We start from the raw sequence: 42,556 nt of genomic DNA on the forward strand, positions 1-42,556 counted from the left end.
ATGATGAATACCTCCTTTTTATTTTCATATTTTTATCCTGTTGCAACCTGACGAATCTAGTATAGCCTATAACATATTTTATAAATCTGCAAATCCTGAATGGTACTTCTGACGTCCTGAATAGTGATTGTTCTAAATTAATCTGCTAAAAATCAAAGACTCTAAGTGAATTATAACCTAGAGCCTTTTTAGAAATGCGATAAAAGTGGTCAGAAAAATCAATTTATTTATCTACAAATTCTCTTGAATACGGTATTCTTTTTCAAATGTTTTTTGAGAAACTACCCGATGATTGGTAACATCCAAATAATCACCAATATAGCCCAACACATACATACCATAACCTGCAAATCCACCACCTATTGTTCCAACTGTACCAATTTTTAAATTCTCCACAGTAGAAGGATTTAACCCTGCCATTAAAATCCGAAGATGATCGTCCAACCAATACAAGTAATTTTTAGCAAACGCTTCTTTCACCCAATCGGGTTGTTCAGCTTCTCTGCTAATTTTCCAAACATCAGCTATTTGATTTTTATAAATTGCTTTCATTTACACTCCTTCACATTTATTATTTATTTTAAAATTTAACAGAAATTGCAAGAATTCGGTGTTCCACCCGTACCAGATGGAGAACAAGAACATGCTCTAAAGTTTCTGGTTGCTCCCCCATTTAGTTGATCTAGAGTTGGTCCACCACCATCTAAAGCTCCCAAAACAGAACCAAAGAAATTGCCCCATCCAAAGCCCCCTTCAACACTTGCTAGCATTTCAGAGTTCAGTACTTCAAATTTTTCGAGTGAGTTTGTATTCATGATGAATACCTCCTTTTTATTTTCATATTTTTGTCCTGTTGCAACCTGACAAATTTAGTATAGCATATAATATATTTTATAAATTTATAAATCCTGAATGGTACTTCTGACATCCTGAATCGTATTTTTAACCATTTAGGACACCAAAGCTATCATTTGGGATTTCAATGAAATCTTTTATAAAAATTTTGTAGAATAAGAATATAAGGTTACCTCAAAATAGGAGATACGATGAAGAAATTAGCATTTTCACTCATTTTTATAATACTTTTTACTATTTTACTGGCAGGTCTTCCAGAAACTTTAGCCCTTCATATTGCTATTTTGTTTCAGTGGAATTTGGCAGCAGTTGGTGTTATGGTGTTGATTCAAGAGATATTAATGCTGTTCTTCATTCTTTATCTCTTGAAACGAGCAAATTTACACTCTATTTTTAAAAGGAAGAAAATCCATAAACGCGACATCATAGCTTTTCTTGCTTTACTGTTCATCTTTTTCTTATTGGCAGACATAAGGAAAGACTTGGTGCAATATATGGCGCGAACGACTATGAATGCCAAACTTTACAGTAAGGTTGGTATCTGGAGTGGAGGAAAAATCTTTGATATTTGTAGTATTCTCATAACGATATTGATTGCTCCGATTGTAGAAGAACTTTTTTATCGAGGGTATATCATGTCTCGGTTCTTTACCAACTCAAAATATTATTTAGACGTCTTGCTTTCTGCTAGTCTATTTACATTAGGCCACATGGTCTTGCTTCAGAGAGACTGGGTCAATCTCAGTTTTTACTTTTTAAGTGGATTGGCACTATCTCTATTTTACCGTTATAGTCAAAACATCCGACTTCAGATTCTCTTTCATGTATCATGGAATTTATATACTTTCATAGCCTCTATCTGGTATATCCTTTATAATTGGATTTATTTTCATTTCTTTTTTTAGTAAGCAAAAACAAACTGATAGCTATAAAGTGTTATCAGTTTGTTTATTTTTTGAATCTATCGAATATTTTTATATTTTGTTCTTGTTAACTTCCAATCCTTTTTATATAATAAATACTAGAATTACACATAATTCTTACATATTTTATCAATCAGGAACATTATGAAAATGAATATTTTTATTTTAGAAGATGATCTTACTCAACAATATTATATGGAGACTATTGTTGAAGAAATTATCGAAAAACATCATCTTCAATATCATCATTTTGAAGTTGTTGGAAAACCTAAACAATTACTAGAAGCCATATCTGAGAAAGGAAGCCATCAGATTTTCTTTTTAGACATTGAAATCAAAACCGAGGAAGAAAAGGGCTTAGACGTTGCTAAAAAGATACGCGAGATAGATCCTTATGCCATCATTGTCTTTGTAACCAGTCATTCTGAATTGATGCCTACAGCGTTTAAGCTGCAAGTGGGTGCCCTTGATTATCTTGACAAATCGTTATCAAAAGAAATCTTTAAAAAACGGATCGAAACTGCACTGCTACATACTGAAAGCCTAACAGGTAAAGGGCTGGCAGACGATGCTCTTCTCTTTGAAACACCTCATACACAAATACAAGTGCCATTTAAAGATATTCTTTATATTGAAACTTCCTCTCGTCCTCACCGCTTAGTTCTTTACACACATAGAGGACGTACGGAATTTACTGCTAATCTTTTAGATATTTTAAAAAAAGAAAAACGGTTCTACCAATGTCATCGCTCCTTTGTTGTTAATCCAGCTAATGTCCATCAAGTGGATAAAGTAAATCATATCCTTCACTTCCAGAATGGTGCTACTTGTCTTATTTCCAGAGCAAAAATAAAAGGGTTAACAGAAGCCATTGCAGCCCTGCACCGGAGGGAATGATATGATGGTGCAATTATCATTGATTATCATAGACATGTTTTTATTGTTGTTTCTGTTTTCCTACATTAGTGGACAAAAATTAACAACTAGAACATATCTGATAGCAATTCTAACCAATTTACTTTATAGTATAATTTTTTCTTTTATTCCAAATAGTCTATTTTCTTATCTGATAGGTCCAACTTATTTTTTAATTTTTTCTTGGATTGTTGGAAAATCTTACAACAAAACATTAAAAATTTTTTACGGACTTTTTCCAATCACACTATGGAATTTAATTCAACGCTTGATTATTTTTTTCATATCTCCTTTATTTAGTTTTAGTGTAGAAAGCCTCAATAAAAGTTTTTTTGGTCCGATTGTCACATCAATTATGGCAACGCTGATAGTATTACTTTTTTTGCGTTTAATTCAATATAATTTTAAGACATTAAAATCTCAAAAAATTAATCACAACGATAAGAAAATTATCATCTTTGTAAATATCAGCATGATTGTTTATCATCTTATTGTTCAAGTTCTATCTTATTTAGAAAACGAGAGTAACATACAGACACTAAATTTTAGAGAAAGTTTAGTAGTTCTTTATCTTATCCTTTTTGTGAGTGTTGCCAATTATTTAGACCGTCATTTACGAGAGAGAATCCAAAATGATTTAATGCTTCAAAAAGATTTACAGTTAAAAAATATGGAAAACTACAGTCATCACATTGAAGAACTGTACACAGAAGTTCGGAATTTTCGGCATGATTACGAAAATATTTTAATGACCTTAAAATTAGGAATTGAACAAAATAATCTAAGTATTGTAAAGAATGTATATCATTCTGTTTTGAAAGATTCCAATAAGCGCTTTCGCAATCCCAAGTATGATATCGGACGGTTAGTCCATATCAAAAATGAAGCTTTAAAGAGCCTGCTAGCTGCTAAATTTGCACAAGCTCAAGAGCATAATGTAGCCGTTTCATTGGAGGTTCCAGAAGATATTTACCCGCAAGGAATGGAATTAGTTGACTTTATCACCATTGTCTCCATTTTGTGTGATAATGCTATTGAAGCTGCTGCTCCAACTATGACGATTGCTTATGTTTTGTCAGAAAACAAGCAGGTATTCTCCATTGAAAATACTATAAAAGAGGAACATATAGACATGTCCCGTATTTTTGATGCAGGAGTTAGTTCTAAAGGAGCTGGGCGAGGAATTGGATTATCAAATGTCTTAGCAATTCTGGATAGGTACCCAAATGTTTCTCTTACTAGCGCTAGTCAAAATTATCGTTTCCAGCATGTCCTTGAGATTCATCTGAATTAAAGAAAACCATTGCTGTAATATCAAGTACAGTAATGGTTTTTATGTTATCCTAAATCAGGTTGTCCAAGTTTGCCTAATTTATACTTTTTTAAATAAGGACTAAATAAGTCTTCCAACCAGCCACCACCGACGACTTGTTCGAGTTCTTGACTTGTAAGTGTATGAAAATGATCCAATGTTTGTTTTTTGTCCATAATAGGAACCTCCTTTTTGATATATTTATTATAATCCAACTGTTGAATAATGAATCGTTAAATCTTAAACGGTAGTGATTTCGTCCTAAACGGTCATTCGACATTGTTTAACAGTTTGTCTTTGTAGTAATCAAAGAATGATTTTTTCGCAATGACAATAGTTACTCTTCCTTGTAGACCATACTTGATAACTTGTCCATTGGACTTAGAAATTTTAGCTTTGGCAGTTACTTTAAAAAGGTTTCCTTGTTTTGTTTCAGTAGCGGAAGTATCAATTTTATTGATATTTCCGATAATGGTGATGGACTGCTTTCCAATTTTTTCTAAAGTTAAACGAGTGGTTTGTCCTTTTTTTAAATTTGTCATATAGGCTGAAGGTACATAATAAGTGATAAGGACTTCGTTTGTTTTGGTGATATCTGGATAGATTTGGGCAATTTCAGTTCCTTTAGGTAATAAGTTGTTCCCTTTTAACTTTTCACTAATATGCAGAACACCTGTTTCGGGAGCGACTAATCTATTGTTTTGAAGCTGTACATTTGCTTGATTCAATTGATTCTGTAAATCAGTGATTTGCGTTATAAGGGTTGCTAACTGTTGGTCAGCCGTTTGGATAAATTGTGTGCGGAGTACTTCGATTTTCGTAGAAAGACTATTGTCATAAGTCGCCGCAGTTCCAGTACCAGCTTTTTGAATCTTTAGATTCGCAATGGAAGAGTTTAAATTGGATATATTGGTATCAATTTGAGACAAATACTGATTTGTGAGGGAAGTATCTGGATTAGCTTGATACTGTTTCTTATACATGTTGAATGTTGTTTGATGTGGATTACTCTTGGGTAAATGTGAAGCATTCTCTGAGATGACCTGATGCAGTTCACGATAATCATTTATCTGTTTTGTTAAATCATTGATTTGCTGATCAATCGCAGCAATTGTGTTATGAGCCAAAGAAGCTTGTTTACTGACTTCGATATTGCTTTTTGAAATTCCTAATGATAGATCCTGTGATTGTTTGATAAAATTGTTAAAAGTATTAGCATAGCCAAATTCATCTTCACCCGAAAAAAGATTTATCCCTTGATGCAAACTCGATTTGAGTGTTTCTAAGCCAACTTTTTGTCGTTGATAAGTCGCAAGTTGAGTTTTAATAGCTGTTTGTTGAGAGACTTCCATATTTTTTACATATTGAATCAACAACTCTCCTTTTACGACTGCCTTATTTTCAGCTAAATGGTTAATCAAAATCGTATTATTGCTGCTTGATTGGATTATAGCAATGACTTTCGTTGGCGTAATTTCACCGATAGATTTGACAGTCACTTCCTTTTGACCAATAATGGAAAAAAGAACCAGAAATAGAACGAACAATACCAAAGGAAGAATAAGAACGGTCGCAAAGTTATGGTATCTTCGATGATAAAATTCTACACTTTTAAACAAATTGGGATTCATAATTCACTCCTTATTTATTAAATAAATGATGATAAAAGCCTTGTCTTTCCATCAATTCAGCGTGGGATCCAGTTTCAATAATCTGCCCTTTATCAAGAACAATCACTTGATTTGTCCGCTTTGAAATGCTGAGACGATGAGCAACAAAAATAATCGTTTTGTCTTTTAAGCCCATCAGATTGTCAATGACCTTTTTCTCAGTTAGAACATCCAATCCGCTCGTTGCCTCATCAAGAATAAGAATTGGTGACTTTGTTAAGAGGGCGCGTGCTAGAGCAATTCTTTGCTTTTGTCCACCTGATAGACCAGCTCCATCGGACAATTCTGTTTGATATCCCATAGGCATTTGTTCAATATCCGAACGAATTTCTGCAATTTCACAAGCGCGAATAATCTCTTCTTGAGAAAATATTTGATTCGTCCCTAATGTAAGGTTTTCTAAGATAGAACCACTAAAAATATAGGCTTGTTGTGGTAAATAATTGATATATTGACGAAGCGTCTTCTTATCAATCATTTTAAGATCATTTCCATTGAGACGGATTTGCCCTTTATAAGGCTCATAAAAATGAACCATCATTTTGGCAAGCGTTGTCTTTCCCGAACCACTGATACCGACTAAGCTCACCTTATCTCCTATTTTTATTGTTAAGTTAATATCCGATAACGTATCTCGTCCGAAGCCGTATTTATAGGAGACATTATGGAACGTAATATCACCAGTCAAGAAACCTTTCTCTATAAGTGTTTGCTTAGTTTTAAATTCAGACTCTACTAAATAAACTTCATTCAACCGCTTGTTGGCAACCTTAGCCGATTGCAGCTTAGTTTGCAGATTAATAATACTTTCAAGAGAATTTGTAAAATAAGAAAGTAGAGCCGTAAATGTGATGAGCTGCCCAATTGAGATTTTCTCAGATATAACTAAATGCGCACCGAGCCATAAAATAAGCACATTTAAAATTAATTGAAAGCCTTGTTTAAGAGTTGTTTGAAAAATAGAATATTTACTAAGCGTAAAAGATTTATCTAAATAATTTACAAATTCGCTGTCTATCTTTTGGTAACGACTTTCTTCGCTGGTTAAAGATTTTATCGTTTCAATGCCATTAATATCTTCGATAATAGCAGAATTTACCATGGAATTACTTTGCATGACGTCATGATTCATTTTTTCAAAAGGCTTTATAAAAGCAAAAATAATCACTGTATAGATAGGAATAGCAAGCAGAGTGAGGAAGAAAAGGTTGGTATTCTGTAATAATAGTACCCCTCCTACCATTATCAAAATAAAAAGGTCAAGAAAGAGTGAAAGTATTGTAGAAGCGAGAGCATCAATAATGGAATTAGCATCTGTAAAACGAGAAATAATCTCTCCAGTGCGTCTCGTAGCAAAAAAAGACATCGGTAATTCAAAAATGTGTCGAATATATGATAAAATTACATCGATGGTTAGTCGCTGACTAAGTATAATCAATAAGTAATCTCTGGAAAAACTCATCATTTGCTGCAAGATGTAAGTAATGATAAGCCCAATTGAAACGATTCCAAGAGTTGATTTCATCTGATTTGGAATGTATTCATCCAAAATCCCTTGCAGATAATATGAACTAACAATGTTGATGAGGGTCACAAGCAAACTAGCTAAGACAATATAAAAAATCAAAGAACGCTGTTTAAAGATGAGTGGTAAAAAGCTAGTAAGCCCATTTTTCTTATCCTTATGTGGTTTATAGCTAGGTTCTGGTGCTAAAAAAATAGCAACACCAGTCCATTCTGTTGCAAATGTTTCTTTTGAGATCTTGGTTATTTTTACACTTGGGTCAGGATCTCCAACTAGCAGACCTTTTTTCGTATTTTTATAGATAACATAATAATGTGGGAGTTTACCTTTTTTCTGAACATGAACGATAAAAGGATAGGGAATAGCTTCCATATCAAACAAGGACATATCCCCTTGAATCGGTCGTGTCTCAAAGCCTATTTCTTGTGCTGCTTGAATAATTCCAAGAGCCGTTGTCCCTTCTTTACTTGTCTTAGCAAGTTCTCTCAGATGTGCAAGAGAGTAGTCTGAACCATAGTATTTTGCAATGGAAGCAAGCGCAGCGACACCGCAATCTCTTGCATCTATTTGAGGAACAAATGTTTTCTTAACATTCACAACAATGATTTCCTTTCTAAAATAAACTCGGATTATTTTTTACGTAGCTAATAGTAGACACGTAATTTGAGATAAGCGTCTATTAAAACATAACTTATCATCATACTAAAAGCAGAGCCGGTTAGTAGTATACTTAATATGGGAATAGAATGGATAAATAGCTGAGTGACAAAAAAAAAAAGAATAAACAGTGCTGTGGCATTGCTATTTCCCCAATTTTGAAATTTTTCTAGTCGTAATAATGCAGTATTTGAAATATAAAATATTTTTTCTAAAATGAACATGTACACAGAAGAATTCCTTTCCTTTTTATACTCTGATTATCTCAAAATATTTCTGAAAAGCATTGTAAAAATCCCAAATGGTAGCTATAAGGTCCTGAATGGTTCAAAAAATACCGTTCAGGACCTATAATAGACCGTTCAGGATTTGCTCAGTTATCTTTCATTTGATATGGTAGGATATAAGTCAGGAGGAAACATAATGATTCAAATTCAACCTTTTTCGTTTATTAGCTCTATGTCGCTATATTTTATCGCTCTCTATCTTCGCACGATCCATCAATTATTTAAAATAAAGCTGCAATTGACGCATTCTGCACAAAGAACTTTTCGTCCAACTACTTATTTTGTGGTACAATCCAAATTTTTCTCATTTAAAGATGCCACCAAAAGAATTGAAACAATCCGAAAATACGATAAAAGAGGGAAAATTGTCCTTATTGGAGAACATATTGATTATGAACTGCTGTTTAGAAATCACTATCTTGTTTTCGGTGTCATTGATCGAACCAATGATCATTCTCTAAAATTTCTCAAGGAACAAATCTGGTTTTATTTGGCTGGAATTTATAAGTAATTCTTATGATATATGACAACAGAAAAAGACGAACCCTTTTCAGATTCGTCTTTTTCTATTTCGCTGCTTTGTACAATTCATCGACCTTATTCCAGTTGATAACTGAAAAGAAAGCTTTAATGTAGTCTGGGCGAACATTGCGATATTTCACATAGTAAGCATGCTCCCAAACATCAATTCCCAAAATAGGTGTTTTTCCTTCAGAGATTGGCGTATCTTGGTTAGCAGTTGACATCACTTCTAGCTTACCTTCTTTGTTTACCACTAGCCAAGCCCAGCCTGAACCAAAGCGAGTCGTTGCAGCTGTCGTAAAGGCTGTTTTGAAATCGTCAAATGAGCCAAAAGTTGCTTCAAGATCTGCTGCTAATTCTGCTGATGGTGCTGTTTCTTCTGATGTCATCAATTCCCAGAAAAGAGCATGGTTGAGATGACCACCACCATTATTGATTACTGCTTGACGGATATCGGTTGGAATAGTCTCAACATCAGCTAAAAGTCGCTCTAAATCCTCACCGATTTCAGGATGTTTTGCTAGCGCCGCATTTACATTATTTACATAAGTATTGTGGTGTTTGTCATGATGCAAGTGCATGGTTTCTTCATCAATATACGGTTCCAAAGCATCGTAAGCATAAGGTAGATCAGGTAAAATAATTGCCATTGGTTTTTCCCCTTTATCATTTTATATGAAAATGATAACGTAGACCCACAAAATTTTCAACTTATTTGCTTATAAGTTGTGGGTTACAATCTTTAATAAAGCTAAGTCAAATAAGTAATCTTTTTCGTAAACCCCTGATTTAATCTGATAATCTGTTTCAATCAAGCAGTAGAGAGACTTTTGTAAAATTTCCAAGGATAATGAGCGGACATCGCGCAAGGCATATTTAATTTGATAAGGATTCACCTTTCGTCCTAAATAACCAGACAAATCTGCTACAATCTGACTTTCATTACGTCCATTTTCAAAGAGGATTTTCACTTGTGCAAATATACGAAACTGGCCCAACATAATCGCAATCAGCTTGATTTCATCTTCACCTTGCAAGGTCAAATCTCGTACCAAACTTCTCGCTGCGTCCACCTTTTGATGCAAAATCATCTGGGTAAGATCAAAAATATTATCTTGTAAAGTTTTTGGAATTGCTTCAGCAATGTCCTCGCTTGTAATGATGCCATCTTTTTTATAATCCTTTAAAAAAGCTAAGTTTTTACTAATTTCACTAAAATCGAAACCAGATTTAATAAGCAATTCTTCTAAAACTTGCGAACGAAGTTCTAACCCCTGTTCTTGAACTTGCTTACTAAAATAGGTGCGTAAGTCTTGTTCTTTGGGCTCACTTGCTTCAAAAATTTTACCATCTCGCTTGAGCAATTTTACAATTCGCCGTTTACTGTCTAACTTTCCTTCTGCAAAAATGACTAATTTTGTCGTATCTGCAGGATTTTCTAAATATTGCTCAAAAGATTTTAATTCATCATCTGTCAAATAGCGCTTTTTAGCCGTTGTTATATCTAAAAAATGATCTAAAATAACGATTTTCTCTTCGGAAAAGAAGGGCAAACTCACTAAATCGATCTCCACATCTGGATAAGCAGCTTCTTTCATATCGAAATAAGCTACATTTAAATCTGCAACATCATATTGAATTTGATGCAAAAATTGTGATTTCATCCATTCAAATTGTCCTGTATCATCACCAGTCAAAATCGTCAAACTAGGTAGATTTGTCAGATTTACAGCTTTGCACTCTTCAATCGCTAACACCATGATCTCCTTTTATAAATTTACGTTTCTCTCTTCACGTGTTGTTTATTCTATTAAATTAAATACCTTTATAAATCTCAACTAAGTGCTGAACTTTAACAAGAATTTGCTGTTTTTTCAACTCTCGAGCTCCCTTACGACGAGAGGTTGGTGGAATGATTTCATCCAAATCTGTTCCACTATTTTCCGCATATCCACGTTGAATCGCTCGATCAATGAATAATTGATAGCCATCTACTAGCTTTTCAGACTCAGCCAACTCATGGATAGCTCTTGCCTTACACTCCTTACCATAAGCATAAAAAGCATTGATAATCCCATCATGGTCTTTCAATTTTTGTAGATCAGCATTATTGATAAAGCCCATAACCAAATCTTCCTTAGCACGAATATCAATACTGGAGCGAATCACACGGCTAACTTCAGCCTTCAAATCTTCTTTAGACTCAGAATTCTTCGATTTCTCAACAATCAATGCAAGGATATAATCCAGATTAATCTCATCTGTTTTTAAGAGTTCCATTTCAAATTCAACATCTGAAAGGTCAACCTCTAAATCTTTGCTCTTTTCATAGTTTTTAAGGTTTAAGAATTCATCTCGAATTTCCACATAGGCGCTCTTCAAATCTTGAAGATAACCTTCAGAGATAGGCTTGTCTATCTCTTGGAATTCATCATAATTTCTGAGAACATTATCAAGCTTCAGCAATTCACCAAATAGCTTAACAAACTCTTTTTTATCATGCTCTTTTTCAATTTCTTGTGGATTCGGGAATTTCTCAAGAATTTCCTGACAGACTGCTGTATATCCTTTGACCTCGATACCAGTTACCTGATCCACAAAACCATCCATGTATTCACTAAAGCTTTTTTCTAAGATGATGTCAAGCTTATTAGTATCACCAAATGTTTTTATGGCTTCTTGCGTAGCCTTTTCTAAATCACGGAAACAAACAATATTCCCAAAAGGTTTAACCTTGTTAAAAATCCGATTGGTTCTAGAAAAAGCCTGAATCAAGCCATGATAACGTAGGTTTTTATCGACAAAGAGAGTATTCATAGTCGGAGCATCAAATCCTGTCAAAAACATTCCTACTACAATCAGTAGATCCACTTCCTTGGACTTAACTCGTTTAGAAAGGTCACGATAGTAATTTTGAAACTCTTTCCCATCGGTTGAGAAGTTGGTCTTGAACATTTGATTATAGTCGTCAATTGCTCTAGAAAGGAACTCTTTAGAAGATAGAGGCATAGCTGTATCTTGAGGTTCTAGATCTTCCTCTTGAATTTCACCATAAGCTGACTGTTCTTCGTTTGGCGCAAAGCTAAAGATGGTTGCGATTTTCAATCGTTTAGCTTCTGGTAATACCGCCTGTTGCCGTTGGAGTTCTTCATAGTATAGTTTTGCTGCTTCAATACTTTGTACAGCCAACATAGCGTTAAATCCTGCTAGTTGTTTTTGTTTATGGGTATAGTATTGATTTCGGTGTGTTTTTGTATTATACACTCGAAGCAAGTATTCTGTGATGGTTGCTATCCGCTCTGGGTGTAGGAGAAGTTTTTTCTCCATCTTTTTGAGTTTCTTCTCATCAATCTCTCGGCCAACTGCTTCCTCCGCTTCTCTGTACTTATTGATTTCAGGCTTGATGTAGTTGTAATCGACCTTAAACTTCAATACTTTTTTATCTCGAATAGCATCCGTGATAACGTAATTATGAAGTTGTTCTCCAAAAACTTCTTGTGTCGTTTCACCCGTCAAGCTATTTTCTGAGAAGATTGGTGTCCCTGTAAATCCAAATAAGGCATACTGTTTAAAAGCTTTTTTGATGCGCTTCTGTGCTTTACCAAACTGAGAACGGTGGCATTCGTCAAAGATCAAAATACATTTCTTATCATAGATTTCATGATTTGGATTTGCAATGATAAACTTATTTAATTTTTGAATGGTCGTCACAACAATTCGATCATCATTTTCTTCGATACTACGTTGGAGTTCTTTTGTATTATTGCTACCATTGACTGAATTTGGTTGGAATTTTTGATATTCCTTCATGGTTTGATAGTCTAAGTCTTTTCTATCTACGACGAATATCACTTTGTCAATATAGTCCAACTCTGTCGCCAAACGAGCAGTCTTAAAGCTGGTCAAGGTTTTCCCTGAACCCGTCGTATGCCAGATATAGCCACAGGCATTTATAGTGCCAAAGTTCTTCATTTCATTAGATGAATGAATCTTGCGCAAAATACTCTCAGTAGCTGCTATCTGATAAGGGCGCATGATAAGCAAGGTATTGTCAGCATCAAAAACACAATACTTGGTCAAGACTTCCAAGAGGACTCGCTTGCTCAAGAAAGTGACCGTAAAGTCTTCTAGATCGTGAATTGTTTTATTCTTGCGGTCTGCCCATTCACAAGTAAATTCATAGTGATTTTTATTTTGAGCCGTCGTATTGGCGAAGTAACGTGTATAAGTTCCATTGGAAATAACAAAGATCTGAATGTATTTGTATAAAGAATTCTCGCTATTGAAGCTTTCCTTGCTATAACGGTGAACCTGATTAAAGGCTTCTTGCAGACTAACTCCACGCTTCTTCAATTCAATCTGAACTAGAGGAAGCCCGTTTACTAGGATGGTCACATCATAACGGTTGATATGGCTACCCACTTGGGTTACTTGGTTAATGACCTGCATGCTGTTATTGTGGATATTTTTCTTATCAAGGATGAAAATATTTTTAATCCGTCCATCATCAAAGACAAAGTCGTAAATATGATTTTCTTGGATTTTTCGAGTTTTTTCAACTAGCCCTTCATTAGGACAATCCAGATATTCCACCACAAAGCGATTCCAATCAGCATCCGAAAAAGTCACCTTATTGAGCTTTTCAATCTGAACCTTAGCATTTGCTAAGAGTTCGGTAGGTGTGTGAATATCTAAACGTTCGTAGTTAAGATGATGTACCAAATCAGAAATCAACTGATTTTCCAAATCAGCCTCAGACTGAAATTCTCTATCTGTATGATACTCTGGTTGATACTCAGCCAAGAGAATCCCTTCATTTGTTTGCGCAATTACTTCATGTACTTTTGAATAATCAACCATAGTATGCTTCCTTTTATTGTATTAATTGAGATTCTTTCTCAAGATGATTGAAGATATTTATCTAGTAAAGTTTAATAATTGTTCTCTCCAGTATTCATACTGCTTCTGTCTCTGTTCTATTTCTTTAGGAAGACCCTCAGAAAGAGAGTGAGTTAAGATGTTGAATTTATCAAGTATAGAGACGATTCTTTCTTGTTCCCCGAAGGATGGTAAATAGAATGTTACTTTATCAATTGCGTCCTTAGATAATCTTGGAATGCTTGCCTTTCGAACTTGTGATTTGAGTTTATCTTGCTTACTTAACAAGACATAATACATAAATTTATCAGAAATATCTTCTGATGTCTCTAATGTATAAACATCATCTGCCGCCCAAAAGTCTGTATCACTATATCCAATTTCACCGGCTGCTCCTGCACAAATCACAAAGCTGGTTTCTTTTACCCTGTTTGATTGTTCAAAGTATCCTAAGGGTGTCAAGCTGTTTTGATAAACTGGGAAACTTCCTGCAGCAGTTAATTGTTTTTTAACAAGGCGTTTCCCACGTTGTAAATTGACAACTTGTCCCAACTCCACTCGAATTGGACCAAATACCCAGTTCAATAGCTTAATTAGGTCAGATTGTGCCCATGCCACTGTCCACTGTCCACTGTCAGGATACACGCCTTCGGCGGTGAATGTCAAGAGTTTTTCTCTAAAAAATTCGTACTGTTTTTGACGCAGTTCAATCTCCTTGGGCAGTCCAATATTTAAGTCGTTACAAACCGTATCAAAGTTGTCTAAAACTTGAACAATGCGGGACTGGATTTCGAGAGAGGGAACTGGGATTCTTGTTTTTTCTATATTTCCATTATAAAGCCTACTGATTGTCCCACCATCTGAAACTTTCCAAGGATTCATCTGATAAAAATAATATAGGTAGCGATTTAGAACTTGGCTCTCATCATGATCAAGCCAAACAATGTTAGAATCTTGAAAATAAGAATCCTCACCATTAAATACAACCGTTCGACCAATAGTGCCAGACGCCGAAATTAAAACATCTCCCAATTTAGGATAAGAAAACCTTAATTTATAGTCCTCAAATAATTCTCTAGAAATATAAGAAGTTGCAACTCTACCAAATGTCCCAATTTTATAAAAAGGAACCTCACCATCATCCGAAGTTTGATTTTTTAAGATTCTCCTACACATCGAAACTTTACCAATATCTCCCAGCGTCTTCCACTCAACCTGATAAACCTCATCTTCAAACGATAAAAGCTTATCTCGATAAAAAGAATATTGCTTCTTACGTGAGGTCAATTCTGAGGTCAATTCTGTAACATACTCAGTCATTTTGTCAAGTATTTGCACAATTTTTTCTTGAATTTCTAGTGGTGGGATAGGAATAGGAAATGATTTTAAAGTTGAAATAACAATGTAAGACATAGCCGCCTTATTTGTATTATTCTCTAAATAATATTTGAGTCCCTGTTTGATAATGTGTAGCAAAAATCTAGCTTTCACATTATGTGAGAAATTTGTCAAAACATATGTTCTTTGATATGCTTCAAATTTCCCTGAATAATACTTAACATCTCCAACATTTGCATTTCCAGCAATCAATAATGCCTCTGTATTCCACCGAAAAGAATTTATTCGACTTATTTCTTTTGCTGTTGTAAAAAAAAGATACTTCCCATCTTCAACAGACTCATTGGCATTCAATTTGCCTGTTTCTATTTCACACACTTCCCCCAACTCTTTCCACTCAACGGGACAGTTTTGGATTTCTTCTAGGATGTTCATCACTTACCTCCTTCCTTGGCTAGATTTTCAATGCTTTTGATTTCCTTGAGGTAATCTTTTTCAACTTGACTAAGGGTCTTGGCTTGGCAGCTCTTATATTCCTTATCTACCTTCTGCTTCATTTGTTCACGAGAGATAGAACCACTGTTATCCAGCAAGTCTTCTCCAGTAGCTAGAAGGATACGATCCACATGCGTCACCCAATCAGCCATGGTCATGACTTCTTCTCGCTCAGCCTGCCTTTCAGCAAAGTCTAGGTATCCTGATACAAGCTGATTAAGCCCACGTAGTTCCTTTTCTGTCAGATAGTTCTTGGCAACTTTTGCTTCGGATAAAGTAGGAAGGTCTCCCTTAAAAGTGGTCAAGCCCATAAACTCCTTTTCGCTATCGATACGGTTATAGATGAGTTCACTCGCAGTATTGTGGTGAATGGCATAATGCATCTTGTTTTGAACCGTCGCAAAGAATTTCTTTGCCTCTGGTGCATTTGCATTATAATCGCTTGATGTCGCGAAAAGATCCAAAACCTGACGGTAAAAGACTTTTTCACTCGAGCGAATGTCTCGGATTCTTTCCAGGAGTTCTTTAAAGTAAGAGCCCCCACCCAAGTTTTTCAAACGCTCATCATCCATAGCAAAGCCCTTGATCAGATACTCTTTCAAGACTGTCGAAGCATAGTGTCTGAACTGGATTCCACGAGGGGAGCGCACACGATAGCCAATTGCCAAAATCATATCGAGATTATAGTAGGCAACATTTCGCTGAACACTTCTATTACCTTCATTTTGAACTGTCAACTTATAGTTGACAGTTGCCTCTTCCGCTAATTCACCATCATCAAAAATAGCCTTGATATGTTTACTAATGTTTTGCTTGGAAGTTTGAAAGAGCTCAGCTAGTTCTTGTTGGGTCAGCCAGACCGTTCCATTATCCAAGTGAAGCTCAATAGCGGACTCACCGTCATCAGTTCTATAGAGAATCACATCATTTGTCATGGCTAAGTTCCTCTACAATCTTATCTATCTCTGCACGCAAGTGGTCAATCTTAGCAACAGTCTCAGCGATTTCTTTATTGAGCACATCAATATCAATCTTCTCACGAGTATCTTCTTGTTCGACATAGGTTGAGACGGAAAGATTGTAATCCTGCTCTGATCCAATCACCTCATTATCAACAAGAGCTGCTTTATAGTCCACACTTTGATAATTAGAGAATAATTCGACAATATGTTCGATATTGCTATCGGTCAAGACATTGTTATTGGTCTCTTTTTTAAATTCTTTACTAGCATCGATAAAAAGCGTCTTGTTTTCCAGTTTATTTTTCGCCAGAACCAAGATTGTCGTTGCGATAGAGGTTCCAAAGAATAGATTATCTGGAAGGGCAATAACCGCTTCAACAAAGTTGTTATCTACTAGATACTGACGAATGGTCTTTTCAGCACCTCCACGATAGAAAATGCCTGGGAAACAAACAATAGCTGCTCGACCTTTATTAGACAAGTGGTTGAGACTATGCATGATAAAGGCAAAGTCGGCTTTTGATTTGGGAGCCAGCTTACCTGCTGGAGCGAAACGGTCATCGTTTATCAGAGTTGGGTCTCCATCTCCCACCCATTTGACAGAGTATGGAGGGTTAGAAACGATAGCATCAAAAGACTTTTCTTCTAAATGTTGAGGATTTAAAAGGGTATCTCCTCGCTTAATATCAAAGTTATTGTAGTTAATATTGTGCAGGAACATATTCATCCGAGCCAAGTTATAGTTGGTCATATTGATTTCTTGACCAAAGAAACCATCCTCTAAGATATGTTCTTCGTATTGTTTTTTCATCTGAAGGAGGAGCGATCCTGAACCACATGTTGGGTCATAGACCTTGTTAATCTTGTCCTTACCAACCATGACTAGCTGTGCCAGTAATTTAGAAACTGTCTGAGGTGTGAAAAATTCACCACCACTTTTACCAGCATTACTAGCATAGTTGGAAATCAAGAACTCATAGGCATCTCCAAAGGCATCAATGTCATTTTCCTCAAAGTTGCCAAAATTAATGCTATTGATACCATTTAGAATGTCAGAGAGGCGCTTATTTTTTTCTGGTACAGTCCCACCAAGGATATTGCTTCGTGTATCCAAATTATCAAACAAGCCTTTGATATCGTCCTCTGATTTAAAACCAATCGCTGACTTCTCAATAGATTGGAAAATATTGGCCAATTCTTCGTTTAAATTTTCATTTTGTGAAGCATTCTTGACCACATTTTCAAATAGTTGACTAGGAAGGATAAAGAATCCCTTATCCTCAACTGTTCCAGGTCGGAAATCCTCTTCTGCTTCTTCATTTGCTAAGTCAGCATAGCGAAAGTCCAAATCACCTGCTTCATGTTCAGCATGGTCAAAGTAGTTTGCCATGTGTTCTGAAATAAAACGGTAGAAAAGGATTCCCAGTATATACTGTTTGAAATCCCATCCATCCACAGCTCCACGTACATCGTCAGCAATCGCCCAGATTTTACGGTGTAATTCTGCTCTCTGACTAGCTTCTGTATTATGTATTGACATATTCATTCCTTCATTTTCTTACTACTCTCTATTGTACAAAAAACAAATGCTTGTTTCAATTGACAACAAGCATTTTCTTTTTAAATCAACTCTGTCCCTGTCCCATTCTGCTTGATTTTGCCAGCTTTCATCAGACCGCCTAAAGCTTTTTTAAACTGTCCTTTGGAAATGCCAAAGGTAGTCTTTATATCCTCTGGGGACGACTTATCATTCAAAGTCATAAAGCCTCCTTGACTTTCTAGATATGTCAGAATCATTTGAGCATCATTTTCCAGCATCTCAAAAGAGCGAGGTTTGAGTGAAAGATTGAGGGTACGATCAACTTCCCGAAAGCCAATCACCCGCACATCTAGCACTTGACCGAGACGTGGCTCGGTATAACGTTCGCTGGGGTGGATAAAGCCCAGCATATTATTCTCCGGCAGATAAACAAAGGTGCCAGAGAGTTTGAGTCGATAAACAATGGCTGGCCAATTTTGATTTTGCATATTATTGTATGCAGGACGCGCTAAGCGCTGAAAATCCTCCTGATAGGCCAAAAGTCCCCAGATTCGGTCTTTTTTATCGACATCTAGGCGAATATAAAGCTGATCCCCTTTTTTTGGCCAGAGTTCTTTTATCTCCGGCAAGATGTCCAGCGACACTACGATTTGCTTATCCGGAAGTCCTGTGTCGACAAAGACCCCCAGATCTTTGCGAACTTCTGTTACCATCCCCCAACCAAAAGTCGTCTGAGTTGCTGTGACTTCGAGAGTCGTCAGGCGAAGTCTCTGTTTCATATCACTATAGACAAAACCTTTGACCGTTTCTCCTAGCTGATACTCACCTTCTTCTTTAGCTAAAGCATAAGTCTGACCATCCTTTTGAACAAAGTAAAAGCGATCGTTTTCATCGGTTACTAGACCTGTTATAAATGTTGCAAGATTTGTATTCATTTTTCTCTTTCTACCATTTAAAGGAGCATTGCTTCAGCTCCCTTTCAAAAGAAACTCAGCTAGCCAAACTAACTGAGTTTTAGTTTTTCATTTTCAATCATGGAAAGAAACATCACACTTCAAGCAATTCTTTTTCCTTAGTAGAAGTCATTTCATCGATGTGTTTAACAGCGTCATCTGTCACTTTTTGAATGTCTTTTTCAAGACCTTTCAGTTCATCTTCAGTAATTTCCTTTGCTTTTTCTTGCTTTTTCGCTTCATCCATAGCATCACGGCGGATATTCCGGATAGCAATCTTAGCATTCTCTCCAACTTTTTTTACTTCTTTAGCCAAATCACGACGAGTCTCTTCCGTCAAAGCAGGAATGACGAGGCGGATAACAGAACCATCACTAGCAGGTGTAATACCCAGATCAGAAGCATTCAAAGCACGTTCAATATCTTTGATAGATGATTTATCAAAAGGTGTTACCAATAACACACGCGCTTCTGGAATTGTGATAGAAGCAATTTGATTGAGCGGAGTTTCCACTCCATAGTATTCTACTGTAATGCGATCTAAAAGACTAGCATTCGCACGCCCAGCACGAATACTACCAAATTCACGCGCTAAACTTTGATGTGATTGGGTCATTCTTTCTTTCGCTTTTTCTACAATTGCATTTGCCATAACTTAATCCTCTTCTTTTTCTACATTATTTGAAACAGTTGTTCCGATTTGTTCTCCGAAAACAACCCGTTTAATATTACCAGATTCGTTCATATTGAACACAACAAGATCAATATCATTGTCCATTGAAAGGGTAGAAGCTGTTGAATCCATAATCCGCAATCCTTTGTTAATCACATCACGGTGAGTCAATTCATCAAACTTCACAGCTGTCTTATCTTTCTTTGGATCTGCATTATAGACCCCATCAACACCGTTTTTCGCCATAAGAATCGCATCAGCTTCAATCTCGGCCGCACGAAGGGCAGCTGTTGTATCCGTTGAGAAATAAGGTGAGCCAACACCGGCACCAAAAATGACGATACGACCTTTTTCCAGATGGCGAAGTGCTCGTCCACGAATGTAAGGTTCTGCCACTTGCTGCATTGCAATCGCAGTTTGGACACGAGTATCCACACCTACTTGTTGCAATGAATCAGCCATCACCAAAGCATTCATAACGGTCCCAAGCATTCCAGTATAGTCAGCCTGCACACGATCCATTCCTGCTTCTGCCGCAGGCTCTCCACGCCAGAGATTCCCACCACCGATAACAAGGGCGATTTCAATACCCAAATCATGCACTTCCTTGATTTCCTCTGCCATTTTTTGAACGGTTGAAATGTTAATTCCTATCCCTTTCTCACCAGCAAGAGCTTCACCTGATAACTTGATTAAAATACGTTTATATTTCGGGACTACCATTTTTACTCTCCTTATTTTATCTGTACTATTTTACCATAATTTCTAATTTTTATATAGTCCTATTTTTTAAAATATCAAAATTAACAAAAGAAATTTAGTTTTTTGACTGACTCCTACTTCAATAATGTATGTAGCATATCCTTTTTTCTCTTAATAGATTAATTGATTTATTCCAAAAATGTTGTTGCTTTTATCTGCTATTTTTATCAGTCTGATAAACTCCATTTAAATATGAGTTATTCATAAAAAACCCTATCCATCGATAGAGTTTTTATTCTTAAATTAAAGCGAGTTGACATCAACCTTAATACCTACACCTTGAGTAGTAGTGATAGTAAGATTTGTCATGTATGTTCCTTTTACAGTAGCTGGTTTTGCTTTGGCAATCACATCGTGGAATGCTTTAAAGTTTTCAACCAACTTGTCAGCTTCAAATGAAACTTTACCAATAATAGCTTGTACGTTACCTGCACGGTCTGCGCGGTAAGTAATCTTACCCCCCTTAGACTCTTCAACTGCTTTTGCAACGTCCATTGTTACAGTACCAGTTTTAGGGTTTGGCATCAGGTTACGAGGACCAAGGACACGTCCAAGGCGACCTACAAGTGCCATCATGTCAGGTGTAGCGATTACTACGTCAAAGTCCAACCAGCCGTCATTGATTTTTGCAACAAGATCATCTTCACCAACAAAGTCTGCACCAGCAGCTTTTGCTTCTTCTGCTTTTGCACCGCGTGCGAACACAAGCACACGCTGAGTTTTACCAGTTCCGTTTGGAAGAACCATTGCACCACGGATTTGTTGATCCGCTTTTTTTACATCAATGTTCAAGTTATAAGCAACTTCTACAGTTGCGTCAAATTTTGCAAAGTTTGTTTCTTTTGCAAGTGCTACAGCTTCTTCTACACTGTATGCTTTTGTGCTGTCGATTTTTTCAAGAGCAGCACGAAGTTGTTTGCTTTTTTTAGCCATTTTCTATTCTCCTTGTAAGTGGTTCAATCGATTTTCATCTCCCACGTCCTTCTCGTCTGATGAAGTCTTGCGGGTTTGGGTGTTATTGATTAGTCAACAACAGTGAATCCCATAGAACGAGCAGTACCTTCGATCATACGCATTGCAGACTCAAGGTTTGCAGCGTTCAAATCTGGCATCTTCGTTTCAGCAATTTCTTGTACTTGTGCACGAGTAACTGTTGCAACTTTCGTTTTATTAGGTGTACCTGATCCTTTTTCGACACCAGCAGCTTTTTTCAAAAGAACAGCAGCTGGTGGAGTCTTTGTAACGAAAGTAAATGATTTGTCTTCGTATACAGAGATAACAACTGGAATAATCATGCCAGCTTGATCAGCTGTGCGAGCGTTGAACTCTTTTGTGAATCCCATGATATTGATACCGGCTTGACCAAGCGCAGGACCAACTGGTGGAGCTGGAGTAGCTTTACCAGCAGGGATTTGCAATTTTACAAGTTTTTCGACTTTTTTAGCCATTTTTAAATCCTCCTTTGTGGTTTTGGCGGTAACGTAATATTTTTACCTCCCACAAGTATGCTTATGCATACTTTTCTATTATACACTAAAGCTGCTAAATTGCAAGAAAAAACACGAAAAATTTTTCTATCTTTCTCCAGTTTTTATGGTAAAATAAACTTATGACATTATTAAAAATAGCTTCTGTTTTATTTATCTTTTTAACTATTATTTTAACTATTATTATCACCAAATTATTTCGTCTGAAACAATTTGGCTTAAATTTTGCAGATTTGGCCTTTCCACTTCTCGTGCTAGAATTCTATGTCATCTCAGATAAAGCTTTCTATCACAGCTTATTGCCAGAGCTGACTTTAGCGCTCTCTACCTTAGCAATTGCTATTACCGTTTATTTTCTTAGAGTTAAACGCAGTTTTTACTATCCCAGATTTTTTAAATTCTTCTGGCGAGCTGGTTTTATTTTGACCTGCTTTCTATATCTCGCTATGGTGATTGGTTTGTTTTTATCAAAATGAAAAAATATCGGAAGTTTTAGATTTCCGATATTTTTTTTGCTGCTTGATATCTGTTCAACCATTGATCACATGTAGCAAATAATCGATTACTAATATATTGAAAGAATCTCATTAGCGATTCTAACATTAAAGAGAGAATGATTGTGAGGATAATGGTGATAGGTGAGATTTTAGATAAAGAAAAGATAGAGTGAAATAATAATCCTGAAACTATTAACCCAATAATATTAAAAAGTACTATCGTCGTTTTCATTCGATTAAGTGGCTGGATTAGTTTTATGATAATAATAAAACCAACTACGGCTAACAAGATAACTGATGAAGTTGCAACTTCTTGCGTAGATAATCGAAAAATTCGACCGCACACCATGACAATCAAAACGGCTAGCAAATCAACAAGCGCTGCCGGTATAGCATTCTGCAAAACTGTTCTAATAAAACGCCCTCGAATGCGTTGTTTATTCGGTTCCAGAGCTAACATAAATCCCGGAATTCCAATCGTAAATGCACTAATCAAAGAAATTTGGGAAGCTTGTAATGGATAAGTAAAAGCAAACAAGCTAGATAAAATAGCTAGCGAAATGGAAAAAATATTTTTTACAAGAAATAAGCTAGCAGAGCGTTGAATGTTATTGACAACTCTGCGTCCCTCTGTCACAATGTGGGGCATATGTGAAAAATCAGAATCCAGCAGAACAACTTGTGCAATTTGCTTAGTAGCATTATTGCCAGATTCCATAGCAATGCTGCAATCTGCTGTCTTCATCGCTAAGATATCATTTACACCATCCCCTGTCATGGCGACTTTGTGCTGATTGGCTTGAAGCGCTTGAACAAATTTTTGTTTCTGTTGAGGAGTTACTCGACCAAAGATAGTATATTTTTCAACTGCTTGAGTGATTTTTTCATCAGTATCTAACGTTTGTGCATCTATATAATTATCTGCATGAGGAATCTCTGCTTTGGCAGCAACTGCCGCAACTGTGACAGGATTATCTCCTGAGATAACTTTAACTTCCACACCTTGAACATTAAAATATGAAAATGTTTCAGCCGCATTTTCTCGAATTGGATTTTCCAAAAGGATAAATAATAGTGGTGCTATCGTTTGAGTTAACTCACCTGTAAATGGTTGTTCTTTTGACTCAGCAAAAACAAGAACCCGCGTTCCACTTTCTGCATACTTTTGGATATAGCTGCGATATTCTTCCAGTTTTTCTTTTAATACAAATTCTGGAGCTCCTAAAATAAAGGTTCCCTCGTTAAAGCAAATGGCACCAAATTTGTTTTTTGAGCTAAACGGAAAGGTTGACAATACAGCCCAAGACTCTTTTGCTATTTCTGACACAAAAAAGTTTCGAATCGCTGCAATCGTTTCATTCTCATCTGGACTTGCAGCGAGATATTGTTTAAGGGCTTCGCGTGAGGTATTTTCGTTTTGATGGACAGAAAAAATTTGTGTGACCTTCATCGTATTTTCCGTAATGGTCCCAGTCTTATCTACACACAAAACATCCACACGAGAAAGAGACTCTATCCCTTTCATGCTATTTAACAAAACTTTCTGTCTCGCCAGACTAACCGCTCCTAAAGCTAAGGCTAAAGTCATCAACAGGTAGAGACCTTCTGGAATCATACCAATAATCGCCCCTACTGTCGAGACAATACTAACCTGAAAACTTTCATGATTGGTCACATAGCTTTGGAAAAATAAGATGAGTCCCAAAGGAATAATCAAAAATCCAATCGCCTTGACCAGATTATTGACAGAATGAACCATTTCAGATTCTTCTTTTCCAGATACTTCCTTAGCTTTCAACGTTAGTTGATTGATGTAAGAATCATCGCCTACTTTTTCTAAACGAGCATAAGCCTTGCCAGATACGACAAAACTACCTGACATGATGGTGTCATTTTCTTTCTTTACAATTTCGTCAGCCTCACCAGTTAATTGTGCTTCATTGACCCTCAAACCACCTGATACAAGGCAAGCGTCTGCATAAATTTGATCGCCTGCGGAAAAAAGAACGAGATCATCTTGTACTAGATCTTTCGTGTCTAGCTGAACTTCTCTTCCGTCTCGCATGGCAATTGCCGTATTGTGATGAAGCAACTGCATTTTACTCAATATTTTTCTAGCTCTTAATTCCTGAACAATTCCAATCAAAGAATTAATAATAACAATAGGTAAAAAAAGTAAATTATTCCATGATTGTACAATAACTAGCAACACAGCAAGGACAAAAAATATAAAATTAAAATAAGTAAACACATTCGACTGAATGATTTGCCAAGTTGTTTTTTCCGTGCTAACCGTTACTTCGTTGACCAAGCCTTTTTGGACGCGTGCTTTAACTTCTTTTTGACTAAGCCCTGTAAGTATCTCTTTTGACATATAGCCTCCATTTACAAGTCATGGTCTAATTTTATCAAAAAAGTCGAGTTTAAACCGTAGAAAAGTTACAGAATTGAAAAACATGAGATTTTCCATACTTTTTCTACAGAACTTTTGAAAGTTGATGAAAAGAAGCGATTCTACAACAAAAATGACTTTTTTCATAAGAACATTTGTTTCAATCAAACAAATTAGAAAATCTTCTTATCTCAACCTCAAGGAGTATAAACTTTTCAATAGCACAGTCCATTTTTAGTTGTTCAATAACACTTTTCTTGGCTTGGTTCCTTCTGCTGGTCCGATAACACCAGCAGCTTCTAGCTCTTCCATAAGCCGAGTTGCACGATTAAATCCGACAGACAATCGACGTTGGAGCATTGAAGCACTGGCCTTTTGAGTTTCTATAACTAAAGCCTTGGCTTCTTCAAAGAGTGGATCTCCTTGTTCATTCTCGCTACCTGAATCCATATCATTTTCAGATACTTCTCCCGGGTCAAAATTATCATCATAATCAGCTTCTGCCTGATTCTTGACAAAGGTTACAATGCGCTCTACATCTTCATCAGAAATGAACGATCCTTGCAGACGAACAGGATGATTTTCATCAATCGGCTTAAAGAGCATATCCCCACGTCCCAAGAGTTTCTCAGCGCCGTTTTCATCTAGAATCGTTCGACTATCGGTTCCGCTAGAGACAGCAAAAGCAATTCGTGACGGAACATTGGCCTTGATGAGTCCAGAAATAACATCAACTGACGGACGTTGGGTAGCTAAAATCATATGAATCCCAGCTGCTCGTGCCTTTTGCCCTAAGCGAATAATGGCATCTTCCACTTCTTTGCTAGCTACCATCATGAGGTCTGCCAACTCGTCCACAATGACCACAATCAAAGGAAGAGGAATTTGTTTATATTCCGGTTGACTTGCATTGTATTCAGCTACCTTAGCATTGTATCCTGCAATATTGCGAGCACCGACCTTAGAAAAGAGCTCATAACGATTTTCCATTTCATCTACCACTTTTTGCAGTGCTCGACTCGCCTTGCGAGGGTTAGTCACAACGGGGATAAGCAAGTGAGGAATATCATTATAAACAGACAATTCAACCATTTTAGGATCGACCATCATGAACTTGACTTCATCTGGTCGTGCTTTCATGAGAATACTAGCAATAATGCCGTTGACTGCAACAGATTTCCCTGAACCAGTCGATCCTGCTACTAGCAAGTGAGGCATTTTTGCCAAATCAAACGTCCGAACAGATCCATTGACGGCTTTTCCTAGAGGAATTTCGAGTAATTTCTTATCATCTGTCTTAGACTGTTCCCAGAGTTCACGGAAAGTGACCATCGCAATCTCTGAGTTTGGTACTTCAATTCCGACCAGAGATTTACCTGGAATGGGTGCCTCAATCCGCACATCTTTAGCGGCCAAAGCCAAAGCTAAATCGTCAGAAAGATTGGAAATACGATTAACCCGCACGCCGACAGCTGGTTTAACTTCATACTTAGTCACAGATGGTCCGATTTCAGCTCGTTCAACAGTAGCACGAATACCAAAGCTAGCAAAGGTTTCTTCTAAAATCTTGATATTTCCGCGGACAATTTTCTTTTCTTTTGATTGATTTTTAGGCTTATCAGGCGCAAACAAATTGATCGTTGGCAGTTTGTAATCGAAACTTTCTTTAGGAGTGAAATTCACTTCCACATCTTCATCTATATCATCTTGCTGATCTTCTTCGTGTGATTTCTCAGTTATATCCTCATCATAATCGTAGATTTCCGGTTCTCCCTCTTCAAATTGAATCGGAGTATGCGCCAAAACATCATCATTTAAAATTTCTCCCATTTCAGGATCAATTTGAGATTCATCTTGCTCCATCTGAATAGCATTCATTGTTTCCTGTGCAGCTTTTTCTTCTTTCTCCACAAATCGTTGTTGGCGCTTCGCTTCCCGCTTTTCATTCCATGTATGATAAACTTCACTTAATTTTTCAAAAATATCATAAATTGAATATGGACTGATAAGAAGGAAACCTAACAATATCAAGAGAACACCAATAAAGTAAGAACCAATATTTGAAAATAAAAAGGCCACAGGAGCATAAAGAGCAGCTCCTAATAAACCGCCACCAGCAAAAGCACTGACTTTAAATGAGCTTAAATCTGTTAAAATCCGTGACAAGGTTATACTCAGAACCTGCTCTTTTAAATTTAAAATATTTACAAAATAAGCTTGAAATATGAGTAGAAAGCCAATAAAAATACTGAAAAAGCCTGATTTATAACCTTCATGCTTATTGACCCACTTAAAAAAGAAAAGATAAATGAGACTACCTATAATAGCCATATAGGCCAAACTTCCTACTAACAATCGAATAAGGTTGTAAAGAGTGATTCCAACGGCACCCCATTTTAAGGCTGCAAAAAGAAGCAAAAAAGCAACTCCGAAAGTTACTAACATCCTTCGAATAGCTTTTTGACGTTCTAATTCTGCTTTTGTCGGCCGTCTTGTTGTCCGACCTTTCTTACTATTTTTCTTATTTGCCATAAACTTTATTATATCACAAATCACACACTAATCCAATGCAAGAAAAAAAGTAGAAGTTCCATGTTTCCACTTTTTAAACAACATTGCTTACTTCCAAATCACATCATCATTCCCATCATCTTCTGGCAAGACAAACCACAAAATCAAGTAAGGGATCAGACCGATTCCATATACAAAAAATGCTACTCCCCAGATTAGTCGTACAATGGTAGGATCAATGTCAAAATAATTTGCAACACCTGCACAAACACCCGCAATTTTTTTATTTCGCACGTCTCTTGTCAATCTTTTAGCCATTCTCTATCCCTCCTTTATAGATTTATTATAACATAAAATGTTTATCATTAAATTAATCTAATAAAGAATTTCCGTATACTAATTGTCAAAAATTCATCGTCAGCAGGATTAAAAACATTACTTTTGCAATCGACCTAGAATAAAGTGAGAAATTGGTCCAACAATCAGAAAATTCAAAAGAAAAGCTACAATAAAATTGGTTAGCCAAGTTCCTAGATAATTGGCTAGTGAAAGCGGTACGCTGTTAAAAAATATACCATAAAAAGGCATCGGTGAAACCATGATCAGAACCATACCACCTGAAACAAGAATAATTTTCTACCAAGTTTTATGGTATTCCGTTAAAAATTTAAAAGCAAGTTCTTTTACAACTGATTCTGCTACAAGTAGGTCCAAGAAAAAAGCGATAAACAATCCTGGCACATATCCCATTGCTAAATGAATCCCCCAAAAATGCCCTACAACAGACAACTACAAAATGCTCATTTCCAAAACCCTCATGCTACACATGAGGACTGTAAAAAATAATGATTTCCTAAAATTCTCAGGCAGCAAATGCCTCATTTCTTTATTGCTAAACGCTGTTTTAGTACAAAAAAAGAGCCCGATAGTGCCTTTTAGTTAGCATAGATAACCCTCAAAAGATTTGAAAAATTAGCTTGTTTATAGTAAAATGTGAATAGTTTTAAATTCAGAAAGGACATGTATGAAAAAATTACTCATTTTAGCATTGGCTGGAGCCTTATTTTTAACAGGCTGTGGCAGCATAAAAAAAGCTATTCGGGGAAATGAGACTTCGGGATCAAGTACAACAACATCCAGCTCAGATACCACAGATAAATTAGCTGAAGAACGAAAAAAAGTATTGACAGATAAGAATATCTCTTTCCCACAATTGTCTGATAAAGTCGCAGATAATGAAGCACAAGTGAAAATAACAACGACGGAAGGTGCTATCACTCTAAAACTTTTTCCTAAATATGCTCCGCTGGCTGTAGAAAATTTCTTGACTCATGCTAAAGAAGGTTATTACAATGGCTTGATTTTCCATCGTGTCATCAAAGATTTTATGATTCAAACAGGAGATCCCCTAGGAAATGGTACTGGCGGGGAATCAATTTGGAAAGGAAAGAATGAAAAGATTGATTCTGGAAGCGGATTTAAAACAGAGATTTCTCCTTATCTCTACAATATCCGTGGTGCGTTATCAATGGCTCGTTCTTCAGATCCAAATTCTAACGGTAGCCAATTCTTTATCAATCAAAACAATAAAGATAATTCTAGCAGACTATCAAGCGAGGCTTATCCTGAAAAAATCATTGAAGCCTATAAAAAAGGGGGGAATCCTAGCTTAGACGGCGATTATACAGTTTTTGGACAAGTTACTTCTGGTATGGAAGTTGTAGATAAAATTGCTACAACAGAAACCAGTGAAAACGATAAACCCAAAAAAGAGATTAAAATTGAGAAAATTGAAATCATCAAAGATTATACATTTAAGAAATAAAGACAAAACAGAGTCTGGAACAAAAATGTTCCAGACTCGTTTGCTTTCTATACACAGTAGTTGAGTGGGCTCTAATGCGCTAATGCTTCAGCTTTTACGGACCTACTAGACCTTGCAGAGGTAAGATGGTAAAATAGATTTCTTACGAAATACCGATTTTTATCCCACCCCCCGTTTTGTTTATTCTTACGTTAATTGATTAAAATCCCAAATCTGATCCATCCAGCCTTCATAGAAATCAGGCTCGTGGCAGACCATGAGAATGCTGCCCTTGTATTCTTTCAGAGCTCGCTTCAGCTCTTCCTTGGCATCTACATCCAGGTGGTTGGTCGGCTCGTCCAGCACCAGAACATTATTTTCTCGGTTCATGAGGAGGCAAAGGCGAACCTTGGCCTGCTCCCCTCCGGATAGGACTTGAATCTGACTTTCGATATGCTTAGAAGTTAGACCACATCTAGCCAGAGCTGCTCGAACTTCTGCCTGATTAAGAGCTGGGAAGGCGTTCCAGACTGCTTCGAGCGGCGTCTGACGATTGCCGCTTTCAACTTCCTGCTCGAAATAACCCAATTCCAGATAGTCTCCACGTTCTACTTGACCAGCTATTGGAGGAATGATACCTAGCAAACTCTTTAGCAGGGTGGTTTTTCCGATTCCGTTAGCTCCTATAATGGCAACTTTCTGATTACGCTCAAAAGTTAAATTAAGCGGTGAAGTTAATGGACGATCGTAACCAATTTTCAAATCCTGAGTTTGAAAGATAAAGCGACCAGGCGTGCGAGCAGATTTGAAGTCAAAGGAAGGCTTGGGCTTTTCACTCTGCAGCTCAATGATGTCCATCTTATCCAGCTTTTTCTGACGGGACATTGCCATATTCCGAGTAGCTACACGGGCTTTGTTGCGCGCTACGAAGTCTTTTAAATCAGCAATTTCCTTCTGCTGCCGTTCATAGGCTGCTTCCAGTTGAGATTTTTTCATTTCATAGACTTCCTGAAACTGATAATAATCTCCAGAATAACGAGTCAGATGCTGATTTTCCACATGGTAGACGATATTGATCACATTGTTTAAGAAAGGAATATCGTGCGAGATCAGAACAAAGGCATTTTCATAGTTCTGTAGGTAGCGTTTAAGCCAGTCAATGTGCTCAACATCCAGATAGTTGGTTGGCTCATCCAAGAGTAGGATATCCGGTTTTTCCAGAAGCAGCTTAACCAAGAGAACCTTAGTCCGTTGCCCACCAGATAGCTCTGTCACATCACTCTCCATGCCGTAGTCCATAACACCTAATGCTCGTGCGACCTCGTCAATCTTAGCATCTAGAGTATAGAAATCTCGGCTCTCCAAGCGATCCTGTAGCTCGCCCACTTCCTCCATAAGAGCATCAACATCGGCTCCTTCCTCAGCCATGCCCATATAGATTTCATTGATACGAGCCTCTGTCTTGAAAAGCTCGTCAAAAGCCGTGCGCAAGACATCGCGGACAGACTGGCCTTGCTCCAACACAGCATGCTGATCCAGATAGCCAGCAGTTACATATTTAGACCACTCAACCTTACCCTCGTCCGGTAGCATTTTCCCTGTCACAATGCTCATAAAGGTTGACTTCCCCTCACCATTAGCACCAACCAAGCCGATATGCTCACCCTTGAGTAGACGGAAGGATACATCCTCAAAAATAGCCCTGTCACCAAAACCGTGGCTGAGATTTTTTACTTCTAAAATACTCATCTTTTCTCCTCTATCATTGATTGCAGTTCCTTGATTATACCATCAAAAGAGATTTTTTGGCAAGACAGAAGAAAAGGAAAAGCGAGCCACTTAAGTCTCGCTTGCTTGTTCTCAATTCGCATGATGAGTATGCTTAGTAATCCACTGGGTCAGTTTGATATTAAGCCAAAAACCATAAATACCAAAAGTAATAAGCGTCAAGAGCCACCACTTAATCCAATTTCCAAAAAGCTGCATGGCCGTACCGTCAAAATAGAGACGGTGCCCGTCAATGACCGTATGCTTTACCTTCCAATTATATAGGATACACATGCCCCAAGGTGCACAGATACCTAGCGTCAAAACTGTAATCAAGATAGCTAAAATAGCATGACCAATATAAGAAAATAGACCACCATCAAAATAAGACTCTTTGTACATACTATCTCCTCCCCTATTTAAACCAACTCTTTCAGAAACTGAATCAGTGTTTCTGCAGAACGTTTACCAGCTTCAAGAATGAACTCATCAAAAGTAACATTAGCATCATGACTAGCAGTGTCGCTCATAGCTCGGAGAACCATAAAAGGTAGGCCAATCGAGTGAGTAGCTTGGGCAATAGCAGCGCCTTCCATCTCGACAGCTAAGACATCTGGAAAATGCTCCTTGATGCGATTAATCTTATCTTGACCGGCAACAAAGCTGTCACCTGTCGCAATCAAACCAACACGACTCGTCTGATGTGTCTTTTCCAAAACTTTCTTCATTTCAGCAACCAGATAGCGACTAGCTTCAAAATAAAGCGGCTGCCGTGCCATTTGTCCGTATTCATAACCAAAAGCTGTTACATCTACATCGTGGTATACTAGACGGTCAGCAACTACAATATCGCCGATAGCCAGACCTTCTGCCACCGCTCCAGCAGAACCTGTATTGATGACAGCTGTAACCTTGAAGTCATTGACCAAAACAGCTACACTCATAGCAGACATGACCTTGCCGATGCCGCTTTCTACCAGCACGACTTCATGTCGACCGATACTTCCTGTATGGTAAACATGCCCCAAACGTAAGTGTTTTTCAGCATTTTCTAAGTTTTCCACTAAGATTTTTAATTCCTCAGGCATAGCTGCAATAATTCCGATTTTCATTATTTCCTCTCATTCTATCATAAAAAAAGCGAAAGTCTAAGCTTCTCGCTTTTTTATAGCCAAATAATAGCAGCAATCAAAGCCATCAAAAGCAGGACAATCCAAAATAGAATTTTGTTTAATTTCGCTTGAAATACTCCACGTTTTGCATTTTCAATGCGTCGGCTTTTGGTTACCGTTGGTTCCACATCAATTTGCAGCGTATCTTGATTGAAGCCACTATTTTGAGAGGAATAACCAAATTGACTTCTGGTCGTTTTTAAAATTTTGGTTTCTTCCTCATCATGCAAAGGTGGACCTGAAATATCTTCACCACGATTTGCCCTTTCAATCATTTCATCTGTTAATAAAGGTCTTCCCATAAGCGTTCCCCTATCTTCGATTCATTTTCATTTCCCAATATTGGAGTGCAATAATAGTTTTTGCATCACAAATACCACCACTAGCAAGGAGAGCTTTCGCTTCTTCCAAGGTCACTTCATAGAGTTCTAACGTCTCGTCCTCATCTTGTGGACGAGGATTTTCAACTTTTGTCAAATGGCTAGCACTATAAAGTCTGATTCGCTCATTGCAAAAGCCAATCGCCGAATAGAAATCATAGAGCAGTTCCAATTCACCTGTATAGCCGGTCTCTTCTTCCAATTCACGCAAAGCAGCAGCTTTAGGATCCGCATTTTCACCGACTTCTAACTTGCCTGCCGGAATTTCATAAGAGGTTGCTTCAATAGCTTTGCGGTACTGCTTGACCAAAATCATTTTGTCTTCTGGGGCTAACGCAATAACTGCTACAGCACCATTATGGAAAATCAAATCACGGTAAGCTGTCCCTTTTCCAGCCGGTAGCTGAACTTTATCCTTGACAAGGTTAAAAATAGGACCTTGATAAATTTCTGTTCGTTTTAGCGTTTTTTCTTCAAAATCCATAGCCGTTCCTACTTATTATCTGGATGATGTGGCAAGCGTTTTGCGTATTCATCTTTGTTAATCTGACGTCCACGTCCGATGGCAATAGCGTCTGCTGGTACATCCTTAGTAATGGTTGAGCCTGCACCGACAAGAGAATTGTCTCCAAGCTCCACTGGCGCAATAATGGTCGAATTAGAACCTACAAAAACATTATTTCCAATGACTGTCTTAAATTTATGCTGTCCATCATAATTCACTGTAATCGTTCCAGCACCAAAATTAACATTCGCTCCCACTTCAGAATTTCCAATATAGGTCAAGTGTCCAGCTTTGGTATTTTCACCGATAGAAGAGCCTTTCACTTCAACGAAATTTCCTACATGTACATTTTTAGCAAGATGTGAATTTGGACGGACATGAGCGTAAGGTCCTACCGTTACACCATCTGCAACTGTAGACTCCTCAATCATCGAATTTGTAATCACAGTTTGTTCTCCGATAATAGAGTCAACGATATACGTACCGTTTGTCAAAATGCTGCCTGCACCAATTTTCGTTTTTCCTTTCAAGGTAACATTGGCTTCAATTTGGACTTCTGGTTCAATTTCTACATCTACATCAATATAAGTCCCTTCTGGATTAACAAAACTAACACCATTTAGCATGTGAGCTTGATTGATGCGCCGATGCATAATGCCTTCTGCTGTTGCCAACGCTATGCGGTCATTAACTCCCAGACTTTCATCAAAATCTTTCAGAGTATAAGCGCCGACTTTTTCACCATTTTCACGGAAAATGCTGATTACATCTGTGATGTAGTATTCTCCTTGCGCATTATTGGTGTTGATATTTTTCAATGCCTCAAAGAGACGAGCATTATCAAAAACGTAAGTTCCAGTATTGATTTCCTTGATTTGTTTTTCAAAATCCGAAGCATCTTTTTGCTCCACAATTTTGAGTACTTCTCCATGCTGATTACGGACAATCCGACCATAACCAAATGGATTTTCCGCTTCTGCTGTCAAAATCGTTGCAACATTCTTGTGATTGATATGAAAGTCAATCAGATTTTTCAGGCTTTCTCCTGTAATTAAAGGAGTGTCTCCTGCAATCACCAATGTTTGTCCTGCCAGTCCTTTCAGTGCAGGCTCTGCCATCATAACTGCATGACCAGTTCCCAACTGCTCGGTCTGACGGACAAATTCTGTCTGACCTGCCAATACTTGCTCAACCATTTCTGCTTTGTGCCCAATCACCGTCACAGTCTTTCTTGGTGCAATGGCAGTAACACTTCTAAACACATGTTCTAACATGGAAATTCCAGCAACTTTGTGGAGCACTTTTGGTAGATCTGATTTCATACGAGTGCCTTTTCCAGCTGCTAAAATAATTGCATAATTTGTCATAATAGTTCCTTTTATCAAAGTAAATTTACTTTATTATATCACTTTTTGTATCATTTGTTAAGATTCTCTCTGTAATGCTTTAATTTACATCTTTTATAGCGGATAAACCTTGTGAAATTCTTCTAAGACAACACCGCTTTCTTGCGAAAATTCCAAACCGACTTCTGCCAACCACTCTGTAAAAAGTTCCTGATGGACTTGCTGCCAATAAGTCAATGATTTGTCTCCCTCTCCTTCCTTGAAAGCATGGTCTGCTGAGACCTGACAAAAAGGCACTACAGAGACTTTAGTAATTTTAATGATACAGACGGCCCTGCCCTGACTGTCTAAGATGACATCAAAGGTTCCTGCTTGCGGCAAGGGTTCATTTTCAATCTTATAAAGTTCATAAGCCGAAGCTGTCGCTGTCTTCTCTCCACGCAGCACCAAATCAGCTAGCTGGTCTGGTTCTACACCAAATGCCCAAGCATTGATTTTATCGCCAATAGCTGGATTGATTTTCCTATATGCCTGCCACATTTCTTTTGGAGTCATATTTACTCCTGCCTTTCTAAAGTGAAAATTATTATTTATAAAAAATCTTCCTACAAATCTGTATCTTTATCAAAGTCAATAAAGCTTCTCATTCAAAATCTAAAAAGTCATCATGCTCATAATAGTAAAGCAGAGCCTGCAAGCACTCTTCATCAGTCGCTTCTGCTTTCTGCTCCATGACTGATTAGAGAACATCCGCAAAATCTTCACCATAATAAATCAGCTCCAGTTCTTGCTCCCTTACCTGTGTAGGGTAAACATCCTTAGCATCCACCACTTGAGGATAATCAGCAAGCAAGTAGCTAGTCTGAAAATTCAATCTTCCCTTGTCCTTATCATACAAACAGAAATCATCATCTAGCTTTTCCGATTTTACAGCCTCAATGATGTCTTTTAAGAAATAGGTTTGGTTTTTCTTCATTGGTCAAAACTCCCTTTCCATTCATAAGCCGGATAAGCTCCTAGGCACTGATAGCCGAGGCTTTCTGCAACCTTCTTGGAAGCTCTATTGTGCGCATCCCATAGAGGAAAGAGTGAGCGCTTTTGAGCTTCTAGAATCATCTGGGCTCCTAGGATTTTGGCCAAGTCCTGCCCTTGGTATGCTGGCTTTGTGGCAATTTCAATCTCAAGGGCTCCTTGATAGACCAATCCTGTTGATACAGCAGCAATGATTTCTTCTCCCGAACAGAGTATAAAGCCAAAACCACCCGCTGCTTGAAACTGTTTAAAATCAGCAAAGTCACCCTGTAAATCCTGGGACCAAACTTCCTCAGCTAGACGCTCATATCTCGTTTCATCAATCAGAAAAAGTTGGCAGTTTGCTGGTATCCTGCTCTGCCATTTCTCCAAAGCCTCTGTGTCAAAGTCGACCCTGTCCGCAAAAGCATAGCGAGTAAACCGATGCAGCTCACTCTGGCTATCCAAGAACTCCTTCCAACTAAGCTCCTCGGAGATAATGACCTTGTCAGCCAAGCTATATTTAGTGCTATACTCCTGCCAAAAATCTGAATCCGCCTGACCAGCCGGAAAGATGAAATTTCCTAATTGGTATAGGCAGGCTGTCTCAGATTCATTTATGAAGAGCTTCCCTAGGCCAGCATCCAAGCCGTAAACAACCATGTTTTTAGACCAAGAGTAAAAATACTTAGTCTTCATTGCTTTCACCTTTGATTCCCTCACTTCAAACTCCAGCCACCATCGATTTTGAGAATTTCGCCCTGCATGGGCTGAGCTTTTCCTGAGGCGAGAAATAGAGTCAACTCAGCTACTTCCTCTGGTTCTATCCAACGCTTAATAGGGGTTTCATTTGCCACCCAATCTGCTAAGCCACCTGGTTCAAAATCTGCCGCAGTCATCTTGGTTTTGACTGCTCCTGGTGCAATTCCAAAAATCTGAATTCTTGCTTCAGCATAATCAAGTGCTAATTGCCTGGTAAATCCTGCTAAAGCATGCTTAGAAGAGGTATAAGCATGACCGCCACCACCAGCTAAACTCGATGCGATAGAGCACATATTGATAATGATGCCTGAATTTTTCTTCAACATCTGTGTCAGATAATAACGAGTTAATTCTACCGGTGTCACATAGTTAATCTCGAAAATTTCTTGGATTTCTTGAGCAGTCTGCTCCAGTAAAGGTTTATAATCATCTAGTACTCCAGCTGTATTGCAGAGGACATCTACCTGCGGACACCAGTCAAAAATCGGCTGAAGCGATGCTGTCAAGTCTCTCTGTAAAAAATGAAAATCGCCCATTAGATTCGGATGTTCAGATTGATCTACACCATAAACACGGAAGCCATTTCCCAAAAAGAGCTGTGCCTGTGCCCGTCCAATTCCTGAACTGACTCCCGTCACCAATACTGTCTTAGTCATGAACTTCCACCCAGTCATCTGCTAAGACATCACAAGGAGTCGGGCTCCACATGGAAAAGCCCTCTCCTTCGCCTGACACGTTGATAAGAAAGTACGGAGTCACATCAAGTGTCACTCCATTTTGTTCAATGCTGTCAAAAAGCTGGATGTAGTTCTCTGCCCCACCCCAACCAGTACGAACGTATTTCTTCTTAGCTTTCAGACCTGGTAAAATTTCTTCAAATGTCATTATCTTATACCCCTTTCTTCTTTTCATATAACTAGTATAGCAAAATATGATGTCCTACGCTGTTTTTTCCTTGCCTTTTGCTGCTACTTTTGCTAGACTAGCAAGAGTAAAGGAATTTTGAGTAAGTATTTTTGTTTTTCATCTTTACTTTTTCTATTTTTTACACAATCTTTTAGAGAAAGGAAGTAAGATGTATGACACAAGGTACAGTAAAATGGTTCAATGCTGAAAAAGGCTATGGTTTTATTTCACAGGACAATGGACCAGACGTTTTTGCTCACTTTTCAGCGATTCAATCCGACGGATTCAAATCACTGAATGAAGGTGACAAAGTAATGTTTAACATTGAAGAAGGTCAGCGTGGTCTTCAAGCAGTCAATATTACAACATTAGCATAAAACAAGACAAGACTGGAAATCCCAGTCTTTTTATTGTTTTAAAATGACGTTATAATGTCAAGCTCAATTTTTACCATAAACAGTCAAAATTGCAAAGATAATGAAATGTGTAGGGACATCTACTTAGTGCCTCCGCTTTTTCATTTCACTTTTTACCTATTTTTTCTTTCAGCAAACGGATGAACTCTTCATTGGTTCCATTCGTTATAATAGCATTCATCACTATCTTTCTTTGCAACAATTTAGTGAAAGTATCAGTTGGAAGTTGTTCTACTAATTCTTCCCAACTTCGTTTCGTCAACTGATTCAGGTCCTTTAAGCTACTTGCTTCCAACCGTTTTCTTTCTGCTTCATTTTCAGGATAACCCATACCAAACTCACCATCAAATAATTTATCCAATGTATATTGTAGGTCCAATTCTCCTTGCCAACCAAAATTCAACCCTAATGGCAGGGAAGCAACATTTCCTCCATTGATTCGTCCAAAGAGGAAAGCATCTTGTGGGGTCTCTATATAGCCACACAAAAGACCTGGTAAACTATTACAGGCAAGCATCATACCTTGACCTGAAGAGCAACCTGTTACAACAAAATCCACTGCTCCACTTTCGATTAAGAGACTAATCATCATCGCTATCTCAACATAAGAATACTGCTCGTTCTCCTCCTCAAAAATACCAAAATTTAGCACTTCGTCAGACGCTTGGACTGCTTTTTTTACAGATTCAAATAGCAGCGAATTCATATTTCTTCGAGTGGTTCCTTGGATAACCGCAACTCTCATTTCAACTCCTTTTCCATTTTGACAAAAAGGTAACTATCGCCATTGCTTTCCTGAGGCTGCCGCCCAATCACGTTGAAACCACAATGAAGATAGAGCTTTTGAGCTATTTGATTAAAATCTGCAACTGAGAGAGTTAGGCTTTTTACTGAGATATTTTCTTCAATAAACTGCAGAATGGTTTGTAAAAACTCTTCCCCTTGACCTTTACCACAATACTCTGGCTTCATCCCTAAACCTAGTTCTTGCTTGTCTTTACCAACTGGGAAAAGACAGAAAAAACCATACAATTCATCATTTTTGAGAATTTGATAATAGTGATTGCCACGCGCTTCAGGAGATAAAATTTCTTCATAATCCTCAGGATCTGCTTGCATATCATAAAAGCTATAAATTCCTTCATAATGCCAATTATTAGCAATTTCTTCTGCATTACTTTGCCTTAATGGTTCAATCTTCATAGATGTCCTTTCTCAAAATTCCCAATAAAAACGTTTCTGATCAGCTTTTTCCTCACAACCCAATTTTCGATAAAACTCATGAGCCTTCATTCGTGAAATACCAGAGTTTATTCGAATACCTGTGTAACCAGCTGCCACACCCTCTTCACGAATGGCCTGCATCAAAGCTTTGCCATATCCCTGACCTTGAAAATCTTTGTCAACTGCTAATGCCAACAGGTTGAGTAAAGGCGGAAAATAGAGGCAATCATAGCTAGCTGCATGAGCATAGCCAATCACTTGTCCAGCTTGGTTTTTGGCTACTAAAATAATCTGTTCTGGCTGCTGCAAAACTCGTGCTAATTGAGCTTTCGTTGCTCCAACATCATAATTGTAACCCAAGATCTCCAAGTTGATTTTTTGGATAGCTGCTGCATCTGACAATTTTGCATGACAAATCATCAAAACACCTCATTTCTGCTTCTATTATATCAACAAACAGCCTAGCTGGCTGTCTGGATTAAAACTCATCAATTGATTTCCGAATGGTGGTAGCCATAGATAAAATAGATTATCGTTCCGACTAGTAAAGCAAGCCCAAATGCTAGCCAAGTGTCAGAGCCATATTGGCTCATGAAAGACAGGCAGATAATAATCGATAGGATAGGCGTCAAAGGTACCAAAGGAGTTTTAAATTCCCCTGCTTGAGGAAGCCCTTTGTCCTTTCGAAGCTTCAGAATAGCAACTGCTAACAACATCAAATAAGCCAATGTACAGATATTCAAAAAGGAGGCAATACTTGCTAAAGGAAACATCCCCGCACAAACTGCTGCAGCTATTCCCACCAAAATCGTAGCATTTTTCGGAACTCGGCTAGTAGCAGTTAATTTTCTAAAGGACTTTGGCAGCAAACCATCACGCGCAATGCTATAAATCATGCGCGACAGAGCATAAGTCATGGAAATGCAGACAGTAATCAACGTCAAAATAGCCACTACCGACACATAATTAGCCGCCCAGCTAAGCCCCACACTACGAAGGGCGAAAGCGACTGCATCGGCTACATCTAACTGGCTGTAGTGAACAATCCCTGTCAAAACCAATGTCACTAATATATAAAGAACTGTTACAATGGATAGAGACAACACAATCCCTCGTGGAACATTTTTTTGTGGCTCCTTTATCTCGTCCACCGCCATAGATATGGACTCAAAACCCAAAAAGGCAAAGAACATCAGAGAAGCACCAGCCATAATACCAACTTCACCACCATACAGTTTACCAAACCCAAATGGAGCAAAATGAGACCAATTTTCAGGCTTAATAAAGAAGATTCCTGCCAGAATAAAAAGAGCAAGTGCCGAGAACTTCAAGACAACCAAAGCAGAATTAAACCGCAAAGCTGCTCTAGAATTTAACAGCACCACACCAGTTACAAATACCAAAACCAGTATCGGCAGTAAATCTATATAAGTCCCCGCCTGCGGATTAAAGGTTCCATTGAGCATCTTGGGCATACTCAAACCAAATCCATTCAGCAAACCTTTCAAATAGGATGCCCAACCAGATGCCACGCTAGATACAGCTGTCATAAATTCCATAATGGTCAGCCAGCCTACTATCCAAGCTGGAAACTCACCAAGAACAGCATAAAGATAACTATAAGCACCCCCATTTGCAGGAATTCTTGACGCAAATTCTGCATAAAAGAAAGCAGACATACTCACGCAAAGAGCAGAAATAATAATCGAAACAACTAAAGCAGGACCAGCTAATGTGGCAGCTGCCGTTCCAGTAATCGTAAAAATCCCCGTTCCTACCATAGCGCCAATTCCCAACAAAATCAAATCCAACAATCGTAAATGACGCCGCATGCTAGTCCGATCTCGACTAACATCTTTTTTTCTAAATATACCCATCCCAAACTCCAATTTCCTAGATTGAATTATTCTACCATAAAAGCAACTAAAAAGGAATCCGACAGACTATTTTTTATGAAGGAAATTAAAACAAGAGTAAGATTTAACTTACTCCTGTTTTAATTACTATGTCAATAACATTTTTCATTATGCTTATCACTAATCTCCAACTTACATCGACACAATCTTTCGATAACTGCGTGATGTGACAAGAAATACTAAAATATACACAATGAAGAAGACAACACAGACACCGAGCGTTACTTCGAGCATCAAAGTGGCATTCAGTACTCCGAGCACTTTCAGCATGAGGCTCAGCATGTGATAAGCAAAAGCCAGATGCACGAAAGCAAAGGCAAGTGGCAAAAAGAAGACAGTCAGCACTTGCTTGCGAATTGTTTGATAAGTTTGTTTTTCGTCCAGACCAACCTTTTGCAAAATGACAAAACGCTCACGATCTTCAAAGCCTTCTGAAATTTGTTTGTAGTAAATAATCAAAACAGTCCCCAACATAAAGACAATTGAAAGGAAAATACCAATAAAGAAAATACCACCTAACATACTCATGATTTCTTGATTAGAAATTGCTTTTGTATTTCCATAAACACCTGCTGGATCTGGCAAAGTCTGATTAAAGTTCCGTAATTTCTTTTGATAAATTTTATCCAGCTTTGCTTTGGTTTTATCAGAAGCTTCGATATTCAAGCCACCATATAATTCTGGATTAATATTCCATTTATCCTTTTCTATAGCCTCTAATCGTTCAGGATGATTGACAACCATAAAAAGTGACTGAGGGATAATGATATTATACTGATCTTGAATATTACCAACGACAAAATCATTCTTCAAGATTCTCTTAACAGTTAACGTCTGACCAGCTAGTTTGAGCGGCTGACTTTGTAAAATGTTCATTCCCTTTGCAAAAACTGCTGTCTCATTATCTTTTAAATGCAATGTTTTGCCAGTCATTTTCTGATAATCATCAGTGGAAAACAGCAGAATGTAAGCCTGTGGTGAAAATTGTTGTTCACCCTTAGCATAAATATCAAATTGTTTTCCCTTCTGAGACTTGATTCCCATGGAATAATACTGGTAAGCCTGCCGCTTAGTAACATGGAGTTTATTTTCATGAGCAAATTCAGTCAAGACCTGTTCTAGTTGCTTAGCATGAGCACCCTTTCCTCGTACGGAAAAATCATTCGGAAATAAGACTTTTTGCAAATATTGGCTGCCCGCATAGACATTAATCCCTCCAGACAAAGTCACCAAAACCATCGTTGAAAGAATCGAAATCGTTGCCAGTCCAACCGCATTTTTCTTCATCCGAAAAATCAGATTGGACACAGAAATTAAGTTATTAGGTTGATAATAATAACCTTTGTTCTTTTTTAGTAACTGTAAAAACACTGTAACACCCGCATTAAACAGCAGATAAGTTGCTAAGATAACAAAGAGAACCGCTACAAAAAAGATAAAGATAGCTGCCAAAGGATTTTTCACATTTAAGGCCAAATAGTATCCGCACGCAAGAGAGGCAAGACCAGCAATGGTTTGCAACCATAAAAATCGGCCTTTTTTCTCACCGCTACTCTTTTCCTTCGCCAACTGCAAGGCATTGAAACGCATAATACGAAAGCCGTTGATAACCACTAAGCCCGCAAAGATACAGGCATAGGTTGCTACAACAAAAATTAGAACAGGCAATTGGAAAGTGGAAACCAAGACAACTTTTAACCCCATCAATTTCAGGAGGAAAGCGTAAATTAAATTATCAAAAACAACACCAAGACTAATTCCAATAGTAACAGTTGTTATCCCTAAAATGAATAACTCAATAAACGTCATGATAAAGAGATGGCGTTTGTTTAGACCCAGCATCCCGTAAAGTCCTAACTCTTTGGAGCGATTTTTCATGACAAAGCTATTAGCATAAAAAACGATAATTGCCGCAGCAATTGTCACAATAATCACACCAAGAGCTAAGACAAACACAATGGAGTCTGCTCCTTGCAATTGTTGCAAATGAGGATTAAAGGCTAAAGAACTAAAAATATAGGAAATCGCTACCGCTAAGCAAGTGGCTAAAGCGAATGGATAATAAAGTTTGCGATTTTTTATCAGATTAGAAATCGCTAATTTTCCGGTTAATCTAAACACCTTACCCCACCTCACTTGCCATGACCGTTAAGGTATCAGAAATCTCTTGGAACATCTGCCGCTCCGTCTTGT

The 42,556-nt window shown here is 37.6% G+C and carries 41 protein-coding genes and 2 pseudogenes; 7 read left to right on the forward strand and 36 right to left on the reverse strand.

All coding sequences use genetic code 11. From position 1 onward, the window contains the following. Positions 1-231: 231 nt before the first annotated feature. Both HMPREF2542_RS01780 and HMPREF2542_RS01785 read right to left on the reverse strand, forming a co-directional pair. A complete protein-coding gene (locus HMPREF2542_RS01780; RefSeq protein ID WP_003073339.1) occupies positions 232-552 on the reverse strand; it encodes a hypothetical protein in 321 nt (106 codons plus the stop codon). Between the two features lie 35 nt (positions 553-587). Further along, positions 588-815 (reverse strand): ComC/BlpC family leader-containing pheromone/bacteriocin, encoded by a 228-nt coding sequence (locus HMPREF2542_RS01785; RefSeq protein WP_070484187.1) that lies wholly within the window; start codon positions 813-815, stop codon positions 588-590. Between the two features lie 231 nt (positions 816-1,046). Between HMPREF2542_RS01785 and HMPREF2542_RS01790 the strand changes: the two genes are divergently transcribed. The 3 genes from HMPREF2542_RS01790 to HMPREF2542_RS10060 all read left to right on the forward strand — a co-directional run bounded on the left by HMPREF2542_RS01790 (position 1,047) and on the right by HMPREF2542_RS10060 (position 3,987). Next, on the forward strand, positions 1,047-1,760 hold the full coding sequence (locus HMPREF2542_RS01790) for a CPBP family intramembrane glutamic endopeptidase (protein ID WP_058670276.1): 714 nt from the start codon (positions 1,047-1,049) through the stop codon (positions 1,758-1,760). A 168-nt stretch (positions 1,761-1,928) separates the two neighbouring features. Further along, positions 1,929-2,675 carry a response regulator transcription factor gene (locus HMPREF2542_RS01795; protein WP_041786327.1) on the forward strand — a complete coding sequence of 249 codons (747 nt, stop codon included), beginning with the start codon at positions 1,929-1,931 and terminating at the stop codon, positions 2,673-2,675. Positions 2,676-3,165: 490 nt separating this feature from the next. Then, complete coding sequence (locus tag HMPREF2542_RS10060; RefSeq protein WP_239684768.1) at positions 3,166-3,987, forward strand: sensor histidine kinase; 822 nt, start codon at positions 3,166-3,168, stop codon at positions 3,985-3,987. A 44-nt stretch (positions 3,988-4,031) separates the two neighbouring features. Here the strand turns inward: HMPREF2542_RS10060 and HMPREF2542_RS01805 are convergent, their stop codons facing one another. The 3 genes from HMPREF2542_RS01805 to HMPREF2542_RS01815 form a co-directional block, all read right to left on the reverse strand. Then, the gene (locus HMPREF2542_RS01805; RefSeq protein ID WP_003025431.1) at positions 4,032-4,181 is read right to left on the reverse strand and encodes a ComC/BlpC family leader-containing pheromone/bacteriocin; all 150 of its coding nucleotides are present in this window, start codon (positions 4,179-4,181) and stop codon (positions 4,032-4,034) included. Positions 4,182-4,274: 93 nt separating this feature from the next. Continuing rightward, complete coding sequence (locus HMPREF2542_RS01810; RefSeq protein ID WP_058670275.1) at positions 4,275-5,636, reverse strand: bacteriocin secretion accessory protein; 1,362 nt, start codon at positions 5,634-5,636, stop codon at positions 4,275-4,277. A 10-nt stretch (positions 5,637-5,646) separates the two neighbouring features. Further along, a complete protein-coding gene (locus HMPREF2542_RS01815) occupies positions 5,647-7,797 on the reverse strand; it encodes a peptide cleavage/export ABC transporter (RefSeq protein ID WP_058670274.1) in 2,151 nt (716 codons plus the stop codon). Positions 7,798-8,280: 483 nt separating this feature from the next. Between HMPREF2542_RS01815 and HMPREF2542_RS01825 the strand changes: the two genes are divergently transcribed. Further along, on the forward strand, positions 8,281-8,655 hold the full coding sequence (locus tag HMPREF2542_RS01825; protein WP_003069929.1) for a hypothetical protein: 375 nt from the start codon (positions 8,281-8,283) through the stop codon (positions 8,653-8,655). A gap of 55 nt (positions 8,656-8,710) precedes the next feature. On the opposite strand, the gene HMPREF2542_RS01830 is transcribed toward HMPREF2542_RS01825, so the two are convergent. The 11 genes from HMPREF2542_RS01830 to rplK form a co-directional block, all read right to left on the reverse strand. Next, positions 8,711-9,316, reverse strand: a complete 606-nt coding sequence (locus tag HMPREF2542_RS01830; RefSeq protein ID WP_070484195.1) for a superoxide dismutase — start codon at positions 9,314-9,316, stop codon at positions 8,711-8,713. A gap of 69 nt (positions 9,317-9,385) precedes the next feature. Continuing rightward, positions 9,386-10,423, reverse strand: a complete 1,038-nt coding sequence (gene holA / locus HMPREF2542_RS01835) for a DNA polymerase III subunit delta (protein ID WP_058670411.1) — start codon at positions 10,421-10,423, stop codon at positions 9,386-9,388. A gap of 58 nt (positions 10,424-10,481) precedes the next feature. Next, complete coding sequence (locus HMPREF2542_RS01840; RefSeq protein WP_058670272.1) at positions 10,482-13,526, reverse strand: type I restriction endonuclease subunit R; 3,045 nt, start codon at positions 13,524-13,526, stop codon at positions 10,482-10,484. 57 nt (positions 13,527-13,583) lie between these two features. Then, entirely contained in the window at positions 13,584-15,317 is a 1,734-nt protein-coding gene (locus tag HMPREF2542_RS01845; RefSeq protein ID WP_070484198.1) for a restriction endonuclease subunit S, read from the reverse strand. Beyond that, positions 15,317-16,312, reverse strand: coding sequence for a virulence RhuM family protein (locus HMPREF2542_RS01850; RefSeq protein WP_058670271.1), 996 nt, complete (start codon positions 16,310-16,312; stop codon positions 15,317-15,319). The genes HMPREF2542_RS01845 and HMPREF2542_RS01850 overlap by 1 nt, the downstream gene beginning before the upstream one ends. Further along, on the reverse strand, positions 16,302-17,879 hold the full coding sequence (locus tag HMPREF2542_RS01855; RefSeq protein WP_058670270.1) for a type I restriction-modification system subunit M: 1,578 nt from the start codon (positions 17,877-17,879) through the stop codon (positions 16,302-16,304). The genes HMPREF2542_RS01850 and HMPREF2542_RS01855 overlap by 11 nt, the downstream gene beginning before the upstream one ends. A gap of 80 nt (positions 17,880-17,959) precedes the next feature. Further along, entirely contained in the window at positions 17,960-18,814 is an 855-nt protein-coding gene (gene cvfB / locus HMPREF2542_RS01860; protein WP_049476590.1) for an RNA-binding virulence regulatory protein CvfB, read from the reverse strand. Positions 18,815-18,926: 112 nt separating this feature from the next. Continuing rightward, a complete protein-coding gene (gene frr, locus HMPREF2542_RS01865; protein ID WP_003069936.1) occupies positions 18,927-19,484 on the reverse strand; it encodes a ribosome recycling factor in 558 nt (185 codons plus the stop codon). 3 nt (positions 19,485-19,487) lie between these two features. Beyond that, on the reverse strand, positions 19,488-20,228 hold the full coding sequence (gene pyrH / locus HMPREF2542_RS01870) for a UMP kinase (protein WP_003069937.1): 741 nt from the start codon (positions 20,226-20,228) through the stop codon (positions 19,488-19,490). A 282-nt stretch (positions 20,229-20,510) separates the two neighbouring features. Then, positions 20,511-21,200, reverse strand: a complete 690-nt coding sequence (rplA, locus tag HMPREF2542_RS01875; RefSeq protein WP_003073378.1) for a 50S ribosomal protein L1 — start codon at positions 21,198-21,200, stop codon at positions 20,511-20,513. Between the two features lie 89 nt (positions 21,201-21,289). Beyond that, positions 21,290-21,715: a 50S ribosomal protein L11 gene (gene rplK, locus HMPREF2542_RS01880; protein WP_003025466.1), complete on the reverse strand. Its 426-nt coding sequence runs from the start codon at positions 21,713-21,715 to the stop codon at positions 21,290-21,292. Between the two features lie 161 nt (positions 21,716-21,876). On the opposite strand from rplK, the gene HMPREF2542_RS01885 reads away from it, so the two are divergent. Further along, positions 21,877-22,230 carry a DUF3397 domain-containing protein gene (locus tag HMPREF2542_RS01885; protein WP_003069942.1) on the forward strand — a complete coding sequence of 118 codons (354 nt, stop codon included), beginning with the start codon at positions 21,877-21,879 and terminating at the stop codon, positions 22,228-22,230. Positions 22,231-22,246: 16 nt separating this feature from the next. On the opposite strand, the gene HMPREF2542_RS01890 is transcribed toward HMPREF2542_RS01885, so the two are convergent. The 3 genes from HMPREF2542_RS01890 to HMPREF2542_RS01900 all read right to left on the reverse strand — a co-directional run bounded on the left by HMPREF2542_RS01890 (position 22,247) and on the right by HMPREF2542_RS01900 (position 27,472). Beyond that, a complete protein-coding gene (locus tag HMPREF2542_RS01890; RefSeq protein ID WP_058670269.1) occupies positions 22,247-24,625 on the reverse strand; it encodes a cation-translocating P-type ATPase in 2,379 nt (792 codons plus the stop codon). A 252-nt stretch (positions 24,626-24,877) separates the two neighbouring features. Next, positions 24,878-27,175, reverse strand: a complete 2,298-nt coding sequence (locus HMPREF2542_RS01895) for a DNA translocase FtsK (RefSeq protein ID WP_058670268.1) — start codon at positions 27,173-27,175, stop codon at positions 24,878-24,880. 87 nt (positions 27,176-27,262) lie between these two features. Further along, positions 27,263-27,472 carry a PspC domain-containing protein gene (locus HMPREF2542_RS01900; protein ID WP_003032121.1) on the reverse strand — a complete coding sequence of 70 codons (210 nt, stop codon included), beginning with the start codon at positions 27,470-27,472 and terminating at the stop codon, positions 27,263-27,265. A 706-nt stretch (positions 27,473-28,178) separates the two neighbouring features. Here HMPREF2542_RS01900 and HMPREF2542_RS01905 point away from each other — a divergent pair. Next, entirely contained in the window at positions 28,179-28,979 is an 801-nt protein-coding gene (locus HMPREF2542_RS01905; protein ID WP_058670267.1) for a peptidylprolyl isomerase, read from the forward strand. A gap of 186 nt (positions 28,980-29,165) precedes the next feature. On the opposite strand, the gene HMPREF2542_RS01910 is transcribed toward HMPREF2542_RS01905, so the two are convergent. From HMPREF2542_RS01910 to HMPREF2542_RS01960, 11 genes and pseudogenes are all read right to left on the reverse strand, one after another. Further along, a complete protein-coding gene (locus HMPREF2542_RS01910; RefSeq protein WP_058670266.1) occupies positions 29,166-30,707 on the reverse strand; it encodes an ABC-F family ATP-binding cassette domain-containing protein in 1,542 nt (513 codons plus the stop codon). A 111-nt stretch (positions 30,708-30,818) separates the two neighbouring features. After that, positions 30,819-31,127, reverse strand: coding sequence for a DUF898 family protein (locus HMPREF2542_RS01915; protein ID WP_049476595.1), 309 nt, complete (start codon positions 31,125-31,127; stop codon positions 30,819-30,821). Between the two features lie 17 nt (positions 31,128-31,144). Further along, the gene (locus HMPREF2542_RS01920) at positions 31,145-31,837 is read right to left on the reverse strand and encodes a 5'-methylthioadenosine/adenosylhomocysteine nucleosidase (RefSeq protein WP_049476596.1); all 693 of its coding nucleotides are present in this window, start codon (positions 31,835-31,837) and stop codon (positions 31,145-31,147) included. Between the two features lie 53 nt (positions 31,838-31,890). Continuing rightward, complete coding sequence (gene macP / locus HMPREF2542_RS01925) at positions 31,891-32,199, reverse strand: cell wall synthase accessory phosphoprotein MacP (RefSeq protein ID WP_003034247.1); 309 nt, start codon at positions 32,197-32,199, stop codon at positions 31,891-31,893. A 10-nt stretch (positions 32,200-32,209) separates the two neighbouring features. Continuing rightward, the gene (locus tag HMPREF2542_RS01930; RefSeq protein ID WP_058670265.1) at positions 32,210-32,761 is read right to left on the reverse strand and encodes an NUDIX hydrolase; all 552 of its coding nucleotides are present in this window, start codon (positions 32,759-32,761) and stop codon (positions 32,210-32,212) included. 8 nt (positions 32,762-32,769) lie between these two features. Beyond that, positions 32,770-34,149, reverse strand: a complete 1,380-nt coding sequence (glmU, locus tag HMPREF2542_RS01935; RefSeq protein WP_049476597.1) for a bifunctional UDP-N-acetylglucosamine diphosphorylase/glucosamine-1-phosphate N-acetyltransferase GlmU — start codon at positions 34,147-34,149, stop codon at positions 32,770-32,772. Between the two features lie 93 nt (positions 34,150-34,242). Next, on the reverse strand, positions 34,243-34,683 hold the full coding sequence (locus tag HMPREF2542_RS01940) for an ASCH domain-containing protein (protein ID WP_058670264.1): 441 nt from the start codon (positions 34,681-34,683) through the stop codon (positions 34,243-34,245). Between the two features lie 88 nt (positions 34,684-34,771). Beyond that, positions 34,772-35,104, reverse strand: a pseudogene (locus HMPREF2542_RS01945) (hypothetical protein). Beyond that, entirely contained in the window at positions 35,101-35,838 is a 738-nt protein-coding gene (locus tag HMPREF2542_RS01950; RefSeq protein WP_058670409.1) for a GNAT family N-acetyltransferase, read from the reverse strand. Before HMPREF2542_RS01950 ends, HMPREF2542_RS01945 begins: the two are co-directional and overlap by 4 nt. Before the next feature lie 20 nt (positions 35,839-35,858). Next, on the reverse strand, positions 35,859-36,557 hold the full coding sequence (locus HMPREF2542_RS01955; RefSeq protein WP_049476599.1) for a 3-oxoacyl-ACP reductase: 699 nt from the start codon (positions 36,555-36,557) through the stop codon (positions 35,859-35,861). Further along, positions 36,550-36,786 (reverse strand): DUF2829 domain-containing protein, encoded by a 237-nt coding sequence (locus tag HMPREF2542_RS01960; RefSeq protein ID WP_003028259.1) that lies wholly within the window; start codon positions 36,784-36,786, stop codon positions 36,550-36,552. The genes HMPREF2542_RS01955 and HMPREF2542_RS01960 overlap by 8 nt, the downstream gene beginning before the upstream one ends. A 194-nt stretch (positions 36,787-36,980) precedes the next feature. Between HMPREF2542_RS01960 and HMPREF2542_RS01965 the strand changes: the two genes are divergently transcribed. After that, a complete protein-coding gene (locus HMPREF2542_RS01965) occupies positions 36,981-37,184 on the forward strand; it encodes a cold-shock protein (RefSeq protein WP_003069970.1) in 204 nt (67 codons plus the stop codon). A gap of 145 nt (positions 37,185-37,329) precedes the next feature. On the opposite strand, the gene HMPREF2542_RS01970 is transcribed toward HMPREF2542_RS01965, so the two are convergent. From HMPREF2542_RS01970 to HMPREF2542_RS09710, 6 genes and pseudogenes are all read right to left on the reverse strand, one after another. After that, entirely contained in the window at positions 37,330-37,968 is a 639-nt protein-coding gene (locus HMPREF2542_RS01970; protein ID WP_058670263.1) for an RpiB/LacA/LacB family sugar-phosphate isomerase, read from the reverse strand. Continuing rightward, the gene (locus tag HMPREF2542_RS01975; RefSeq protein WP_058670262.1) at positions 37,965-38,426 is read right to left on the reverse strand and encodes a GNAT family N-acetyltransferase; all 462 of its coding nucleotides are present in this window, start codon (positions 38,424-38,426) and stop codon (positions 37,965-37,967) included. The genes HMPREF2542_RS01970 and HMPREF2542_RS01975 overlap by 4 nt, the downstream gene beginning before the upstream one ends. A gap of 12 nt (positions 38,427-38,438) precedes the next feature. After that, entirely contained in the window at positions 38,439-38,867 is a 429-nt protein-coding gene (locus tag HMPREF2542_RS01980; protein WP_003073429.1) for a GNAT family N-acetyltransferase, read from the reverse strand. Positions 38,868-38,935: 68 nt separating this feature from the next. Beyond that, entirely contained in the window at positions 38,936-40,324 is a 1,389-nt protein-coding gene (locus HMPREF2542_RS01985; protein ID WP_070484201.1) for an APC family permease, read from the reverse strand. A gap of 171 nt (positions 40,325-40,495) precedes the next feature. Then, positions 40,496-42,484, reverse strand: a complete 1,989-nt coding sequence (locus tag HMPREF2542_RS01990; protein ID WP_070484204.1) for an ABC transporter permease — start codon at positions 42,482-42,484, stop codon at positions 40,496-40,498. Between the two features lies 1 nt (position 42,485). Then, a pseudogene (locus tag HMPREF2542_RS09710) lies at positions 42,486-42,556 on the reverse strand (ABC transporter ATP-binding protein); the annotation flags it as partial.

This window comes from Streptococcus sp. HMSC034B05 (assembly GCF_001809055.1).
Lineage (GTDB): Bacteria > Bacillota > Bacilli > Lactobacillales > Streptococcaceae > Streptococcus > Streptococcus constellatus.

Coding starts and splice junctions, on each gene's coding strand:
- HMPREF2542_RS01840 (WP_058670272.1), bottom strand. CDS start 13,526: ATGGTTGATTATTCAAAAGTACATGAAGTAATTGCGCAAACAAATGAA.
- HMPREF2542_RS01930 (WP_058670265.1), bottom strand. CDS start 32,761: ATGGATTTTGAAGAAAAAACGCTAAAACGAACAGAAATTTATCAAGGT.
- HMPREF2542_RS01885 (WP_003069942.1), top strand. CDS start 21,877: ATGACATTATTAAAAATAGCTTCTGTTTTATTTATCTTTTTAACTATT.
- HMPREF2542_RS01785 (WP_070484187.1), bottom strand. CDS start 815: ATGAATACAAACTCACTCGAAAAATTTGAAGTACTGAACTCTGAAATG.
- HMPREF2542_RS01895 (WP_058670268.1), bottom strand. CDS start 27,175: ATGGCAAATAAGAAAAATAGTAAGAAAGGTCGGACAACAAGACGGCCG.
- HMPREF2542_RS01845 (WP_070484198.1), bottom strand. CDS start 15,317: ATGAACATCCTAGAAGAAATCCAAAACTGTCCCGTTGAGTGGAAAGAG.
- HMPREF2542_RS01975 (WP_058670262.1), bottom strand. CDS start 38,426: ATGAAGATTGAACCATTAAGGCAAAGTAATGCAGAAGAAATTGCTAAT.
- HMPREF2542_RS01890 (WP_058670269.1), bottom strand. CDS start 24,625: ATGTCAAAAGAGATACTTACAGGGCTTAGTCAAAAAGAAGTTAAAGCA.
- HMPREF2542_RS01795 (WP_041786327.1), top strand. CDS start 1,929: ATGAATATTTTTATTTTAGAAGATGATCTTACTCAACAATATTATATG.
- macP (WP_003034247.1), bottom strand. CDS start 32,199: ATGGGAAGACCTTTATTAACAGATGAAATGATTGAAAGGGCAAATCGT.
- HMPREF2542_RS01900 (WP_003032121.1), bottom strand. CDS start 27,472: ATGGCTAAAAGATTGACAAGAGACGTGCGAAATAAAAAAATTGCGGGT.
- pyrH (WP_003069937.1), bottom strand. CDS start 20,228: ATGGTAGTCCCGAAATATAAACGTATTTTAATCAAGTTATCAGGTGAA.
- HMPREF2542_RS01920 (WP_049476596.1), bottom strand. CDS start 31,837: ATGAAAATCGGAATTATTGCAGCTATGCCTGAGGAATTAAAAATCTTA.
- HMPREF2542_RS01965 (WP_003069970.1), top strand. CDS start 36,981: ATGACACAAGGTACAGTAAAATGGTTCAATGCTGAAAAAGGCTATGGT.
- HMPREF2542_RS01830 (WP_070484195.1), bottom strand. CDS start 9,316: ATGGCAATTATTTTACCTGATCTACCTTATGCTTACGATGCTTTGGAA.
- HMPREF2542_RS01915 (WP_049476595.1), bottom strand. CDS start 31,127: ATGTACAAAGAGTCTTATTTTGATGGTGGTCTATTTTCTTATATTGGT.
- HMPREF2542_RS10060 (WP_239684768.1), top strand. CDS start 3,166: ATGATTGTTTATCATCTTATTGTTCAAGTTCTATCTTATTTAGAAAAC.
- HMPREF2542_RS01960 (WP_003028259.1), bottom strand. CDS start 36,786: ATGACATTTGAAGAAATTTTACCAGGTCTGAAAGCTAAGAAGAAATAC.
- HMPREF2542_RS01850 (WP_058670271.1), bottom strand. CDS start 16,312: ATGACAAATGATGTGATTCTCTATAGAACTGATGACGGTGAGTCCGCT.
- HMPREF2542_RS01980 (WP_003073429.1), bottom strand. CDS start 38,867: ATGATTTGTCATGCAAAATTGTCAGATGCAGCAGCTATCCAAAAAATC.
- HMPREF2542_RS01810 (WP_058670275.1), bottom strand. CDS start 5,636: ATGAATCCCAATTTGTTTAAAAGTGTAGAATTTTATCATCGAAGATAC.
- cvfB (WP_049476590.1), bottom strand. CDS start 18,814: ATGAATACAAATCTTGCAACATTTATAACAGGTCTAGTAACCGATGAA.
- HMPREF2542_RS01985 (WP_070484201.1), bottom strand. CDS start 40,324: ATGGGTATATTTAGAAAAAAAGATGTTAGTCGAGATCGGACTAGCATG.
- HMPREF2542_RS01905 (WP_058670267.1), top strand. CDS start 28,179: ATGAAAAAATTACTCATTTTAGCATTGGCTGGAGCCTTATTTTTAACA.
- rplA (WP_003073378.1), bottom strand. CDS start 21,200: ATGGCTAAAAAAAGCAAACAACTTCGTGCTGCTCTTGAAAAAATCGAC.
- HMPREF2542_RS01955 (WP_049476599.1), bottom strand. CDS start 36,557: ATGACTAAGACAGTATTGGTGACGGGAGTCAGTTCAGGAATTGGACGG.
- HMPREF2542_RS01940 (WP_058670264.1), bottom strand. CDS start 34,683: ATGACTCCAAAAGAAATGTGGCAGGCATATAGGAAAATCAATCCAGCT.
- HMPREF2542_RS01970 (WP_058670263.1), bottom strand. CDS start 37,968: ATGAGAGTTGCGGTTATCCAAGGAACCACTCGAAGAAATATGAATTCG.
- HMPREF2542_RS01805 (WP_003025431.1), bottom strand. CDS start 4,181: ATGGACAAAAAACAAACATTGGATCATTTTCATACACTTACAAGTCAA.
- frr (WP_003069936.1), bottom strand. CDS start 19,484: ATGGCAAATGCAATTGTAGAAAAAGCGAAAGAAAGAATGACCCAATCA.
- glmU (WP_049476597.1), bottom strand. CDS start 34,149: ATGACAAATTATGCAATTATTTTAGCAGCTGGAAAAGGCACTCGTATG.
- HMPREF2542_RS01825 (WP_003069929.1), top strand. CDS start 8,281: ATGATTCAAATTCAACCTTTTTCGTTTATTAGCTCTATGTCGCTATAT.
- HMPREF2542_RS01855 (WP_058670270.1), bottom strand. CDS start 17,879: ATGTCAATACATAATACAGAAGCTAGTCAGAGAGCAGAATTACACCGT.
- rplK (WP_003025466.1), bottom strand. CDS start 21,715: ATGGCTAAAAAAGTCGAAAAACTTGTAAAATTGCAAATCCCTGCTGGT.
- HMPREF2542_RS01910 (WP_058670266.1), bottom strand. CDS start 30,707: ATGAGTATTTTAGAAGTAAAAAATCTCAGCCACGGTTTTGGTGACAGG.
- HMPREF2542_RS01780 (WP_003073339.1), bottom strand. CDS start 552: ATGAAAGCAATTTATAAAAATCAAATAGCTGATGTTTGGAAAATTAGC.
- HMPREF2542_RS01790 (WP_058670276.1), top strand. CDS start 1,047: ATGAAGAAATTAGCATTTTCACTCATTTTTATAATACTTTTTACTATT.
- HMPREF2542_RS01950 (WP_058670409.1), bottom strand. CDS start 35,838: ATGAAGACTAAGTATTTTTACTCTTGGTCTAAAAACATGGTTGTTTAC.